The 57,671-nt window shown below is 67.0% G+C and carries 38 protein-coding genes and 4 pseudogenes (1 of these 42 running past the window's edge); 25 read left to right on the plus strand and 17 right to left on the minus strand.

The annotated features are described in order from the left end of the window. Positions 1 to 622 precede the first annotated feature (622 nt). Together RM779_RS33685 and RM779_RS12675 are read right to left on the minus strand one after the other, a co-directional pair. Positions 623 to 862 carry an MmyB family transcriptional regulator gene (locus RM779_RS33685; protein WP_394813293.1) on the minus strand — a complete coding sequence of 80 codons (240 nt, stop codon included), beginning with the start codon at positions 860 to 862 and terminating at the stop codon, positions 623 to 625. Between the two features lie 92 nt (positions 863 to 954). Continuing rightward, positions 955 to 1,737 carry an MBL fold metallo-hydrolase gene (locus RM779_RS12675; protein ID WP_311617790.1) on the minus strand — a complete coding sequence of 261 codons (783 nt, stop codon included), beginning with the start codon at positions 1,735 to 1,737 and terminating at the stop codon, positions 955 to 957. Between the two features lie 91 nt (positions 1,738 to 1,828). Between RM779_RS12675 and RM779_RS12680 the strand changes: the two genes are divergently transcribed. After that, a complete protein-coding gene (locus RM779_RS12680) occupies positions 1,829 to 2,431 on the plus strand; it encodes a TetR/AcrR family transcriptional regulator (RefSeq protein ID WP_311617792.1) in 603 nt (200 codons plus the stop codon). A 427-nt stretch (positions 2,432 to 2,858) separates the two neighbouring features. Continuing rightward, on the plus strand, positions 2,859 to 3,524 hold the full coding sequence (locus tag RM779_RS12685; RefSeq protein ID WP_311617793.1) for a recombinase family protein: 666 nt from the start codon (positions 2,859 to 2,861) through the stop codon (positions 3,522 to 3,524). Between the two features lie 70 nt (positions 3,525 to 3,594). On the opposite strand, the gene RM779_RS12690 is transcribed toward RM779_RS12685, so the two are convergent. Next, positions 3,595 to 3,984 (minus strand): ArsR/SmtB family transcription factor, encoded by a 390-nt coding sequence (locus RM779_RS12690; RefSeq protein WP_311617794.1) that lies wholly within the window; start codon positions 3,982 to 3,984, stop codon positions 3,595 to 3,597. A 96-nt stretch (positions 3,985 to 4,080) separates the two neighbouring features. On the opposite strand from RM779_RS12690, the gene RM779_RS12695 reads away from it, so the two are divergent. Next, positions 4,081 to 6,087, plus strand: coding sequence for a heavy metal translocating P-type ATPase (locus RM779_RS12695; RefSeq protein WP_311617795.1), 2,007 nt, complete (start codon positions 4,081 to 4,083; stop codon positions 6,085 to 6,087). A 272-nt stretch (positions 6,088 to 6,359) separates the two neighbouring features. On the opposite strand, the pseudogene RM779_RS12700 reads toward RM779_RS12695, so the two are convergent. Further along, a pseudogene (locus RM779_RS12700) lies at positions 6,360 to 6,542 on the minus strand (transposase); the annotation flags it as partial. A 57-nt stretch (positions 6,543 to 6,599) separates the two neighbouring features. After that, positions 6,600 to 7,013: a hypothetical protein gene (locus RM779_RS12705; protein ID WP_311617796.1), complete on the minus strand. Its 414-nt coding sequence runs from the start codon at positions 7,011 to 7,013 to the stop codon at positions 6,600 to 6,602. 118 nt (positions 7,014 to 7,131) lie between these two features. Between RM779_RS12705 and RM779_RS12710 the strand changes: the two are divergent. Beyond that, positions 7,132 to 7,635: pseudogene (locus RM779_RS12710) on the plus strand (transposase family protein); the annotation flags it as partial. Between the two features lies 1 nt (position 7,636). On the opposite strand, the gene RM779_RS12715 reads toward RM779_RS12710, so the two are convergent. Next, the gene (locus tag RM779_RS12715; protein ID WP_311617797.1) at positions 7,637 to 8,158 is read right to left on the minus strand and encodes a transposase family protein; all 522 of its coding nucleotides are present in this window, start codon (positions 8,156 to 8,158) and stop codon (positions 7,637 to 7,639) included. A 158-nt stretch (positions 8,159 to 8,316) separates the two neighbouring features. Between RM779_RS12715 and RM779_RS12720 the strand changes: the two are divergent. Further along, a pseudogene (locus RM779_RS12720) lies at positions 8,317 to 8,463 on the plus strand (IS5/IS1182 family transposase); the annotation flags it as partial. Positions 8,464 to 8,561: 98 nt separating this feature from the next. Here the strand turns inward: RM779_RS12720 and RM779_RS12725 are convergent. Next, positions 8,562 to 8,924: a MerR family transcriptional regulator gene (locus RM779_RS12725; RefSeq protein ID WP_311617798.1), complete on the minus strand. Its 363-nt coding sequence runs from the start codon at positions 8,922 to 8,924 to the stop codon at positions 8,562 to 8,564. A 210-nt stretch (positions 8,925 to 9,134) separates the two neighbouring features. On the opposite strand from RM779_RS12725, the gene RM779_RS12730 reads away from it, so the two are divergent. The 7 genes and pseudogenes from RM779_RS12730 (at position 9,135) to RM779_RS12760 (ending at position 15,797) form a co-directional block, all read left to right on the plus strand. Beyond that, the gene (locus RM779_RS12730) at positions 9,135 to 10,058 is read left to right on the plus strand and encodes an NmrA/HSCARG family protein (protein ID WP_311617799.1); all 924 of its coding nucleotides are present in this window, start codon (positions 9,135 to 9,137) and stop codon (positions 10,056 to 10,058) included. Between the two features lie 130 nt (positions 10,059 to 10,188). Beyond that, positions 10,189 to 10,378 (plus strand): annotated as a pseudogene (locus tag RM779_RS12735) (IS5/IS1182 family transposase); the annotation flags it as partial. 67 nt (positions 10,379 to 10,445) lie between these two features. Further along, entirely contained in the window at positions 10,446 to 10,745 is a 300-nt protein-coding gene (locus RM779_RS12740) for a transposase (RefSeq protein ID WP_311617800.1), read from the plus strand. After that, positions 10,742 to 11,635 carry an IS3 family transposase gene (locus RM779_RS12745; RefSeq protein ID WP_311617801.1) on the plus strand — a complete coding sequence of 298 codons (894 nt, stop codon included), beginning with the start codon at positions 10,742 to 10,744 and terminating at the stop codon, positions 11,633 to 11,635. Before RM779_RS12740 ends, RM779_RS12745 begins: the two co-directional genes overlap by 4 nt. A 944-nt stretch (positions 11,636 to 12,579) precedes the next feature. After that, the gene (locus RM779_RS12750; protein WP_311617802.1) at positions 12,580 to 13,650 is read left to right on the plus strand and encodes a thiamine pyrophosphate-dependent dehydrogenase E1 component subunit alpha; all 1,071 of its coding nucleotides are present in this window, start codon (positions 12,580 to 12,582) and stop codon (positions 13,648 to 13,650) included. Between the two features lie 32 nt (positions 13,651 to 13,682). After that, positions 13,683 to 14,717: an alpha-ketoacid dehydrogenase subunit beta gene (locus RM779_RS12755; RefSeq protein WP_311617803.1), complete on the plus strand. Its 1,035-nt coding sequence runs from the start codon at positions 13,683 to 13,685 to the stop codon at positions 14,715 to 14,717. A 75-nt stretch (positions 14,718 to 14,792) separates the two neighbouring features. Next, positions 14,793 to 15,797 (plus strand): aldo/keto reductase, encoded by a 1,005-nt coding sequence (locus RM779_RS12760; RefSeq protein WP_311617804.1) that lies wholly within the window; start codon positions 14,793 to 14,795, stop codon positions 15,795 to 15,797. Positions 15,798 to 16,006: 209 nt separating this feature from the next. On the opposite strand, the gene dnaE is transcribed toward RM779_RS12760, so the two are convergent. Continuing rightward, positions 16,007 to 19,546 carry a DNA polymerase III subunit alpha gene (gene dnaE / locus RM779_RS12765; RefSeq protein ID WP_311617805.1) on the minus strand — a complete coding sequence of 1,180 codons (3,540 nt, stop codon included), beginning with the start codon at positions 19,544 to 19,546 and terminating at the stop codon, positions 16,007 to 16,009. 757 nt (positions 19,547 to 20,303) lie between these two features. Between dnaE and RM779_RS12770 the strand changes: the two genes are divergently transcribed. From RM779_RS12770 to RM779_RS12820, 11 genes are all read left to right on the plus strand, one after another. Further along, entirely contained in the window at positions 20,304 to 21,341 is a 1,038-nt protein-coding gene (locus RM779_RS12770) for an aldo/keto reductase (protein WP_311617806.1), read from the plus strand. A 437-nt stretch (positions 21,342 to 21,778) separates the two neighbouring features. Then, positions 21,779 to 22,288: a flavin reductase family protein gene (locus RM779_RS12775; RefSeq protein ID WP_311617807.1), complete on the plus strand. Its 510-nt coding sequence runs from the start codon at positions 21,779 to 21,781 to the stop codon at positions 22,286 to 22,288. A 552-nt stretch (positions 22,289 to 22,840) separates the two neighbouring features. Then, a complete protein-coding gene (locus RM779_RS12780; protein ID WP_311617808.1) occupies positions 22,841 to 23,044 on the plus strand; it encodes an MbtH family protein in 204 nt (67 codons plus the stop codon). A gap of 295 nt (positions 23,045 to 23,339) precedes the next feature. After that, positions 23,340 to 26,924: an amino acid adenylation domain-containing protein gene (locus RM779_RS12785; protein WP_311617809.1), complete on the plus strand. Its 3,585-nt coding sequence runs from the start codon at positions 23,340 to 23,342 to the stop codon at positions 26,922 to 26,924. Further along, positions 26,911 to 36,234 carry a non-ribosomal peptide synthetase gene (locus tag RM779_RS12790; RefSeq protein WP_311617810.1) on the plus strand — a complete coding sequence of 3,108 codons (9,324 nt, stop codon included), beginning with the start codon at positions 26,911 to 26,913 and terminating at the stop codon, positions 36,232 to 36,234. The genes RM779_RS12785 and RM779_RS12790 overlap by 14 nt, the downstream gene beginning before the upstream one ends. 8 nt (positions 36,235 to 36,242) lie before the next feature. Next, a complete protein-coding gene (locus tag RM779_RS12795; RefSeq protein ID WP_311617811.1) occupies positions 36,243 to 37,532 on the plus strand; it encodes a preATP grasp domain-containing protein in 1,290 nt (429 codons plus the stop codon). A gap of 59 nt (positions 37,533 to 37,591) precedes the next feature. Beyond that, positions 37,592 to 38,416, plus strand: coding sequence for a carboxymuconolactone decarboxylase family protein (locus tag RM779_RS12800; RefSeq protein ID WP_311617812.1), 825 nt, complete (start codon positions 37,592 to 37,594; stop codon positions 38,414 to 38,416). A 79-nt stretch (positions 38,417 to 38,495) separates the two neighbouring features. Further along, positions 38,496 to 39,170, plus strand: coding sequence for an isochorismatase family protein (locus RM779_RS12805; protein ID WP_311617813.1), 675 nt, complete (start codon positions 38,496 to 38,498; stop codon positions 39,168 to 39,170). Beyond that, positions 39,167 to 41,047 (plus strand): anthranilate synthase family protein, encoded by a 1,881-nt coding sequence (locus RM779_RS12810; protein ID WP_311617814.1) that lies wholly within the window; start codon positions 39,167 to 39,169, stop codon positions 41,045 to 41,047. Before RM779_RS12805 ends, RM779_RS12810 begins: the two co-directional genes overlap by 4 nt. Then, entirely contained in the window at positions 41,026 to 41,868 is an 843-nt protein-coding gene (locus tag RM779_RS12815; protein ID WP_311617815.1) for a PhzF family phenazine biosynthesis protein, read from the plus strand. Before RM779_RS12810 ends, RM779_RS12815 begins: the two co-directional genes overlap by 22 nt. A 1,121-nt stretch (positions 41,869 to 42,989) precedes the next feature. Further along, positions 42,990 to 44,228: an MFS transporter gene (locus RM779_RS12820; protein WP_311617816.1), complete on the plus strand. Its 1,239-nt coding sequence runs from the start codon at positions 42,990 to 42,992 to the stop codon at positions 44,226 to 44,228. 262 nt (positions 44,229 to 44,490) lie between these two features. Here the strand turns inward: RM779_RS12820 and RM779_RS12825 are convergent, their stop codons facing one another. Further along, the gene (locus tag RM779_RS12825) at positions 44,491 to 45,783 is read right to left on the minus strand and encodes an LLM class flavin-dependent oxidoreductase (RefSeq protein WP_311617817.1); all 1,293 of its coding nucleotides are present in this window, start codon (positions 45,781 to 45,783) and stop codon (positions 44,491 to 44,493) included. A 10-nt stretch (positions 45,784 to 45,793) separates the two neighbouring features. Further along, positions 45,794 to 46,735 (minus strand): LLM class flavin-dependent oxidoreductase, encoded by a 942-nt coding sequence (locus RM779_RS12830; RefSeq protein WP_311617818.1) that lies wholly within the window; start codon positions 46,733 to 46,735, stop codon positions 45,794 to 45,796. 406 nt (positions 46,736 to 47,141) lie between these two features. On the opposite strand from RM779_RS12830, the gene RM779_RS12835 reads away from it, so the two are divergent. Next, complete coding sequence (locus RM779_RS12835) at positions 47,142 to 47,339, plus strand: hypothetical protein (protein WP_311617819.1); 198 nt, start codon at positions 47,142 to 47,144, stop codon at positions 47,337 to 47,339. Positions 47,340 to 47,363: 24 nt separating this feature from the next. Here RM779_RS12835 and RM779_RS12840 read toward each other — a convergent pair whose 3' ends face one another. The 6 genes from RM779_RS12840 to RM779_RS12865 all read right to left on the minus strand — a co-directional run bounded on the left by RM779_RS12840 (position 47,364) and on the right by RM779_RS12865 (position 56,059). Then, on the minus strand, positions 47,364 to 48,272 hold the full coding sequence (locus tag RM779_RS12840) for a TIGR03619 family F420-dependent LLM class oxidoreductase (RefSeq protein WP_311617820.1): 909 nt from the start codon (positions 48,270 to 48,272) through the stop codon (positions 47,364 to 47,366). 804 nt (positions 48,273 to 49,076) lie between these two features. Then, a complete protein-coding gene (locus tag RM779_RS12845; protein WP_311618010.1) occupies positions 49,077 to 50,009 on the minus strand; it encodes an NADP-dependent oxidoreductase in 933 nt (310 codons plus the stop codon). Positions 50,010 to 50,147: 138 nt separating this feature from the next. Continuing rightward, positions 50,148 to 50,738, minus strand: coding sequence for an antibiotic biosynthesis monooxygenase (locus tag RM779_RS12850; protein WP_311617821.1), 591 nt, complete (start codon positions 50,736 to 50,738; stop codon positions 50,148 to 50,150). A gap of 24 nt (positions 50,739 to 50,762) precedes the next feature. Beyond that, a complete protein-coding gene (locus RM779_RS12855) occupies positions 50,763 to 52,205 on the minus strand; it encodes an aldehyde dehydrogenase family protein (RefSeq protein ID WP_311617822.1) in 1,443 nt (480 codons plus the stop codon). 138 nt (positions 52,206 to 52,343) lie between these two features. Then, complete coding sequence (locus RM779_RS12860) at positions 52,344 to 55,097, minus strand: AAA family ATPase (protein WP_311617823.1); 2,754 nt, start codon at positions 55,095 to 55,097, stop codon at positions 52,344 to 52,346. A gap of 59 nt (positions 55,098 to 55,156) precedes the next feature. Next, on the minus strand, positions 55,157 to 56,059 hold the full coding sequence (locus RM779_RS12865) for an LLM class flavin-dependent oxidoreductase (protein WP_311617824.1): 903 nt from the start codon (positions 56,057 to 56,059) through the stop codon (positions 55,157 to 55,159). Between the two features lie 272 nt (positions 56,060 to 56,331). Between RM779_RS12865 and RM779_RS12870 the strand changes: the two genes are divergently transcribed. Further along, complete coding sequence (locus tag RM779_RS12870; RefSeq protein WP_311617825.1) at positions 56,332 to 56,715, plus strand: winged helix-turn-helix transcriptional regulator; 384 nt, start codon at positions 56,332 to 56,334, stop codon at positions 56,713 to 56,715. A 182-nt stretch (positions 56,716 to 56,897) separates the two neighbouring features. Here RM779_RS12870 and RM779_RS12875 read toward each other — a convergent pair whose 3' ends face one another. Further along, positions 56,898 to 57,671: the 3' portion of an MBL fold metallo-hydrolase gene (locus tag RM779_RS12875; protein WP_311617826.1), read on the minus strand. It continues 309 nt past the right edge of the window; 774 of the gene's 1,083 nt are visible here — the last part of the coding sequence; the start codon falls outside the window, past its right edge; it ends in the stop codon at positions 56,898 to 56,900.

Genomic DNA, 57,671 nt, shown 5'->3' on the forward strand with positions numbered 1-57,671 from the left:
ATGGTGGCCCGGATGACGCCGGAGCAATCGCACAGCCCGTCGCCGTTGAGTCGGCGGACCGCCGAGGCTCAGGCCGGGCGGCGGATTTCTACCGTTCGGAAGCGGGGGGTGATGTAGGCGCCGTCCACCAGGGCCGCGTTGGCCGCCGGGTTGCCGCCCGAGCCGTGGAAGTCGGAGAAGGCACCCGTACCTTCATGCCCGGCACATGGACTACCAATCAACCGGTGCATCGAGGCCAAGTCCGTGTCCCAGGTGGTGAGTCGGCCGTTGTCGGGGCACGGGGAGTAGTCGGTGGGGTTGGGTCATTCCGGACGGTCTGTGGGAGATCGCACGGGACGTGCTGCCGCCGTCGCCGGTGCGTCCGAGGGCGGCGGGACGCAGAACGGGACGTTCGACGAGGTGACCATTCCCACCTGCCCTTCGCGCTGTCGCCGAGGGCGCGTTCGGGTTCCGCATGCCGCGCCGACGCACCTCACCGGGTCGGGGCGGCAGCGGATCGTGCAGCCCTCTTTCGGATGGCCGCGGTGGAACGCGTGTGTCGGGAGTCGGCGTGGGCTCGACGCGAGCGCGCGCTCATGCGCGCCGCCCCGACCGGAGCGCCGGTAGGGGCACAGCGGTCTCATCAACCTGTGCCGGGCGACGACAGAGCCGCGGCCAGGGGGGATTCGGGGTCGACGGTGTAGACGATGAGGAGTTGGTCCGGCTCTTCCGGGAGGCGCAGCGACCGGTAGAGAAGGGTGAACGAGCCGAGGCGGGGGTGGGCGAGCCGGTAGGAGCCGTGGGTCTTGTTGATGATGTGCTGTTCGGCCCGGACCCGGCGGAACTCTGCGCTGGCGGAGGACAGTTCTTCGACAAGGTCGATGAGTTCCTTGTCGTGGGGGCAGCGGCCGCAGCCGGGCGGTGACGTGCCGTGCCTTCACCTCCCGAACCCGTTTGGCACGGCGGAGTTCTCGGTCATGTGGTCAGGTCCAGCCATTCCCCGACGGCCAGGACGTGGGCGCGTCGTCCGGCGTGCGTGCGCAATTCATTCTCCGGGTCGGAGACCTCGACGTAGCCCGCGATCTTGTCCGGCTGCTGCGGCTCATAGTGGATCGGCACCGCGTACCGGGCGTCGAGGATCTCCGCGGCCGCGGCGGCTTGCCTCGGGTCCAGCGCGGCGGGCAACGGGCTCGGCGGCTGCAGGTGCGGCGCGTCGACCACGGCCCCGTTAGCGGGCAGGAACACCGCGTCGAACGGGCTGAACCGGCGCGCGATGAGCCACCAGTAGCCGTGGAACATCGTGTCGCCGCCGTGGAAGACCCGCTGCCCGTCGGCCTCCACCACCCAGTTCAGCTGCGGGTCGCCCAGCCCGTCGACGGCCGGGACCGCGGTGACGCGGAACGGCCCGACGTCGCGGGTGGACCAGGCATCCACGACCTCGGCAGCCAGCCGGTGCCGGGCCAGCTCGCTCTCGGCCAGCAGTGTCGTCATGTTGTCCACGTCGTCGCCGTGGCCGGGCGCCGGCCGGAGCACCGGCGCCCCCGGCGTCAGCACGTCCGCGAGCGCGGGCGCGTCGGTGTGGTCCCGGTGCAGGTGGGTGACCAGCGCGGTGGCGACCTTCCCGCTCGGCGCTGCTAGCCACTCGCCGGGCTTCCACCCCGTGAACAGCGGTGAGAGGTCCTGCACGTAGTCGATGACCAGTCGCTTGCCGCCCGCCTCGATCTCCAGTCCGGCCCAGCCCAGTCGTCGCACCCGCATCTCGCACTCCTTCGTCTCGGTGGCGGCAACGAATTTAGCGTACGAACGTTCTCTAAGTAAATAGCGGACGCTCGTACGCTATGGTCGTCGCATGTCGCCCCGACGCTCAGCAGCCGAAGCGCAGGCCACCAGGGGCCGGATCCTCGGCCGTGCCGCCGAGATCGCCTCCGAGGAAGGGCTGGACGGCATCACCATCGGCCGGCTCGCCGAGGAGCTGGAGATGAGCAAGTCCGGGGTGCACAAGCACTTCGGCACCAAGGAGACGCTGCAGATCTCCACGCTGGACAAGGCGTTCGTGGACTTCTGGCACCGGGTTGTCGAGCCCGCACTGGCCGAGCCTCCAGGCCTGCGGCGGCTGCGCGCGGTGTGCGCCAACTCGGTGGGCTATCTGGAAGCGCCGCTGCTGCCCGGCGGGTGCCTTATGACCGCGGCGCTCACCGAGTACGACGGCCGCCCCGGCCGGGTCCGCGACGCGGTGGCCGAGGTGTGGTCGCGCTGGCGGGAACAGCTGCGGGCGGACCTGACGGCGGCGGTGGAGAAGGCCGAACTGCCCGCCGGGTTCGACATCGACCAGGCGCTGTTCGAGATCATCGCCGCCGGGCTGGCACTGAACGCGGCCATGCAGCTCCAGCACGACCGGTCGGCCGCGGGCCGGGCCCGCCGCGCGATCGAACGGGCCCTGGACCAGTCCTGACCGCATACGCCAGACCGGGCACTGGCCGAGCACGCCAAGCGAGAGGCGATCGAGCAGGCCCCACCGCCTTCGCCGCCCCTCACGCGACCGCCTAACCGCGTTCTTACTGGTCAGCCCTTTTTCGTCCAACATTTTCCCGAGTGCGACAGGGACCCCCATTGTCCGGCCTGCACCGGTCGGCGGGCGTCGTCGAGTACGACGACCGTCCCCTGCCCGGGTGCCGGGCGGTCAGCAGTCCCTCCGCCGTGCCGACCACCGCCTCCCCTCCTGTCGTCGAACAACCTTTGACGACAGGGCGGCGGAGCGTCCGATGAACCCGCGTGATCCAGGGGGTCGCGGCGGCGCGAATCCAATCAGATCCGATGGGGATTGATGACAGGGGTTGGCGACAGCCAGTGTCCATTCCTCCGTACGGAAGGGGCCCTTGGTGGCGAACCTGGTCTGCAAGCGGGTCTCGACCGACCAGCAGTCGACCCAGCGGCAGAACCTCGTCCTGGCCGAGGCCGGGATCGAGGACCCGGTCGTCTGTGAGGAGGACAGCGGCACCTCCAGTCGTCTCCACCCACTTGAGCGCCCGAAGATCGGCGAGCTGATCACCTACGCGCGGCCGGGCGACACCGTGCCCATCTCCGAGATGTTCCGCCTCGTGCGCGGCACCGGGCACATCCTCGACGTGCTCGACGTCCTCCACCGCGACCGGGTGGCGCTGCGCATCCACGACGGCGCGTTCTCCGCCATGGCCCTTACCGCCCGCCACCCGCGCACCGGCGCACTGCTGCCCACCGTGAAGTTCACGGTGCAGACCCTCGCCGCCGGCGGCGAACTCCAGCGCGACCTCCAGCGCGAGCTGACCTACGACGGGCTGCGCGCCGCCGAGGCCAAGGGCAGCAAGGGCGGACGCCGCCCCGCCATCCCGCCCGAGAAGACCGACGCGGTGCGCACCGCGTACCTGGAAGGCCGCTCCATCGCCGTCCTTGCCCGCGAGCACGGCGTCAGCCGCGGCGCCATCCGTATGGCCGTCGCCGACCTCATGCCCGACCACACCGACACCGAACGCGAGGACACCCCGGCCCCGGAACTGCCGGACCCCTGACCAGCCGCAGAACCGGCCCCCACCCGCCTGAACCATCCCGGAGGAAGGGCGGGTGCCGCAACGTGACGGCCTACCGCCGGGCCGCGGCAGGCGCTGCTTCGATCGCGGGGACGTCGCGCAGGCCGAGACGCAGGTGCTCGACGTGGAAGAGGGCCTGCTCCAAAAGCTCGGCGACGTGGTTGTCGTAGAGGGCGTAGACGATGGAACGGCCCCGACGTTCTCCGGTGACGAGCCCCAGATTGCGCAGCAGGCGGAGCTGGTGGGAGCAGGCTGAGGCTTCCATGCCCACGGCTTCGGCGAGGTCGCCGACCGCGCAGGGGCTTTCCTGAAGGCGGGCAAGGATGTAAAGGCGCGAGGGGGTTGCCAGGGCCTGCAGGGTGGCGGCGACATCGGTGGCTCCCGCCGCGTCCAGGCGTTCGCGGGGGGTGGCATGGTGCTTGTCGTCGGCTCCGTGACCCATGGTGTCCATCCTACCGGTTACATATGAAGACCTGTTCATGCATTCATGTATGGTGGACGTGTCGCCTCGCTCCCGCCCTGAAGGGGTTACTTTGTCATGCCCTCTGACCTGCTTCAGTGGCCTGGACGTGCAGATCTGGCCTCTTCGCGTACGGCGCCGAGGCGCCGTACGCGGGTGTTCGCCCTGGCTGAGGCTCGCTGGGCCGCCGCGGCGCTGGTGCTGTTCCTGATCGCGCTGCCGCTCCAGCTGACCGGCGCACCTGCCTGGGCGTGGGGCCCGCTTTATGCCGCCGCCTACGTCACCGGCGGGTGGGAGCCGGGCTGGGCGGGGCTGATGGCGCTGCGGGCGAAGACCCTGGATGTGGACCTGCTGATGATCGTGGCCGCGATCGGCGCCGCCTCGATCGGGCAGGTGATGGACGGTGCGCTGCTGGTCGTTATCTTCGCCACTTCCGGCGCGCTGGAGGCCCTGGCCACCGCCCGTACTCAGGACGCGGTGCGCGGTCTGCTCGACCTCGCGCCGACCGTTGCTACCCGCCTGGCCGACGACGGGAGCGAGGCGACGGTCCCGACCGAGGACCTGGTGGTCGGGGACGCCATCCTGGTCCGCCCCGGTGAGCGGGTCGGCGCGGACGGCCGCGTCGTTGCCGGGGCCAGCGAGGTGGACCAGGCCACCATCACCGGCGAGCCGCTGCCGGTCCCCAAGGAGGCCGGGGACGAGGTCTTCGCCGGCACCCTCAACGGGACCGGCGCGTTGCAGGTGAAGGTCGAGCGGGACGCCTCGGACTCGGTGATCGCCCGGATCGTGGCCATGGTGGAGGAGGCTTCCGAGACCAAGGCGCCCACCCAGCTGTTCATCGAGAAGGTCGAGCAGCGCTACAGCTTGGGCATGGTCTTCGCGACCCTGGCGGTCTTCCTCATCCCCCTTGCGTTCGGCGGCGACCTGACCGGCTCGCTGCTGAGGGCGATGACCTTCATGATCGTGGCCTCGCCGTGCGCTGTGGTTCTGGCTACGATGCCGCCGCTGCTGTCGGCGATCGCCAACGCCGGACGTCACGGCGTCCTGGTGAAGTCCGCCGTGGTGATGGAGCGTCTCGGGCAGGTCGACGCGGTCGCCCTCGACAAAACCGGCACCCTGACCGAGGGCACCCCCCGCGTCACCGACATTCATCCCCTGAAGGGCTCCGGGCTGACCGAGGATGCCCTGCTGGCGTTGGCTGCTGCCGCCGAGTACCCCAGCGAACACCCCCTGGCCCGCGCTGTCGTCCACGCCGCCCGCACCCGCGGCCTGGCCATCGCTGGCGTGCGGGACTTCACTTCCACTCCCGGCGTCGGGGTCACCGCCGCCGTCGACGGTCATATGGTCGCGGTCGGTGCTTCCGCCCGTCTCCTCGGCGGCAACGGCGGCAACGGCGGCAACGACGACAGCGGGGCCCGTGCCGCCGAGGTCGCGGCCGACTTGGAGGACGGCGGCCGCACGGCCGTCTTGGTCCTGCGCGACGGCGGCCCGGTCGGGGTGCTGGGCATCGCCGACCGGTTGCGTCCCGATGCCGCCGTGACCGTCGCCGCCTTGGCCACGCTGACCGGTAGCCCCCCGATGCTGGTGACGGGCGACAACCCGCGCGCCGCCGAGCGCCTGGCCGCCGAGGTTGGCATCAGCGGCGACGGGGTTCGTGCCGGCCTCCTGCCCGAGGACAAGGTCGAAGCCGTACGGCGTCTGGAGGCGCGGGGGCGCAAGGTGCTGGTCCTCGGCGACGGCGTCAACGACGCCCCCGCCCTGGCCGCCGCCCACACCGGCATCGCCATGGGCCGCGTCGGCTCCGACCTCGCTCTGGAGACCGCCGACGCCGTCATCGTCCGCGACGAACTCGCCACTGCCCCCATCGTGATCGCCCTGTCGCGGGCGGCCCGGCGTCTGGTGGTGCAGAACCTGGTGATCGCCGGAGTGTTCATCTCCGGCCTGGTCATCTGGGACCTGGTGGGCCACCTGCCGCTGCCGCTCGGTGTTCTCGGCCACGAGGGCTCGACCGTCATCGTCGGCCTCAACGGGTTGCGTCTGCTGCGCGACGCGGCCTGGAACCGCGCCGCGAAGGACATGCGGTGAATCGCCGTACCAGGAAGGCCGCCTGCCGAACGGGGCAGCCCGGCCCGCAGTCCCCCGTCTGCCGCGGCTGCTGCTGCGCAGGCCGGTGCGGACCGTGCGACCAGGCGAACGTTTCCATGACCGAGTAACCGGGCCTTGGTCGCCAGCGCGCCAGCCGCTTCTGCCGCTCGTTCAGATGCGGGAGCGGAGCCTCGAACCGTCGTGCCATCTGGCCGCGGACCTCGTCGGATATGCGCATGCATCCTCAACGAGGCCGCCGCTGGGAAGCAACATCTTGCTTCTTGACGGCTTCGGTGGACCATGCAGGTCTGCACGATGGTGGCCGGCCAGACCGTGCCGACCGCGTCAGGAAGGCCCTTGAGCCCGTCACCCACCAGCATCAGCACGTCCTGGACGCCGCGGTTCCTGATCCCGGTGAGGATCTGCAGCCGGTGCTCGGCGCCGTCCCCGCCGTCTACTGGACACTCCCGATTCCTGCTGGCCATCACCGACGGCTGAGCGCCTGGCACTTATCAGATCTGCGATGCCCCGGCGACTGCAGCAAGAAAGGCGAACTGTCGCTCTCGGGCATCATGGGGAGCGCACGCGCCGGTCTGCACGCCGAACGTCGCGTTGCGGGCGTCAGTCGCGAGTTGGAGGATGCGTTCGTTCTGCGTGGCCAAGCGCAGCCGGTTGATCGCGTAGTTCACTCGCGACCGGGCTGCCCAGCTCTCGCGCAGGGCTTCTTCTTTCTGCTCGGCCACCGCCTCGGACTGAGCGGCCAGACGAGTTTCCCAATACAGCTGCCCTCGGTAGTCTGTCAACGCATCTGCCAGGCTCGACGCAGCTTCTTGAAGCCGCTGCGTCCGGACCACTCGTTCGGCACGAGAAGACATCCAGCGCTGCAACAGCCTTGTGGTGAGCGCCCCAAGCAGCGTCCCGATCACCGCAACGAGGCTCGTCCACACAGCACTCAAGCTCTGACCCGCTCCAGGGGCTGTCAAACGAGCGGCCCTGTCTCACTCTCGGTGGTGACGGAGGGTCGTGAAGGTCGTTGGCATTCGCGTGAACGATGTCAACGAGCTTGTGCAGACGGTCTTTTCGGGTCTATCCCCGCTGGTCATCGAGGACGAGGCCGCCGCGGGTGAGCGGATCGTGGTGCGGGCACGGACTCAGCGGGACGCTGCGGTTTGCCCGGGGTGCGGGGCTTCGTCGGAGCGTGTGCACGGCTATCACTGGCGGACCCTCGCGGACGTGCCGATCGATGAACGACGGGTGGTGGTCCGTGTCCGGGTGCGGCGTTTAGTGTGTCCCACGCGCGGCTGCCGCCGCACCTTCCGCGAACAGGTGCCCGGCGTCCTGGACCGGTACCAGCGGCGTACTGCTCGCCTGACCAGACAAGTCAAGGCCGTGGTCAAGGAGTTAGCGGGCCGCGCCGGAGCACGTCTGCTGGCGATACTCGCGATGGGCGTCTCACGTCACACGGCCCTGCGCACCCTCCTGCGGATCCCGCCTCCCACCGGGCGGGTACCCCGTGTGATCGGTGTCGACGACTTCGCACTGCGCCGGCTTATCTTGAGTTGATCGTTTGTGTGGGGCTGTGGCCTGCGTCGTCTCGTCGAGGACGGTGTCGTCGACGAGACGACGGGCCGCGTGTGGGGGTGGTCAGCAGGGTTCGATCGTTACCGAAGAGCGTCGTGGGACTGCGGGCTCCTCGGTGGCGAGGCCGGCGGCTCGGAGTCCAGGGCGTCACCGTCGACGGCCTCAGCACACGGCCGATCGTGGTCCGCGAGGGAGCACGACGCCACCGCAGCGGATGCCGTCGGACTCCGACGGCCGTCAGGACGGTGTCCGAGGCCCGCGCTGCCCACTCGGCGATCTCGTCCACGCTCCTCGCTCCCGACACGGCCGCGCACGCACAGACGAGGAGGATCGCGGTCAGCGAGTACCAGCGGCCCCGCCTCGCACGCGGGTCGGGCACCAGGTTCAGGAACGTCTGCAGGTCAGCGACTTCGCCGATGTCCAGCGGCCCCAGCTTCACCAACACCGACGGGATGGGAGAAGATGCAGCGGCAGGCACGGGCCACCTCATGATCCTTGAGCTTCGACACCCCAATGATCACGAAGCCCGTGCCTGTTCTGCTACCCACCCCAACCGATCACGGCCCGACCAACCACTCAACCCCGGAACTCGCCCAAGCCCTGGTCTCGTTCCGGGGCAAGAATCCGTGCGACGGGCGCCGACGTCACAACCGTGATCACGCCAAGATCCGCAGCCTCGGCGAACGCGCCATGGCCACCCTCAAGTCCTGGCGGCTCCTGCGGAAGCTCCGCTGCAGCACCACCCGGATCACCGCCGTCGTCCGTGCCGTCGGTGCCCTCGAACTCGCCACCTGACCAAAGAGGGAAAACCTCAGTTCGGGAAGTGGTCGCTTCCCGGGCAGGCTCCTGGTGCCGCCGACGTATCAGCTGCACGCTCGGGCCGCCGCCCTGCTTCAGGATGGACTTCCTGTTCCGTCATGATTGCGCGCCTCGGTGATGCAGTGGTGCAACCGGTTCCGCACGTCCCGCAGGTCCGTCATCTGCCGGTCGAGGCGGTCGAGTTCGGCCGCGAGCAGCTCCAGCAGCTCCTGTGACGCCTCACCGGAGTCGGCCAAGGGCAGCACCTCGCGGATGGTTCTGCTCGGCAAGCCCACGGAGTAGAGCTGCTGGATCAGCACGACCCGTTCGACGGCACCGGCCGGATACTGGCGCTGGCCACCCGGATTCCGGGTGGAGTACAGCAAGTCCTGCTGCTCGTAGTAGCGCAGCGCCCTGACGCTGACGCCCGCCTTCGCGGCTACCTCTCCGATCCGCATCCCGACCTCCTGACGTGACTCCGCGTCTCGCTTGCACCTGACGTTGGCGTCAGGTTTTAGCGTAGTGGACACGGCGCGAACCATCCCGCGCGAACCCTGGAGCAGGCCTGTGACCAGCCTATCTCCCACTCATTTTTCAGTAACCCAGGAGAAATCAGCAATGTCCAGCAGGAGCACGTCCGTGATCGCCGAAAACGCAGAGTGGTCGGCATGACCAACATCAACAAAACCGTCGTCGTCCTGGGCGCCACGGGGCAGCAGGGAGGCTCGGTCGCCGCTGCGCTGCGGGCCGACGGCTGGGGGGTGCGCGCGGTCGTGCGCGATCCGTCCGGTCACCGGGCCCGTTCCCTCTCCGCCTCCGGCGTCGAAACTGTCCGCGGTGACCTCGGGGATCCTGAGTCGCTCCGGGCGGCCTTCTCCGGCGCCCACGGTGTCTTCAGTGTCCAACCGAATTCCGGCCAGGTCGGCGCCGACGTGACCAATGAGGACGAGGTCCACTTCGGCACAGCGGTAGCGGACATCGCCGAGCGCTGCGGCGTCGCCCACCTCGTCTACAGTTCGGCGGTCACCGCGGGCTCGACAACGGGCGTCGACCATCTCGACACCAAGAACCGTATCGAGGCCCATCTTCGGAATCTGGACATCGCCGACACCATCATTCGACCCGCCACGTTCATGGAACTCCTGGTGACCCCCGAAATGGGTCTCGACCGGGGTGGACACCTGTCATTCCTGATGCACCCCGACCAGGCCATGCAGTTCATCGCGGTACGCGACATCGGCCGCATCGTCGCCACGGTCTTCGGCTCACCCGATCGCTACGTCGGCCGCGTTATGGAGATTGCCGGTGACACTCTCACCGGCAAGGCCCTGGCCGAGCATCTGACCCGGGCCGCCGGCCGGTCGATCAGCTACAGCCGCCTGCCGACGACCCTGTCGGCACAGGGCGAGGTCCTCAGCAAGTTGGAAGCACTCGTCGACGACGGCAGGCTGGCGGGAAACGCGAACCTTGACGCGTTGCGCACGGAATTCCCCTTCCTGCTGCGCTTCGACCGCTGGCTGGCCGGCCCTGGTGCGGGCCTCCTCGATGAGGCGCTCTGTTCCACGGGCAACACGGACATCGCTCCGCGCTGAACGAGGCCCTGAGCGTTTTCCGACCTGGCCGGGCAGGCGGTGGTTGGGTGGAAGGCGGTGTCCGGACGTGCAGAAGCTCCTGGTGGACGGGTTCACGACCAAGATCGCCTGTCCCACCGGGAGCTTCCGCCTGCTTGTCCACCCGTCCGGCATCGATGTGTCCACTCCGACTGCGCTACCTACCGGCCCCTCTGCGGGCGCGCCGCCAGGAACGCGGAACACGGTGGCGTCGTCTGAGCGTGGGCCGCCAGGCCCTGGTCGCTCCCGCCCACCTGCGGTGCCGCCCTGCCCACGCCCAGCTCGCTGCCGTTTTCGGGGTGTGAACCTTCCCCTTGATCGTGGACACCTGGAGACTGGGACATGTGAGCCCGGAGGAAGTAGTGCCGGGTGGGAAGTAAGTACGCGAAGCGGTACTCGGAGGAGTTCAAGCGGGACGCGGTCGCGCTGGTTCGCTCCTCCGGGCGGACGGTGTCCGAGGTCGCCCGGGAGCTGGGGGTCAGCGGCGAGAGCCTGCGGGCATGGGCGAAACAGGACCGGATCGATCGGGGCCAGGGAGCTTCGGGCGAACTGACGACTGCGGAGCGGGAGGAGCTTCGCAGGCTGCGGCGACAGAACGCCGAGCAGGCCAGGACGATCGAGGTGCTGCGAAAAGCGGCGGTCTTCTTCGCGCAGGAGAGCGATCGATGAGCGAGGTGTACGCGTTCATCGAGGCGGAGAAGACCACCTTCGGCGTTGCTCTCCTGTGCCGACTGCTGAAGGTGGGCCGCTCCTCGTTCTACGCCTGGCGTTCCGGTGAGCAGGCCCGTACCGCCCGCCAAGCCGCCGACCACGCCCTGGCTCACGGAATCACCGTGCTGCACCTGGCTTCCAAGGGTGCCTGCGGGGTGCCGCGCATCCACGCCGAGCTGCGCCGGCACGGTCACCGGGTCAACCGCAAGCGCGTCGAGCGCGTCATGCGCGAACGCGGCATCGCCGGGGTCACCCGGCGCAAGCGCCGCGGCCTGACCCGTCCGTCGAAGAAGGCGGCACCCGCCCCCGACCTGCTGGGCCGCGACTTCACCGCACTCGCGCCGGGGATGAAGCTGGTGGGCGACATCACCGCCGTCGCCACCGGGGAGGGCTGGTTGTATCCGGCGACCCGGATGGACCTGGCGACCCGTGAGATCGTCGGCTACTCCATGGCCGACCACCATCGCGCCAGCATGGTCGTCGACGCACTCCGCATGGCCGCGGGCCGAGGAGGACTCCAGCCCGACTGCATCGCGCACTCGGACCGCGGCAGTGAGTACACGTCCGGTGAACTCCGCCGTGACATACGTGCCTTGGGGCTACGGCAGAGCATGGGCCGCACCGGCTCCTGCTACGACAACACCGCCGCCGAGTCGTTCTTCGCGGTGTTGAAAGAGGAGATCGGCACCCGCATATGGCCCGACCGCGCCACCGCCCGGGCGGAGATCTTCGTCTTCATCGAGACCTTCTACAACCGCAGGCGCCTGCACCGGCACCCAGTATGGGGCTACGTCACCCCGCTGGAGACCCGGCAGCGCCACGAGCAAGGACACACCCTCACAGCGTAAGCATCGAGTGTCCAACATCACGGGGAAACTTCAAATTGAGTACCAGGCTGTGATCCCTCTCGTGCAGGCAAGGGGTGAAGGCTTCGTCACTTCATAGTCGGTGTCCGGTTCGTCGTTCCCGCGTCGGCGGTGTACGCCAGACCCAATACGCCGGGGTGGCACAACATGGCTGGTCCTGATCAACGACTGACCGACGGGGCTGAGCGGGAAACTGGTGGCCAGCATCCTGCGCAACTCTATGCGATGCTGGACTATTTCCCCTTCAGCAGACCGAGGCATGTGGTGGGAAGCTCGTACAACTCCCCGGAACCACACGCTCCAACCGTTCCATCGCGCCAGTAAACCCACCTTTCAAGCCAATTGAACCAATGTGGTGATCACGCACCCCCTTGTGTGGGCAGCTTTGCAGCGCGGATCATGCGATTCAACGCCTCCGTGCAGTTCGGCACACTCCTGTCCAAGTTTTCCGCGCAGTTGCGCACAACAGCTCGAGCGGGTCGCCGGTATCGAAGGAAAGGGCAAGGCATCGACGATGCTCTCCCACGCTTCCCTGGGCCTGCTGGAGTGGGACTCCTAGTGGGCGTCTGCGTGCGAGGACACGGCACACGCTGCCATCGCCGTCGACAAGACGTTGCTGCGGCAGCCGCCGGACCGGCCGGCACGTCGGATCGCCGGATAGGTTACGGACCTACCGGAACCGGAACGCTCGTCCTGGCTGACGGAAATGTCGTCGTGGCCCTCCGCGACCTGGCGGCGGGAGCCGGGCACACGGGCTTCGACATCACCGCCCCGCGTGAGCGAGCCGTTCTGCCGCTCCCTGCGTTGGCGGAAGCTCTCACAGCCCGGCTCGCCCATGAGGTCAACATATCCGCCTTGCGTAGGTTGGCCGGGACGCACCGGCGAGATCGTCCGCGGTGCACACGCCACCGACCGTCTCCGCCACGGTGCTGCTGGCGACGACCCCGCCTGTGCACCGCGACAGCCGCACCAGCACCCAGCCCGAGAGCGAGGAACACCACGTGGAAGACCGGCAGTTGCTGCGGAACATGGTCCGCATCCGGTGCATCGAAGAAGTGATCGCCGACGTCTACTCCGATGAAATACGGTTGCGTTGCCTGCAGATGCGCACCGCCGTTCACTTCGCCATTGGCCAGGAGGCCACGGCCGTCGGCGTGTGCGCAGCACTGCGCACCGAGGACGTCGTCTACAGCAGCCACCGCAGCCACGCCCACTACCTCGCCAAAGGAGGCGAACTTGGCGCCATGGTGGCGGAGCTGTACGGCAGAGAGACCGGCTGTGCCGGCGGCCGAGGCGGCTCCGTCCACCTCATCGACGAGGCCGCAGGATTCGGCGCCTCCGCCGCCATCCTCGGCGAGATGATCTCCGTGGCCACCGGAGCGGCTTGGGCCTTCGCCCGCGAGCACGCCCCCAGGGTTGCGGTCACCTTCTTCGGTGACGGCGCCTCTGAAGAGGGCGTCTTCCATGAATCGCTGAACTTCGCCGCACTGCACCGGCTTCCGGTGGTATACGTATGCGAGAATAACCAGTACTCGCTCTCCTCGCCCCTTACAGCGCGCCAGCCCAGCGGCACGAGCATCAGCGGGCGGGCCCGCGGCTACGGAATTCCGGCCGCCTGCATTGACGGCAACGACGTCACCTCGGTGCACGCCGCCGCCACGATGGCGGTTGAGCACTGCCGCGCGGGCAACGGCCCCTACCTTCTGGAACTGGACACCTACCGTTGGCGCGAGCACGTCGGCCCCTACTGGGACTCTGAACCCGGCGGCCGCTCCGAGGCCGAGGTGCGGTCCTGGGTGGAGCGCTGTCCCATTCGCCGCGTCGCCGACGTCTTGCGCGGCACCGACCCTACAGTAGACGAGCAAATCGCCGTCTGGAAAAAGGAGTTCCAAGCAGAAGCGCACGCCGCGATGGCAGCTGCCAGGGCCGCCCCCTACCCCCGCATTGAGGACCTGCTCGTCGGCACCTACGGCGACCACGGCACATACGCCGGCTAACGGGCAACGTTCCCAAGGGAGGTAGTGCAGCAATGAGGACACTCACTTACGCGCAGGCCATCAGCGAAGCCACGGTCCAGTGCATGGAGGCCGACCCGGCCATCATCGTGGCCGGCCAGAGCGTCGACGAGCACGCAGGCGTCTGGGGCACGACCAACGAAGCCTACAAGCGCTTCGGCAAAGCCAGGGTGATCGACATACCCAACAGTGAGAACGCCTTCGCCGGCATCGCGGTTGGCGCGGCCACCATGGGCCTGCGCCCGATGGTCGTCCACACCCGCGCTGACTTCATGTTCCTGGCCATGGACGCCATCATCAACCTGTCCGCCAAGTGGCGCTATATGTATGGCAACAAGCGCGGCGCGCCCGTTGTTCACCGTGGCATCGTCGGCCGTGGCAGGGGAGAGGGCGCCACCCACTCCCAAAGCCTGCACGCTCTTTTCGGGCACTTCCCCGGCCTGTACGTCGCTACCCCGGCCAGTCCTGCGGACGCCAAGGGCCTGCTGGTAACAGCCCTTCAGGGCGACACCCCAGTCGTCCTACTGGAAAACCGCGGACTGTACGACCTTCAAGGCGAGGTGCCACAGGAGCCGGTGGCCGTGCCGTTTGGCAGGGGCAGAATCGTCCGCGCAGGCAACGACGTAACGATCGTAGCCGCCTCCCACATGGTGTACGAAGCCGATCGCGCCGCTGACGCCCTTGCGCCCCAGGGCGTCAGCGCCGAGGTCGTGGACGTCCGCAGCATCCGGCCGTTCGACGACGCCGTGATCTGCGAGTCCGTCGCGAAGACCGGGCGCCTCGTCGTGGCGGACACCAGCTGGGCACGCTACGGCTTCACCTCCGAAGTTGCCGCAGTCGTGGCGGAGAACGTGCCTGGCGCCCTGAAGGTGCCGGTGCGCAGGGTGACGCCGCCGGACTGCCCTTCCCCCGTGTCCGCACCTCTTGAGAACGCGTTCAACCCCGATGCTGAGACCGTCACCCGGGCCTGCCTGGAGGTCCTGGGACTGGCCGACGGCGTCGTACCGAAGATGCGGGACGTCATGGCTACGTTCAACGGCCCGTACTGACCCCGGGCCGTACCGAAGACGCCCCCAGCGGCACCACCAGCGACGCGAAGAACAACAGAAGGGCATCACGACAGCATGGAGTACACCGCACATCCCGACCGCTACACGGACATGCCCTACCGACGCAGTGGCCGCAGTGGCCTGAAACTCCCCGCGATCTCGCTCGGTCTGTGGCACAACTTCGGCCCCGACCGACCGGTCGAGACCCAGCGCGCCATCCTGCGGCGCGCCTTCGACCTAGGCGTCACCCACTTCGACGTGGCCAACAACTACGGCCAGCGCCGTACGCCCGGCGCCGCCGAATCAGCACTCGGCGCCGCGCTCAAGGCGGACTTCGCGCCGTATCGCGACGAACTGGTGATCTCCACCAAGGCCGGCTACCCGATGTGGCCCGGCCCGTACGGCGACGGGGGCTCGCGCAAGTACCTACTGTCGTCCTTGGACCAGAGCCTCGTTCGCATGGGCTTGGACTACGTCGACATCTACTACTCGCACCGCCCCGACCCAGACACCCCCTTGGAGGAGACGGTGGGCGCCCTGCACACCGCCGTCCAGCAGGGCAAGGCGCTCTACGTCGGCATCTCCGCCTACTCGCCCGAGCAGACCCGGGAAGCCGCCCGCATCCTTGGCGAGCTCGGTACACCACTGCTGACCCACCAGACCAACTACTCCATGCTCTATCGCCACCCTGAGGACGGCCTCCTCGACACCCTCGACGAACTTCGCATCGGGCCGATCGCCTACTGGACGCTGAAGCAGGGCCTGCTGAGCGGCCGCTACCTCGACGGCATCCCGGAGGACTCACGCGCCGCGAGTGACAGTCCCTCCCTAAGCCCTGACTGGGTGACCGAGGACCTTGTGCGGCAGCTGCGCGCCCTTGACGACATCGCCAAGTCCCGCGGCCAGTCCCTCGCCCAGCTAGCCCTCGCCTGGGTTCTGCGTGGCGGCCGCATCACCTCGGCTCTGATCGGTGCGAGCAGCCCTCAGCAGGTGGAGGACTGTGTGGCGGCCACCCACAACCTGGACTTCGACGCTGAAGAACTGGCCCGGATCGACGAGATCATACGGGCGGCTGGTTAAGGTCCAGGCGGCGAGCGGTGACTGCTTCCTGCCTTCAGATGGCCCCGAACAGGAAGCCCGCTGCCGCTGCACGCCGCATGCTGGGGCCCTGGCCAGCGATTCAGCGTCGGCCGGGCAGACCAGAGGCTTGTCGTGACCACGAGGCAGCAGCAGCCCGCCCAGTCCGCAGATCCTGGACCGTCTTCAAGATCAAGACAGTCCTGACGGAATCATCCTGTCAGACAAGAGGGTCCGAGCAACGCCTTGAGGTCGCCGAAGAGGGCCGGGCTCGGTGTCACCCGGTGTCGGTCGAGCCGCAGGACCGTGGTCTTGGTCGGTCCCTGGAGCTTGATGCGGACCTCGCTGTCGCCCTTGTGGTGGGTGAGGATCTCGCCGAGGCGGCCGACCATCGGAGGGGTTACCTTCACCTCGAGGATGCTGAGGATCACGGGTGCGTTGGTGCCCGCGTTCGACAGGTCGGGGACCTGGAGCTCCATCGCGACCAGCCGCGGCACGTCCTCGCGCTTGTCGAGGCGTCCCTTGACGAACACGACGACGTCCTCCACGAGTTGGGTCGAGACCAGCTGGTACGTCGCCGGGAAGAACATGCACTCGATGGAACCGGCGAGGTCCTCGACGGTGGCGATCGCCCAGGCGTTGCCCTGCTTGGTCATCTTGCGCTGGAGGCCCGAGATGATGCCGCCGATGGTCACCACGGCCCCGTCGGCGTGCTCGCCGCCCGTCAGCTGGGCGATGCCCGCGTCAGCCTTGTCGGACAGCACGTGCTCCAGGCCGAAGAGGGGGTGGTCGGAGACGTACAGACCGAGCATCTCCCGCTCCTGGGCGAGCAGGTAGGCCTTGTCCCACTCCTCGTCGGTGAAGGTGACGTCGAGTCCGAAGCCGGGCTCGTTGCTCTCTTCCTCGCCCATGCCGCCGAAGAGGTCGAACTGGCCCTCGGCCTCCTTGCGCTTGACCGCGACCACATTGTCGATCATCGGCTCGAAGTGTGCGGTGAGGCTCTTGCGGGCGTGCCCCAGCGCGTCGAAGGCGCCCGCCTTGATCAGCGACTCCGTGGTGCGCTTGTTGCAGGCGACGGCCTCGACCTTGTCGAGGTAGTCGGGAAAGGAGACGTACTTCCCCTTGGCCTTACGGCTCTTGATGATCGACTCGACCACGTTCGTGCCGACGTTGCGCACGGCTTCGAGGCCGAAGAGGATCACGTCGTCGCCCCGGGCGGCGAAGTTGTGCACCGACTCGTTGACGTTCGGCGGGAGCACCTTGATGCCCATGCGGCGGCACTCGTTGAGGTAGATCGCCGACTTGTCCTTGTCGTCCTTGACGGACGTCAGCAGCGCGGCCATGTACTCGGCGGGGTGGTTCGCCTTGAGGTAGGCGGTCCAGTACGAGACCAGGCCGTACGCGGCCGAGTGCGCCTTGTTGAACGCGTAGCCGGCGAAGGGAACCAGCACGTCCCACAGGGCCTGGATGGCGTCGTCGCTGTAGCCGTTCTTGCGGGCGCCGGCCTGGAAGATGACGAAGTTTTTCGCCAGCTCCTCGGGCTTCTTCTTGCCCATCACCCGGCGGAGGATGTCGGCCTCGCCGAGCGAGTAGCCGGCGATGATCTGGGCGGCCTTCTGCACCTGCTCCTGGTAGACAATCAGGCCGTAGGTGACGTCCAGGACGTCCTTGAGGGGCTCTTCGAGCTCCTTGTGGATCGGCGTGATCTCCTGGCGGCCGTTCTTGCGCTCCGCGTAGTTGATGTGCGAGTTCATGCCCATCGGGCCCGGCCGATAGAGGGCTGAGACGGCGGAGATGTCCTCGAAGTTGTCGGGCTGCATCTGGCGCAGCAGCGAGCGCATGGGGCCGCCGTCGAACTGGAAGACACCGAGGGTGTCACCGCGGCAGAGCAGCTCGAAGGTCGTGGGGTCGTCCAGCGGGAGCGCGAGCATCTCCAGGTCGATGCCCTTGTTGGATTTCACCATCTTGACGGCGTCATCCATGATCGTCAGATTGCGCAGGCCAAGGAAATCCATCTTCAGCAGGCCGAGTGACTCGCACTGGGGATAGTCCCACTGCGTGATCGTCACACCGTCCGTGTGCCGCACCCAGACGGGGGCGTGGTCGACGATGGGCTCGCTGGACATGATCACGCCGGCCGCGTGCACGCCCATCTGCCGCACCAGCCCCTCGACGCCCTTGGCCATGTCGATGACCTTCTTCACGTCCGGCTCGTTCTCGTACATCGCCCGGACCTCGCCCGCCTCGTTGTAGCGGGAGTGCGAGGGGTTGGTGATGCCGTCCAGGTCGATGCCCTTGCCGAGGACGTCGGCGGGCATGGCCTTGGTGATGCGGTCGCCCATCGCGTACGGGTAGCCCAGTACGCGCGCGGAGTCCTTGATCGCGTTCTTGGCCTTGATCTTGCCGTACGTGCCGATCATGGCGACTTTGTCGGCGCCGTACTTCTCCGTCACGTACCTGATCACCTCGACACGTCGGCGCTCGTCGAAGTCGATGTCGACATCCGGCATGGAGACACGCTCGGGGTTCAGGAACCGCTCGAAGATCAGTCCGTGCGGGATCGGGTCGAGGTCGGTGATGCCCATGGCGTAGGCGACGATCGAACCGGCCGCGGAACCACGGCCGGGGCCGACCGCGATGCCTTGGCTCTTGGCCCACATGATGAAGTCGGCGACCACGAGGAAGTACCCCGGGAACCCCATCTGGATGATGACATCCATCTCATATTCGACCTGCTTCTGGCGATCCTCGGGGACGCCGCCGGGGAAGCGGCGCACCATGCCTTGGCGCACCTCCTCCTTGAACCAAGTGACCTCGGTGTAGCCCTTGGGGATGTCGAACTTTGGCATCAGGTTCTTCGTCTCGAACATGCCAGTGGTGTCCACCATCTCGGCGATCAGCCGGGTGTTTTCGCAGCCTTGACGCCAAGTGTCCGAGGTGTCCAGGGCGTACATCTCGTCCGTGGACTTCAGGTAGTAACCGCCCCCGTCCAGCTTGAAGCGGTTCGGGTCGGAGAGGTTCTTGCCGGTCTGGATGCACAGCAGGGCGTCGTGGGGCTCTGCCTCGTGCGCGTACGTGTAGTGCGAGTCGTTGGTGACCAGCGGTGGAATGCCGAGCTTCTTGCCGATCTCCAGTAGACCGTCACGGACCCGGCGCTCGATCTCAAGACCGTGTTCCATCAACTCCAGGAAGAAGCGGTCCTTGCCGAAGATGTCCTGGTACTCGGCCGCCGCCTTCAGAGCCTCGTCGAACTGGCCGAGGCGCAGCCTGGTCTGCACCTCGCCCGAGGGACAGCCAGTGGACGCGACGATGCCCTCGGACCACTGCGCGATGGTCTCCTTGTCCATCCGAGGCCACTTCGTCAGCCAGCCCTCGGCATAAGAGTCCGAGGAGAGACGGAAGAGATTGTGCAGGCCCGTCTTGTTCACTGACCACATCGTCGTGTGGGTGTACGCACCGCTCGCGGAGACGTCGTCCCGCTTCTGGTGCGGCTGCCCCCAAAGAACCTTGCGCTTGTTGCGCCGCGACTCGGGAGCCACGTACGCCTCGATCCCGATGATCGGGGTGATCCCGGCCTTCTTCGCGGAGTGAAAGAAGTCGTATGCCCCGTGGAGGTTGCCGTGGTCGGACATGGCGATGTGCGTCATGCCCATCTCGTTGCACGCGTTGAACATGTCCTTCAGCCGCGCGGCGCCGTCCAGCAGCGAGTACTGGGTGTGGACGTGCAGGTGCGTGAACGGCGGCTTTGACACGGCTTCGGCCTCCAAGGGGAGAGAACTGGTAGTCGGAGAAGCAAGGGGAAAGGGTATCCGCAAGTGCGATGCAGCAGGTGGTGGTTGGCGTGGAGATCAGCCGTGTCCTGACTGTGGGGAACGCTCGTGCGGGCGGACTGCCATGGGCCCGTCTTCCCGCACCCAGTGAGCGGGACCAGGGCGGACGTCACGGTGGCCGGGTTTCAGGTGCCACGCGACTGGTGCTGAGCGAGCCGATGCCGGAGTACCGCGTCTGTGACCAAGTGCGTGGCTCGGCGTCGTCGGACGCCAGGATGTCGCACAGTGTGATGCCGACCGCTTCGTGGCGTGCTGGTAACTCGCCATCTCGTTGACGGTGCCGGCGGGCGAGGGCCGCGCGCCAGATGGTTCATGTTCGAGCGAGTCGTCACGCGATGAGGTCGGCAGGGGTGCCTCGGCCCTTGGCTCAGATGTCGTGGCGAGGAACAGTCCACACAGAGGCGCCGTTGTCTCAGGCATCGGCGAGGGGCACCATGTGGTCAATCTCCGTGCTGTGGGGAGGTACGAGCGGATACTCAACGACGAATGGCGAGCCCTCAATCAGCCCCGGTGCAACCATCGACTGCTACTCCAGTGCGGTGCCCTCTCGGCCCGCCTGCCTCTGCCTCCGGCGACTACCGCCCCGCCAGCACCGGTCATGCCACGAAGAATTGTGGCTTCAGCACCGGGACGGTGATCGGAACCCCACGTATCAACTTCATGATCTTTGGAGCCCGATGTGGAATACCGCAGGTTAGGCGCGAGCGGCTGCGCCGTTTCCGCGTTCGCGCTCGGCACGATGACTTTCGGCGCCGCCACCGACAAGGAAGAGTCGTTCGCCCAACTCGATACCTTCGTCGAGGCTGGCGGAAGCCTGATCGACACTGCGGATGTCTACGTCGGCGGCACTTCGGAGGAGATCATCGGACAGTGGTTCGCCGACCGCCCGGCCGAGATCACCAACCGGGTCGTACTCGCGACCAAGGGCCGGTTCGCCACCGACAGAAACGACCCCAACGGGGTCGGCGCGTCTCGGCGCCACCTCGATCGCGCCCTGACGGCGTCGCTGCGCAGGCTGGGCCTGGAGACCATCGACCTGTACCAGGTGCACGCGTGGGACCCGTTGACCCCGCTTGAGGAGACCCTGTCTTTCCTGGACGACGTGATCCGGGCGGGCAAGATCCGCTACTACGGGCTTTCCAATTTCACTGGTTGGCAGGTACAGAAGGCTGTCGACCTCGCCGGTTCGCTCGGACTGGCCAAGCCGGTCACCTTGCAGCCGCAGTACAACCTGCTCTCCCGCGAGATCGAGTGGGAGATCGTGCCGGCCTGCCGACACAACGGGCTTGGCCTTCTGCCCTGGTCTCCGCTGGCCAGTGGGATCCTCACCGGCAAGTACCAACGCGACACCGAACCGGCCGCCGACCAGCGACTGTCCCACGCTGAGACGGCGCGCCTTTTCGGGGGCCGCAGAGGTGAGCAGCGTACCTGGGACGTGATCGACGTGCTGAAGGCTGTCGCAGAGCGGCGCGGTGCCACCGTCTCACAGGTGGCGCTGGCGTGGGTCGCCGCCCAGCCGGCGGTCACCGCGGTGATCCTCGGAGCTCGCACGATCGAGCAGCTAAAGGACAATCTCGGGGCGTCAGGACTGGTGCTCAGCGGAGAGGAAGCCGAGCAGTTGGGTACCGCGAGTCAGCCATCAGTCGACTACCCCTACGGCGGCATGGCCTTGCGGCAGCGTCGCCGCAAGATCGAAGGCGGCTGGCACCACGATTAGGCGGGCGCGTTCGCGAACGGACTCACCATCGCCTGAACGGTCCTCTCTGGCTGAGGCATCACCGCGTATGCGAGTTGCCGCTGGCCGGCCGTGCCAGCCCTTGCTCGGCCATGGCATCGTGGCGGTGATCTGCGGGGAGCGTTCGCTCTCGACGACGGCCGAACCGCGGTTCCAGATCTCCACGCCACTCGCCCGCCGACGGACGAGTGGCAAGCGCGCCTTTAACTGCTGTCGCCGGAAGCCGAGTTGCTGTGTAGAGGCGCACTTGACTGCGCGTGCCGTCCATCTTCAGCTTGATGGTGCCCCTATAGATTCCACTCTCTTCGCGCGCGGCTACGCAGCAAATCGGCGCTCCCTGCTCGCAGTGCCGCGGGTGCGCATTGTCCAGGCAGTTGAGCACCTCACCCCATCACCGCTCTCCTCAGAAGGACACCTTTATGACTGCTACGCCCGATCTCGGCACCCCCCGGCTGGCCTCTCCCGACCTCTTGCGGTCCGCCTTCCGGCGGCATGCGGCAGGAGTCGCCGTGATCACCGCCAACAGCGGCGCGGGACCGGTTGGCTTCACAGCCACCTCCCTCACCTCCGCCTCCGCCGAGCCCCCGCTCGTTTCCTTCGGTATCGACACCGCCAGCTCCAGCTGGCCCGCGGTTTCCGAAGCCGGCCATGTCGGCGTCCACATACTCGGCGAGCACCAGCAGGAACTGGCCGCGACCTTCGCCCGCAGCGGCGCAGACCGCTTCGCTGCGCCCACTGTCTGGCGGGAGGGCCCGAACGGGGTTCCCGTTCTCGACGACGTCCTCGCGTGGCTCGTGTGCCAGGTCGTGGCGCGCGTACCGGCCGGGAAGCACCGCATGGTTCTGGCCGAAGTTGTCCTCGGCGACTCCGCGGGCCCCGGCCGCCCACTGCTGTACCACCAGGGCCAGTTCAACCAGCTCCGCGACTGACCGATCGACCTCAGCGCCTGCACGATCACCGAGGACGCCTTTGAAGCCGTCCGAGCTGTCCAGTGTGGCTAGGGACGGCCACCGGCCCTTCCCTTCATGCAGATCAGTCCGGTGACAGACCGGCATCTGAGGCAGGCGCAGGCCCGGGTGTCGCTCGGAACAGCCCAAACGCTGTGAGCGCCGGAGTGCGAGCGGTGTTTGGACAAGCGAAAACCCGCGTTCAGAATCTTCGCCATGGCGGATTCGCAATCCCCGTGCTGCCGTCGTGCCCCGCCCAGCAGACGGTACGGATCAGCCAAGACGAATCACGGGAACGACTTATGCAACCCGTCCTGAACCATGCGCCCCACCGGTTTCATCACGCCAGGCAGCCTAACTTTCAAGCCAACTGAGCGTATCGGATGACCACGTGCCCCCTTGTGTGGGCAGCTTTGCAGTGCGGACTATGTGATTCATCGCTGCCGCGCAGTTAGACACATCATGTCCAACGCTTTTGCGCAGTTGCGCACAACCGCTCAAGCGGGTCGCCGGTATCGGAGGAAAGGGCAAGGCATGGACAACCCCTTCGACAATGCGGAGGGAACCTTCTCCGTGCTCCGCAACGGAGAGCGGCAGTACTCCCTGTGGCCAGAGTTCGCGTCCGTGCCCGCAGGGTGGGAGGTCGTGCACGGGCCGGGGCCGCGACCGGACATGATCACTTTCATCGAGAAGAACTGGGACGACATGCGGCCGGCCAGCCTGCAGGGCGATCACTAGGTCCTGTCCTGTCGATCTTGTCGGATCAGCCCGCGGCTCCCCCAGACTCCTCCCCCAGACTTCGTCTGGGAGGTGCCCCCAGGGAGGTGCCCCCAGATGCGGTGCATCGCAAGGCGCCGGATCGTAGCTCATACCTGTCCGTATTCGCGCGATTCGGTAACGCAGCGAGGTGTCGCAGCTGGCGTCGCGGGCCCGGCAAGATCGGCAGGACAGAGCCTAGCAGTCCCAGTAGCACCAGAATCGCTCCATCGCGTGCAGGACGCAGTTGCAAGACACGGGAGTCCACTTGTTGTTGGTGCACGAGTTGTTCGAGGAGCAGGCGGTCCGTACGCCGCAATCGGTGGCCGCGATCAGCCGGGACGAATCTGTCACCTACGCCGAGCTGAACGAGCGCGCGAACCGACTCGCCCGTCATATTCGGGGCCGCGGGATCGGGCCGGAGGACCGGGTGGTCGTACTGCTGCCCCGGTCGGTCGACCTGATGGTGGCTCTCCTCGCGGTACTCAAGACCGGCGCGGCGTACGTTCCGATAGATCCGGACTATCCGGCCGAGCGCATCGCCTTCATGACGCAGAACGCCGGCCCGGCGATGATCCTCGACCGGCTGCCGGAAACCGATGGCCGCTCCGCGGCCAACCTCACCGACGCCGACCGGACCGCCTCGCTGCGCCCGGGACATGCCTGCTATGTGGTCTACACCTCCGGTTCCACAGGGCGGCCAAAAGGTGTCGTGATCGAGCACCGGTCGTTTACGGCGCATGTGCGCCGTTCCGCCGCGGAGTACCCCGGCATCCCAGGAACCAGCCTGGTCCATACCTCAGTTGGCTTCGACCTGACGGTCACCGCGCTCTACCCACAGTTGATCACCGGCGGCAGCGTCTGGCTGGGCGAACTGACAGCCAAAGGCGTTCGGAGCGCACCGCGTCCGACGTTCCTCAAGGCCACTCCCAGTCATCTCGGCCTGTTGCTCGACACCCTGCCCGACAGCGTCTCGCCCAGTATGTGTCTGATGCTCGGAGGCGAGGCGCTTGACGGTGTATCCGTCGCGGCATGGCGGGCACAGCACCCCAATGCTGCCGTCTACAACTCCTACGGTCCGGCGGAAGTGACCGTCAACTGCTGCGACTACGCGCTCGAGCCGGAAGACCCGACACCGCTCAGCAGTGTGCCCATTGGGCAGCCATTTCCGGGCGTGACGGCATACCTGCTCGACGAGCGGCTGCGGCCGGTGGCGCCAGGCGAGACGGGCGAGCTCTATGTCTCCGGATGGGGACTCGCGCGGGGTTATCTCGACCAACCAGGACTGACAGCGACCCGTTTCGTCGCCGACCCGTTCGGCGAGCCCGGTGCCCGGATGTACCGCACTGGCGACCTCGCCCGCCGAACAGATCAAGGCGTGCTGGAGTTCGCCGGCCGGGCGGACGAACAGCTCAGCGTCCGCGGCTACCGGATCGAGCCGGGAGAGATCGAGTCCGTACTCAAAGAGCGGCCAGATGTCCGGCACGCCGCCGTCACGCTGCACCAAACCGGACCGGACGACAAGCGAATCGTCTGCTACGTCGTCCCAGAGAACGGAGCTCACCTCGAACCGCAGACATTGCGCCGCGAAGTCGGGCTGATGCTACCGGAGTACATGGTTCCATCGGCGTTTGTCGTACTCGACCAGATGCCTTTGAGCGCCAATGGAAAGCTCGACCGCACGGCGCTTCCAGCGCTCGCACCCACCGGCACCGGTCGGGGTGGTACCCCGCAGAGCATGGGCGAGCAGGTGTTGTGCGACGCGTTCGCCGAAGTCCTCGGAGCGTCCCACGTCGGGCCCGACGACTCGTTCGTCGAACTCGGCGGCCACTCCCTGCTGGCAATCAGGATCATCAACCGGGTGAGTTCGGAGCTGGGCACCCGGCTCGACATCCGCGACCTGTTCGATCATCAAACCCCGGCAGCACTGGCCGGCAGATTGCACCAGACGAGTGAAGCAGCGCGACCGCCACTGCGGCCGATGCCACGCCCCGAACTGATCCCCCTGTCGTTTGCACAGGAGCGGCTGTGGTTCCTACACCGTTTGGAGGGGCCGAGCCCGACCTACAACATTCCCTATGTTCAGCGCCTGACCGGCCCTCTCGATGTGCAAGCACTTGACGCCGCCCTGACCGACGTGATCACCCGGCACGAGATTCTGCGCACCAGCTATCCCGAGGTCGACGGTCAGGCGACGCAGTTCGTGCATCCGCCGGACGCGGCTACACCTGTTCTGAAAGTCGAGGACGTCGACGAAACCGCACTGCCGGATCGCGTCCGCGAGATCACCCTACGCCCCTTCAACCTGCGCAGCGAGATTCCGTTGCAGGCGACGCTCCTCCGAATCACCCCCACCGACCACGTCCTGGCGCTGGTCATCCACCACATCTCCTGCGACGGCTGGCCGTTGGGGCCGATCGCCAGCGACCTCGACCAGGCCTATCAAGCCCGTGCGCAACGCACCTCACCCGACTGGGCCCCCCTGCCCGTCCAGTACATCGACTACACCCTCTGGCAGCGCCATCACGAAGTCCGTGACCACCACTTGGACCACTGGGTCACCACTCTTGCCGGGCTCCCGGATGAACTGCCCCTGCCGTGCGACCGACCCCGCTCACCCACGTCTACCAATCGGGCCCAGCGGATTCCCCTTCATATCCCTGCCCACACCCACAACCAACTCACTCAAGTAGCACGTGCCACCAGCGCGACTACCTTTGTTTTCTGCCACGCGGCAGTCACCGCTCTTATCAGCAAACTCACCGGCCACACTGACATCCCTATCGGTACGCCTGTCACTGGACGTACCGACCAGGTCCTCGATGACCTCATCGGCTTCTTCGTCAACACTCTCGTTCTGCGCACGAAAATCACCGGGAACCCGTCTTTCCGCGAGCTGCTCACGCAAATCCGCGACGTTGATCTGACCGCCTTCGCCCACAAAACCACTCCCTTCGAGCACATCGTCGAACGCCTCAACCCCCACCGAACCCCCAACCGTACGCCCCTCTTCCAGATTATCCTGACCGCGCAGCCCATGGATACGCCGCTGAATCTGACGGGACTCATCTCGTACAGCTATCCGCAGGTGCCCCGCGTTTCGAAGTTCGACCTGAACATCAACTTCGATGAGCAGTTCGCGGATGACGGTCAACCCGCCGGGATCACGGGTTACCTCGAATTCGATCCTGACCTGTTCGACCTGGCAACAGCGGAGAGCATGAGCCGCTGGCTGACGGCTGTGTTGGTCGCTGCGGCAGAGGACCCAGACCTGCGGCTCAGTGAGTTCGATGTGCTGACGTCGGAGGAGCGCGCGCAGATCCTCACCGAATGGAACGACACCGCGCGCGATAATTTACCGTCTACACTGCCCGCGCTGTTCGAGGCTCAGGTGGCACGCGCTCCGGATGCCGCTGCGGTACAGGCCGGTGACGTTACGCTGAGTTACGCAGAGCTGAATGCGCGGGCGAATCAGCTCGCCCGCTATCTGGTGTTCCATGGTGCCGGCCCCGAGTCGATAGTTGCTCTGCATCTGCGGCGTTCGATCGACTGGGTGGTGGCGGTCTGGGGGACACTCAAGGCCGGCGCGGCCTATATGCCGATCGACCCTGAGTATCCGGAGCAGCGGATCGCCTTCATACTCGCGGATGCGGAACCAGATTTTGTTCTGACTGAGATTCCAGACGTCGAGCAGCTGTCCGTGGACAACCTGACCGACGCAGAGCGCCGTGCCCCGCTACGGCCTGAGCATCCCTGCTTGGTCGTCTACACCTCTGGGTCGACCGGGCGTCCCAAGGGAATCACGCTGCACGGCTCGGGAATGTCGAACCTGGTGAACTGGTGGACACATGACAAACTCTGAGGATCAGGCAGGGCGGGCCGCTCAGTTCGCGTCCCTCAGTTTCGACGTCGCGGCGTTGGAAACTCTGGCAACGACGGTCGGCGGCGGCTGCCTCATTGTTCCGGACGAAGAGACACGCAAGGATGGCGACCGATTCGTCGACTGGTTACTCAAGCATGAGGTCGACGACCTGATGGCCTTGCCTAACCTCATGTTCTCGGAGGTCTGTGAAGCCGCGAACAGGCGCGGCATCACGATTCCCGGACTGCGTCGCATGGGGCAAGCCGGCGAGGCCCTTATCCTTTCGGAGCAGGTGCGGGATTTCGTCCGTAACAATCCAGGGATGCGCCTGGATAATGCCTACGGGCCGGCAGAATCGCATGTCCTAGCCACGCGATATACGTTTCCCGCTGAGGTCGATGACTGGCCGCGGGACGCACCGATCGGCCGGCCGGTGCCCAATACTCAGGTATACGTGCTGGATCGCTGGCTGCAGCCCGTTCCTGTGGGTGTGGCGGGCGAACTCTACCTGGCTGGCGCGCAGCTGGCCCGCGGATACCTGAACCGGCCAGGCCTGACGGCATCACGATTCGTCGCCAACCCGTTCGGTGTTCCAGGCAGCCGGATGTACCGCACCGGCGATCTGGTGCGCTGGCGGGCCGATGGCGAACTGCTCTTCATGGGGCGAGTCGACCACCAGGTAAAGGTGCGGGGCTTCCGGATCGAACCCGGGGAGGTCGAAGACGCGCTGCGCCGGTGCCCCGGCGTTGCACAGGCCTCGGTGGTCCCGGTGGAGGACCGGCCGGGCAACCGCAGGCTTGTCGCCTATGTCGTTCCGGACGGAGACACACCACCGACGGCAGCGTCACTGCGGCGGCAGCTCAGCCGCGAACTGCCGGAATACATGATTCCGTCCGCATTCGTCATGCTCGACCGGATGCCGTTGAACCCCAACGGAAAGCTCGACCGGAACGCTCTGCCCATACCCGCCGCGGAACCGACGGGACGGCTGCCCGTTACGGCAGTGGAAAAGGCACTCTGTGAGATTTTCTCCGACGTCTTGCACTGGCCCGAAGTCCGTGTCGACGACGACTTCTTTGCCCTGGGCGGCCACTCGCTGAGCGCTACGAGGGTTGTGAGTCAGATCCGCGCCCGCCTCAAGGTCGATCTGCCGCTCCGCGAGTTGTTCGAGCGGCGCACCCCGGCCAGTCTCGCGGAAGCAGTCAAGACGGCCATACGATCCAGTGTTCCTCTACAGGCGCAGCCGCGTCCTGCCGAGGTCCCGCTGTCTTTCGCGCAGCAACGGTTGTGGTTCCTGCACAAGCTGGAGGGGCCGTCGGCGACCTACAACATCGCGCTCGCCCTGCGGCTCACCGGTGAGATGGACCGCGTGGCACTGGAGGCAGCGCTGAGCGACGTCGTCGCACGGCACGAGTCCCTGCGGACCGTGTTCCCCGAGACCGACGGTCATCCGCGCCAGCTCGTTACCGACGACCGCCCACCCCTGCACCTCCGCCAAGCGTCCGAAGGCGAGCTCGAAGACGCGCTGAGCGCCGCGGCGCGCCATATGTTCGATCTGGCGGGGGAGATCCCTGTTCGCACGACGTTGTTCGAAGTCGATGAGTCGACGTCGGTGTTGCTGGTGCTGGTGCACCACATCGCGGGTGACGGCTGGTCGATGAGGCCACTTGCGCGCGACCTCGTCACGGCCTACTCGGCCCGCCGCGAAGGTGTCGTGCCCTCGTGGACGCCGCTGCCCGTGCAGTACACCGATTACACCCTCTGGCAGCGGACGCTCCTGGGCGAGGAGGACGATGAGGAAAGCCTGTTCAACCAGCAGGTCGCCTATTGGACCGACCGGCTTGCCGGACTGCCCGACGAATCCACCGTGCCACTCGACCGGCCGCGCCCCGCTGTCGCCTCCTACGAGGGCGATTCTGTGGAGTTCGAGATTGGCGCGGAGTTGCGCGGCGCCCTGGAGGGGGCGGCCCGGTCCGCGGGTGGGTCATTGTTCATGGTGTTGCAGGCCGGGCTGGCGGCGCTGGTGTCGCGGCTGGGGGGCGGGGATGACGTTGCCGTGGGTTCGCCGATCGCAGGGCGGACCGACAGCGGGCTGGATGACCTGGTCGGCTTCTTCGTGAACACATGGGTCCTGCGCACTGATGTGTCGGGGGACCCATCTTTCGAAGAGTTGGTGGGGCGGGTCCGCGAAGCGAGTCTGGGTGCGTACGAGCACCAAGATGTGCCGTTCGAGGTGCTCGTCGAGCGGCTGAATCCCCGTCGTTCGTCAGCGCACCACCCGTTGTTCCAGATCGCTCTGACCCTCCAGAACTATGAAGAAGCCCGCTTCGACTTCCCGGGCCTCCAAGCACAGCTGGAACCCGCGCCCACCTACACATCCCGGTTCGACCTCTTCTTCAACCTCGCCGAGACGTTCGACGCCTCCGGTGCCCAGGCAGGCATCACAGCGAGGGTCGAATACGCGACGGAACTGTTCGACCGGGAGACTGTGGAGGAGCTGTCCCATCGCTTCGTCGGCCTCTTGCGGTCCCTCGTCGCACATCCTGAGAAACCGATCAGCGAAGCCGACATCCTGTTCCCGGCCGAACGGACCAAGCTGCTGCCGCCCGCCCCCGAACCCGTCGGCACGGCCCTGCCGGAGCTGTTCCGGGCGCAGGTCGTCCGGAACCCAGACGCAGTCGCGATGGTGGCAGGGCAAACGGAACTCTCCTATCGAGACTTGGACATGCGGGCGAACCGGCTGGCGAACTGGCTTGTCGAGCAGGGAGTCGAACCAGAACGCCGGGTCGCGCTGCTACTGGATCGGTCGGCCGATCTGGTCGTCGCGATCCTCGCGGTGATAAAGGCTGGCGGCGCGTATGTGCCGCTGGACCCGTTGTATCCGGCGGAACGGATTGCCGCGCTGCTCGACCAGACAGACCCAGTGCTGGTGCTACGAGAGTTGCCCGACGTGACCGGACAGCCCTCGGCGGACCCGGAAATCGCCGTCGGTCCGCGGAACCTGGCGTACGTCATGTTCACGTCGGGTTCCACCGGGGTACCGAAGGGCGTCGCGGTGACGCAGGCGGACGTCGTCGGCTTGGCGTCGGACAGCATATGGGGCGATGCGCACCGCCGGGTTCTCGTGCATTCACCACACGCCTTCGATGCCTCGACGTACGAGCTGTGGGTCCCGCTGATTCACGGAGGAACGCTGGTCTTGGCGCCCTCGGGTGAATTCGACGCCGCGGTGCTGGCGAGGACCATCACTGACGGTTGTGTCACCGGCTTGTGGCTCACTGCTGGGTTGTTCAGTTTGATGGTGGAACAGCATCTGGCCTGTTTCACCGGAGTGGAGGAGGTGTGGACAGGGGGTGACGTGGTGTCCCCCGAGGCAGTCCGCGAACTGCTCGATGCCCACCCCGGGCTCACGGTCGTCGACGGCTACGGCCCGACGGAGACGACGACGTTCGCGACCCGGCACGTGATGACGCGGGATGACGCTCCACAAGGGGCGGTCCCGATCGGCGTCCCGATGGAAGCCATGCGGGTCCGTGTGCTAGACGACAGCCTGCGCCTCGTGCCCCCCGGTGTCGTTGGTGAGCTGTACGTGGCCGGCGACGGGGTGGCCCGCGGCTACCTCGGTCGTCCCGACCTGACTGCCGCGCGTTTCCTGCCCGATCCGTTCGGCGTGCCCGGAACCCGGATGTACCGCACCGGCGACTTCGTACGGTGGAATCGCTGCGGCGAGCTGGAGTTCGTCGGCCGGGCCGACGACCAGGCCAAGGTCCGGGGCTTCCGCGTGGAGCCTGGCGAGGTCGAGGCCGCGCTGCTCGAGCAGCCCGAGGTCGCCCGAGCCGTCGTCCTCGCCACGGCCGACCGCCTGCTCGCCTATGTGGTCCCGGCGGCCGGTACCGGCACGGACACGGGAGACGCCCAGGTCGACGAGTGGCGCGATCTCTACGACACGATGTACGGGGCCGACGAGGTCGTGGCACTGGGGTCGGACTTCACCGGCTGGAACAGTTCGTACAGCGGGGAGCCGATTCCGCTGGCGGAGATGGCGTCCTGGCGGGCGGCGACGGTCGAACGAATCAGCGAGTCCGCGCCGCGCCGGGTCCTGGAGATCGGCGTCGGGTCCGGCCTGTTGCTCGGGCCGCTGCTGCAGCAGGTCGACGAGTACTGGGCAACGGACTTCTCCGCTCCAGTGATCGAACGCCTTCGAGGTCAGGTCGGCGCGAAGCACGTGAAACTGCTCTGCCAGCCAGCGGACGACGCTTCCGGGTTGCCGACAGAGTATTTCGACGTCGTGGTGTTGAACTCGATCGTCCAGTACTTCCCGGACCGGGCCTACCTGGAGCGTGTCCTCGACGGGGCACTGCGGCTGCTGGCTCCGGGCGGCCGGATCTTCATCGGCGACGTCCGGCATCAGCGCACAGTCCGAGCCTTGCACACGGCGGTGCAGGCCGGGCGAGCGGAGTCGGTCGAACGACTGCGGGCCTCTGTCGAACAGGACGTCCTGCTGGAGAAGGAACTGGTCCTCGATCCGGGGTTCTTCTCGTTGTGGGCCAAGGAGAATTCCGTCGGCATCGACATCCGATTGAAGCGGGGCGAGCCGCACAACGAGCTGACCCGGCACCGGTACGAGGTCGTCATCCACCGCGATTCCGCACAGGCGACATCGGTTGCGGACCTGCCGGAGGCACCGTTCAGCAGCCTCGGCGACCTGGACGGCGTCGACGCCCCCGTGCGGCTCACCGGTATCCCCAACCCCCGACTGACCGGGGAACTGGCGGCGGCCAGGGCGCTGGCCCGGCACGAGTCTCTTGAGGAGGTCCGCAGACAGCTCACGGGCGGCCAGGGGGTCGACTCGGAGGAACTGCACGCCTGGGGCGAGCGGTCGGGCCACCGGGTGGTGACGACTTGGTCACCCGACGACCCCGCCACGTACGAGGCGATCGTCCTCCTAACCGATCAGGTCGGCTCGCTGACCGATGTCTACCGCGCGCCGTCCGGACGCCCGCTGTCCGCGTTGGCCAGCAACCCGGGCGGGTCGCGTTTCACGGGCAGGCTGCTGACCATCCTGCGCGACCGGCTCGCCGAACGGCTGCCCGCCTACCTGGTGCCGTCGGCGCTCCTGGCCATCGACGAAATCCCGTTGACCGCCAACGGAAAGGTGGACCGGAACGCCCTGCCGGCCCAGCTACCGGCGACCACCGACCGCGCAGCGGGGACCCCCGTCGAGGAGGTTCTGTGCGGGCTGTTCGCCGAGATACTCGGCCGGGCCGCGGTCGGCGTCGACGACAGTTTCTTCGACCTGGGCGGGCATTCTCTGCTCGCGACCCGGTTGGTCAGCCGGATCAAGGCGGTGCTCGGGGTCGACCTGCCGGTCCGCGCGTTGTTCGAGCGGCGCACCCCTGCCGACCTCGCGGAAGCCGTCGGGACGGCAACACGATCGAGTACTCCTTTGCGGGCTCGTCCGCGCCCGCCCGAGATACCGCTGTCGTTCGCGCAGGAGCGCCTGTGGTTCCTGCACCGCCTCGAAGGACCGAGCTCTACCTACAACATCCCCCTGGTCCAGCGCATGACCGGCCCTCTCGATGCCGAAGCGCTCGTCGCGGCACTGACCGACGTCGTACACCGCCACGAAAGCCTGCGCACCATCTACCCCGAGCTGGACGGAAAACCAGTCCAGCAGGTGAACCCGGCCGACTCTGCCAATCCGACGATCATCACCGAAAGCGTTGGTACCAGTGGGCTGCCGGATCGGCTGAACCAAGCGATTAACTACGCTTTCGACTTGGGCAGCGAGATTCCGTTCCAGGCAACTCTTTTCCGAATCACCCCAACCGAGCACGTGCTGGCGCTGGTAGTCCACCACATCGCCTGCGACGGCTGGTCGCTCGGTCCGTTGGCAGAAGACCTCGCCAAGGCTTACACAGCGCGGTGTGGTGGTGATGCGCCGACTTGGTCGCCGTTGCCCGTGCAGTACGTGGATTACACGTTGTGGCAACGGGAACTGCTGGGCGAGGTCGGTGATCAGGACAGCGCCGGTTCCGGTCAGATGCGGTTCTGGGCCGAGGCCCTGGCGGGGTTGCCGGAGGAGATCGGGCTGCCGTTCGACCGTCCGCGTCCCGCGGTGGCGTCCTACCAGGGCGACGCCGTCGACTTCGCGGTGAACGCCGATGTGCATGCAGGGCTTGCGGACTTGGCGCGTCGGACCGGTACTACCCCGTTCATGGTGTTCCACGCGGCGCTGTCGTTGCTGCTGGCAAAGGTGACCGGGGGTAGTGACATCCCAATCGGAGTCACCGTTGCGGGCCGCGGGGACGAGGCAGTCGACGGGCTGATCGGGTTCTTCGTGAACACTCTTGTCCTGCGGGCCGACGTCTCGGGCGATCCGGTCTTCACGGAGCTGCTGGCCCGGGTCCGTGAGACGGACCTGGCCGCCTTCGCCCACCAGGACGTCCCGTTCGAGCAGCTCGTCCGTGAGCTCAACCCGTCCCGGTCCGCTAACCGGCACCCGTTGTTCCAGGTGCTGATGGCGTTCAACAGCAACCTCGCCAGCACCACACTCGACCTGCCCGGTCTGACCGTGCAGCCCGAGCCGCATCCGCAGAAGCAAGCCAAGTTCGACCTGTCGTTCGTACTGCGCGAACGATTCGGCCCCGACGGCGAACCTCTCGGCGTCCAAGGCACCATCACGTTCGCCACCGACCTCTTGGACCACGACACCGTTGTAACACTGGCCGGACGGCTGCATCGCATTCTCGAAGCCATCGTGGACGATGCCAGCCTGCCGGTGTCGACGGTTGACGTGCTGGCAGTCGAGGAACGTCACAACCTGTTGGTGGACTGGAACGGCGAGTCGGTCGCCCCCGCGACGACGCTCGCCCACGAGCTTGTCGAGCGGCAGGCGGCCCGCACACCCGAAGCAGCTGCTGTCGTATGCGGAGACTGCGCCGTCGACTACCGGACGCTGAACGCGAAGGCCAACCAGCTCGCCCGATACCTGATCGCCCACGGGGTCGGCCCCGAGGACAGGGTGGCAATCGTCCTCCCCCGCTCGGTGGACCTAGTCGTCGCCCTGTTCGCGGTGCTCAAGTCCGGCGGCACCTACGTGCCGATCGAGCCCGACTACCCGGCCGAACGAAAGTCGTACATGGTGAAGGACGCCGAGTGCCGACTTGTCCTGACCGGTCCGGTCGACGCCAGCGAGTATTCGACCGCGGACGTCACCGACGAGGAACGGCTGCGGCCACTGGACTCCACCAACACGGCGTACATGATCTACACGTCCGGATCCACCGGCCGACCGAAGGGCGTGCTCGTAGAGCACCGCAACCTGGCGACCTATCTGCGGTATCTGGGCTCGGCATACCGCGGAGTGCCGGGCTCGAGCCTGGTGCACACCTCAGCGTCTTTCGACCTGACGATCACGCCCCTGTACGGACAGCTCATCACCGGCGGCTGCGTGCGTCTCGACGACCTCGACGGGAACGGCCCACGACCGACATTCCTCGATTGCACGCCGAGTCACCTGGAGCTGATGCTGTCGTTGGACGACAGGGCGTTCCCGAGCGAATGCCTCGTCGTCGGCGGGGAAGCGCTGACCGGACAGGTACTGGCGGCGTGGCGAGAGAGGCACCCGGACGTCTGTGTCGTCAACGCTTACGGGCCAACCGAATCCACTGTGAGTTGTGCGGACTTCTATCTGATGCCAGGCGAGCCGACCCCGACGGGTTCGGTGCCGATCGGTCGGCCTCATCCCGGCCTTCGCCTCTACGTGCTGGACCGCTGGATGCAACCCGCACCCGTCGGTGTGGCCGGCCATCTCTACATCGCCGGTACGCAACTCGCCCGCGGGTATTTCAATCGAGCTGCCCTGACCGCGGAACGGTTCGTTGCCGATCCTTACGGCAAGCCCGGTACCCGGATGTACCGGACCGGCGACCTTGCACGCTGGCTGCCCAGTGGTGTGCTGGAGTTCGTCGGTCGCGCCGACGACCAGGTAAAGGTACGAGGCCACCGCATCGAACTGGGTGAGATCGAGGTTGTTATGCGCGAGCAGGCCGATGTGGCGCAGGCGGTTGCCGCCGTGCAGGAGCTTGCAGCGGGCGATCAGCGTCTGGTCGGATACGTGGTACCGGAGCCGAGCAGGACCGTGGACCCCATTTCGGTGCGGCACCGGCTGACTCGGATCTTGCCCGGCTACATGGTTCCCGCTGCCGTGCTCGTGCTCGATGCCCTTCCGCTGACCCCCAACGGGAAACTGAACCGTGCCGCACTGCCTGTGCCGGAGTTCACCCGAACCGACAGAATCCGTGTCCCCCGAACCTCGCGCGAGCAGCTTCTGTGCGACCTGTTCGCCGAAGTGCTGGGTATCACGCAGGTTGGCGTCGACGACGACTTTTTCGGCTTGGGCGGCCATTCACTACTGGTGATCAAGCTGGTGCGCCGGATCGAGACGGCTCTCGGCGCCAAGGTCAATATCCGCGACCTGTTCGACACACCGACACCAGCCAATCTCGCTGGCAAACTCGGCAGAGCTGGAACGGCCGACCCGCTCGCACCGATGCTGCCGCTGAGGGCCGGTGACGGCAACCCGCTGTTCTGCATCCATCCCGCGGCGGGCGTCGGCTGGGTCTACTCGGGTCTGCTGTCCTACCTGGATGGTGACCGACCCCTGTACGCCCTTCAGGCGGCCGGGCTCAGCACCGCCGATTTCACGTCAGGCTCGGTAGACGAGTTGGTCAGCGATTACGCACGGCGCATCCGGGCGCAGCAGCCCAACGGCCCCTATGCGCTGCTCGGCTGGTCCGTCGGCGGACTGATCGCACACATGGTCGCGGTCCGGCTTCAGGACGAAGGTGAGGAAGTTGATCTCCTCACGCTGCTGGACAGCTACCCAGAGGTTCACGAAGTTCAGTCCCGGACGACGGCTACCAGTGACAACGATGCTCTACGGGCGCTCGCGGAATCCCTTGGGGAAGAGGTCTCGCCTGACGGAGGACTCCACGGACTGGCCGACCTGGAGATTCCACTCCTGGTGGATGTCTTCAACGAGATGCGCACCCTGTTCGCGGATGCCTCCCTGGGTGTGTTCCGGGGCGACGTGCTGCTGTTCACCGCAACGGCCGGCAAGCCGGAAGACTCGCCCTATCTCCCGCACGCCTGGCGTGAGCACGTCGACGGGGATATCGAGGTCGTCCCGGTGGACTGCGGCCATGGCGAACTGACCCGGCCTGGGGCGTTGTCCGTGATCGGCCCAATCATTGCCAACCGGCTGCCCGGGCCAGCCCGCGCCACGGCCGAGCAAGCGACAGCATAGGGGGACGAGTGGCAAAGATTCTGATCCTGAACATAGACAACGCATCGGCGTGGGGGGTCTCCCGCCAGTTGTGGACCCTGGACGAGGGCGACATCGTCATCAGCCCGATGCCGATCGATGCCAGACATCTCGAATACATCGGCCAAACGCTCGGGTTCGATGCGAGCACAGTGTCGGTATTGCCCGGAAATCAGCGGCTGACCGACGAACACGATGAATACCTTTCCCCCGGGTTCGCCGCTCTTGCCGGTGAGCTGGAGAAACTGCTGGACCGGTCGCCGTCCTGGGACATCGTGCCGTGCCAGTACACCGTGGGCGTTGCCGAACTGGCCGTGCAACTGGGATTTCCGCTCGATGGCGCGTTGCGGTTCGCCGCGCAGCGCGGGCCGGAGCTGCTGAATCGAAAGTCGCACTTCCGTCAACTCGCGGTAGGAGCAGGCGTGCCCATCGCGGAGGGCTCGGTCGTGGTGAGTGCAGCTGCACTGGCCAAGGCGCTGGAGCGGCATATGCCCAAGACCGGCACCGTGATCGTCAAACGGGACAACAGCATGGCTGGCCGCGGCAACATCACAGTCACCAGAGCGTCCGCGACCCCCATGCCGGGATCACGAGAGACCTGGCAGACTAACGGCGATTTTCAGGCCACGGCTGCCGCCCTGTGGGACGGGCTGACCGACGATCGGAGCCGTACCCTCGTAGTGGAGGCCTATCACGAAGCGACTCACTGCCTCTGGTTCGAGTTCTTGATCGATGAGTGGGGCAGACCGGCCCTGCGCCACAGCGGCACCTTCCGCCGCCGGCAGGACACCGATCCGACCAAGCCCGCGCTGGTTTGGGTCGGGCTGGACCTCCCTGCCGAGCTACCGGCCCTGTCCGCAGCGAACGCCATGTTATTGACGACCCAGCTCGTGAACCTCTGCGCACAGGTGGGCTATCGGGGCTATGTCAATGTCGACGCCATCCTCACCCCGGACGAGGGAATCCTCATCAACGAGATCAACGCGCGGTGGGGCGGCGGCCTGGTCGTGGACGTCGTCGGACGGCGCCTGATCGGCAAATACTATGCAGACGAACACGTCGTATCGAGTTCCAGCGACATCCCGCCCATCTCGCTGACCGGTGCCCTGAAGATTCTCCACACACGCGAACTTCACTACTCGCCGGAATCTCAGGAGGGCGTCGTCGTCATCAGCAGTGACACAAAAGTCATGGAATGCGCTGTGATAGCCGAGAACCGGCGCAGATCACGCGAGATCGAAGCCGAGTTCCGGAAAGCCGTCACGGAGGCGCTCCAGTGACTTCCCTTCAGGATGAAACCCGCATGGTCGGCAGCGGCCGTCCGAGAGCAGGTGACGGTATGAGCGCGGAACCCCCTTCAGTACAGAAACCTTCGCCGGCGCGGGAGTCGCCCTCCCCACAGGAACTCAGGCGCGCCGTCATCGAGATGCACGGTGCGTGGGACGAACAGTGGGAAGCGGTACTTGAATTCGCCCCGCACCTTCTGGCGGCCTACGTGCGCCTCGCGGGCGTGCCCCATCGCAAGGGGCACCTCGACGGCAAGACACGCGAGCTGGTCTACCTAGCCGTCGACGCGGCGGTCACACACCTGCACGCCCCCGGAGTACGCCAGCACATCCGCCGGGCCCTCGACCTGGGCGCCACCCCCGGCGAGATCACCGAGGTCATCGAACTCACGACGCCCGTCGGTATCCACGCGATGAACATCGGCGTGCCGCTGCTCGCCGAAGTCCTGGAAGAGCGCGGTCTGCGCGACGGTCCCGGTGAACCCGACCCGCACCAGCAAGAGCTGAAGGAGCGGTTCACCGCAAGCCGCGGCTACTGGAACCCGTTCTGGGACGAGATCCTCGAGCTCGATCCCGAGATGTTCGAGGCCTACACCGACTTCTCGTCGGTGTCCTGGCAGCACGGCAGTCTGGAACCAAAGGTCAAAGAATTCATCTACACGGCGTTCGACTGTGCCGCCACGCATCTGTACGCCAAAGGCATCAAGGTGCACCTGCAGAACGCGCTCTGTTATGGGGCGACCGCTGGCGAGCTGCTGGAAGTCATGGAGATCGCCGCCACGATGGGGATACAGAGCGCACTTCAGGCATTTCCCGTCCTGCGTCAGGAACTACTCACGCGGCCGACTGCGGTGGCGGCGGCTCAGGAGGACGCGTGAACAAGCCGTCTCATGCGCACGTGGTGATGCCCGCATGGCGAGGCGGGCTGTATCCCAACCGACCATTGGGGAAGAAGTAATGGCTGGAATTCCGCCTATCCAGTCCTACCCGCTGCCCGGTACAGCCGACCTGCCGGTCAACACCGCGACGTGGCAGGTTGACCACCGCCGCGCGGTACTGCTCGTGCACGACATGCAGCACTACTTCCTCGCGCCGTTCCCGGAAGATCAGGCACCCATGCTTCAGCTGGTCCCCAACATTCAGCAGATGATCAGCACCGGGCGGAACCTGAACACGCCCATCGCCTACACGGCCCAGCCAGGCAGTATGACCGACGATGAGCGCGGACTGCTCAAGGATTTCTGGGGTCCGGGCATGCGCGCCGAAGCCGGGGACCGAGCCATCATCGCGCCCCTGTCGCCGACGCCAGACGACTGGGTCTTCATGAAATGGCGCTACAGCGCCTTCTTCAGATCGGACCTGCTGACGCTGATGCGCGAACGTGGCCGTGACCAGTTGGTCCTGTGCGGGATCTACGCGCACGTCGGCATACTTGCGACAGCGGTTGAGGCGTTCAGCAACGATATCCAGACCTTCATAGTCGCCGATGCCGTGGCCGACTTCTCCCCCCGCCACCATCAGCTCACCATCGAGTACGCGGCACGGTGCTGTGCGGTCGCGCTCACAACCAGCCAGGTCCTCACGCAGTTGGCCTCCTCATCAAGCTCCACGGGGCGGGGCGTGACCGCGTGACCGGAGACCTGCTCGACCGCATCCTCGAGCCCCGGCCGCCCGCGTTCGCGCTGCTGTATCGGCCTGAAAGCAGAGATCGGGGGAGCCTTGACGTCCTTGTCGGCACGACGTCGATCCAGTCCAGGCTCGCGGAGCTGCCCCTCCCACCCGCGACGGCACCACCTACCGGTTCGCCCGCCCACGACCTGGTGGCGGTCGTGCCGTACCGCCAACTCGCCGAGCGCGGCTTCGAAAGCCATGACGACGGCGCGCCGCTGGCCGCGATCACCGTCACCGATCAGGCCGTGCTTCCCGTAACGGAGGCACTGGCCCGCATTCCCGACATTCCGATCCGCTTGGCCGGCGGCCGTTTCGACATCGATGACGAAAGCTACGCCAAGATCGTGCGGAGGATCATCGACAACGAAATCGGCACCGGCGAAGGAGCGAACTTTGTCATCAAGCGCTCGTTCGTCGGCACGATCGAGCACTACCGCGTCAACCACGCGCTGGCGTTCTTTCGCCGGCTCATGCTCCGCGAATCAGGGACGTACTGGACCTTCCTCGTACACACCGGCCAGCGCACATTCGTCGGCGCGTCCCCCGAGCGGCACATCAGCGTGGGTGGGGACGTCGCAGTGATGAACCCGATCAGCGGCACGTACCGATACCCGCCTGCCGGGCCTGACCTGCAGTCATTGCTGGCCTTCCTCGCTGACACCAAGGAGTCCGACGAGCTTTACATGGTGCTCGACGAGGAACTGAAGATGATGGCGAGGGTATGCGAGGGCGGCGGCCGTGTAGTCGGGCCGTACCTGAAGGAAATGGCCAGGCTCGCGCACACCGAGTACCTCATCGAAGGACGCAGCACCAGCGATCCGCGCACCGTGCTGCGGGAGACGATGTTCGCACCGACAGTGACAGGCAGTCCGCTGGCGAGCGCGTGCCGGGTCATCAACAGGTACGAGACCAAAGGCCGCGGCTACTACAGCGGCGTTGTGGCCCTGATCGGCCGTGACGTGACGGGACGACGTGAACTCGACTCATCGATCCTCATCCGCACAGCCGACATCAGCGGCAACGGCCGGCTAGAGCTGGGGGTCGGCGCAACCCTGGTACGCCACTCCGATCCGAGAACCGAGGTGGCCGAGACCAAGACCAAGACCGCCGGATTGCTGGCCGTCCTGGACGGCGGCCCCGAGAGATTCGCGGAGCACCCCGAGGTGCGCGCAGCGCTGTGCGAGCGTAACGCGGGCCTCGCCGACTTCTGGCTGGCTGATGATCGGGACCGCATCGATCCGGCGCTCACGGGCCTGCGAGCACTGGTCGTGGATGCGGAGGACACCTTCACCGCGATGCTGCATCACCAACTGCAGTCGCTGGGGCTGGAAGTCACGGTACGCCGGTTCGATCAGCCACATCCATTCGACGGCTTCGACCTGGTGGTGATGGGCCCGGGCCCAGGCGATCCGCGCGTGGCCGACGATTCGAAGATCGCGCAACTGCGCACCGACATCGATGCGTTGCTACTGTCGCGCACGCCGTTGCTGGCCGTTTGCCTGAGCCACCAGGTGCTCAGCCAACGGCTCGGGCTTCCGCTGACGCGCAGAAGCGTGCCGAACCAAGGCGTGCGATGCAAGATCAACCTTTTCGGTCAGGCCGAGCAGGTCGGCTTTTACAACACGTTCGCCGCGTACTGCGGCGCCGACGAGTTCGACCTCACTGGTATCGGCTGTGTTCAGGTCTGCCGCGATACCGAGAGCGGCGAAGTACACGCGCTGCGGGGCCCCTACTTCTCCTCGCTGCAATTTCATGCGGAGTCCGTGCTCACCACCGGCGGCCCTCGCATTCTGGCCGAGCGAATGAAGGAGGCATTATGGGGCCGTACGAGTATGTAGTCGCAGATGTGTTCACTGAGACGCGCTTCGAAGGTAATCCGGTCGCGGTCTTCCTTGATGCACGGGATTTGTCGACAGGTCAAATGCAGTGCATTGCCAGAGAAATGAATCTGTCGGAGACCACGTTTGTCCTGCCCGCCAAGTTCGATGGCGACGTGAGAGTGCGTATCTTCACTCGAGTGAACGAACTGCCGTTCGCGGGGCATCCGGCACTGGGGACCGCTGTTGTACTCGCTGGGAGGCACTCGGGCGACCTGTTGCGCATGGAGACCGGGATGGGTGTAATCCCATTCGAGCTCGACCGGTCCGGCAGTCATGCGGTCTCTGCGCGGATGAAGCAACCTGTGCCGGTATGGGCCCCATATGAACATGCTCGCGACTTGCTTACTGGACTGGGTCTCGCTTCATCGACCTTACCCGTGGAGGAGTACCGCAACGGTCCCCGCCATGTCTACATCGGACTCCCAGACATCGACGCTCTGTCTGCGGTGGAGCCAGACCTGCGGACACTGGCGCGGCTACCGGACATGGCTGCCAATTGTTTCGCCGGCAAGGGTGACCATTGGCGAATGCGTATGTTCTCTCCTGCTTACGGGGTGGCCGAGGACGCCGCAACGGGTTCCGCGGCCGGCCCACTCGCTGTTCATCTAGTCAGACACGGACTGATTTCTTGCAGTCAGCAAATTAGAATCCTGCAGGGCGTTGAGATGGGGCGGCCATCTACGATGATCGCGACCGTATTCGGATCTCCTGACCAGGTCGATTCGGTTGAAGTCGCGGGCTCGGTGGTGATCGTGGCACAAGGAACCCTGCAGATCTGACACCTGTGCGTCCTCTGAAGAATGTAAAAAGCGACCCTTTCCAGCTCCCGCCTGCCGACGGTGCAGGGCTTCGGTGTAGTCACGTGACGCCATGGTGTCCCAGCCTTCCCGGCCGTTCGACGACCGCCGGGAAGCGCTCGGCGGAGCTGGGGACGGCCCGCGAACGCAGCCGAGCAGACATCCCACTACGGAATCTTCTCCATCCTCCGTTGAAGCGCGGGGGAGGGGCAGGCCGGACTGGGGTGATCGCGGCGATGCGGTTGGTGCTGTAGCCCGGTTTCCCAGCAGGACCCACCCCTTCACAGCGGCCATGGCCTATTCGCCCACGCAACGGATCTTCGCCTGCGTGCGCTGCCACCACCGCCGGATCGGCTTGCAAGGTGGGCGTGGGCGTCACCACGGCGAAAGTGGGGCAGGACGATCGGGCGGGTGCCCTCTGGCAGCGCCGCCATCGGCAAACGATTTCGTCGGTGTGACAGGAACCGGCTGCCCCGAGGAGACGGCGCTGGCCTGCCACCAGCCCCCTGGGCTTTGCGGCTGCGGTTGACCTGCTGCACCAGGGCGGTGAGCTGCGCGGTGCCCGGCTCTCCAGATTGCGTGATGTGCAGTCCCAGGCCCTCCTTGACGCCGCTGTCGCTTGAGTTGCTTGACGGTCCCGGGACATCCGTGACGATCTTGTCGTTGGTAGGGGCATGGGTGAGACGCAGGAGCCCGACGGGATAGCGGATGACGACTGGATGATGGAGCCGACGGCACCTTCGTCGTCGCCCGGCAGAAACTCCGGCCCGGCGTCCCGCACGCCGGCAAGACCGTCACCGTGGTCATCGAGGAGACCTGCTTCCGTGTCCTCGATGGCGAGGTCGAGATCTCCAGCCATCCTCGCAAGGGCGGCCCCATCACCCGATACATCGCCGAGTCCCGCTGACCGTCAACCATCACCTGAAACTGTCAGGCATCATGCGAGACATCGCCAAGAAAGCCCCATGACCGATGTCGAGCATCGGCCCGGACCTCACATACGGGGAGAAGGAACTGGCCGTTGACAATTGCTCAGGCACGCCCCGCGTCCGGGCCTGACTCAAAACATTACTGTGCCTGGTGGGTCCTGCGAGACTCCTACGATGCGCAGCTACCGAGACCTGTTCCGCACCCCGGAGTTCACCCCGTTTTTCCTTGCCTACGCCACCAACACCGCGGCCCTGACAATGAGCGGCCTGGCTCTGGCGACACTGGTCTACCGGGACACCGGCTCGCCGCTGCTGTCGGCGCTGAGTATGTTCGGTCCGCAGCTGGCGCAGGTACTCGGGGCCACGTTCCTGCTATCAGGCGCCGACCGGTTGCCTCCGAGATCGACGCTTGCCGGGGTTGATTTCGCCTTCGCGGTCGGCACGGCCGCGCTGGCACTGCCCGGTCTCCCGCTCGGGGCCGTCTTCGCAGTTGTATTCCTGCAGGGGTTGATCGCCTCGTTGGTCGGTGGAGTTCGTGGAGGCCTGCTGAATGAGATCCTGACCAAGGACGGCTATGTCCTGGGGCGTTCGGTGTTCAATATGAGCTCCTCGCTCATGCAGGCCATCGCCTTCGCGACTGGCGGTGCCCTGCTGACGGTCCTGTCCCCGCGCGCCTGTCTGCTCCTGTCGGCGGCGCTGTACGCCGGGTCGGCTCTGGGTATCCGCCTGGGCCTGGCCGCCCGCCCACCGCGCTTCACGGGCCGCCCGTCCATCAGGGCGACTTGGCGCACGAACAGGCTGCTGTGGTCCTCGCGCCCCCGCCGCCTCACCTATCTGGGCTTGTGGGTCCCCAACGGCCTCATCATCGGCTGCGAATCCCTTTACGTCTCCTATGCTCCCCATGCCGCCGGCACGCTGTTCGCCTGCGCGGCGCTGGGGATGCTCGCTGGCAACCTGGTCGTCGGCCGCCTCGTACCGCCCGCGCTGCGCCCTGGGCTGGCCGTCCCGCTGCTTCTGTTGCTGGCCATGCCTTACCTGATCTTCGCACTGCGGCCTGATGTGTTTTGGGCCGCCCTGGTCGTGTGTGTCGCCTCCGGCGGCTTCGGCGCGAGCCTGGTGCAGGTGGAGCGCCTCATGTCCCTCACTCCCGACGAACTGACGGGTCATACCCTCGGGTTGCACGGTGCCGGAGCGCTCACCATGCAGGGCGTGAGCGCGGTCCTCGCTGGCACGGTGGCACAACTGGCCTCACCGGCTACGGCGATGGCGGTGATGGCCGCGACATCGGTTTCGGTGACTCTGGCCCTCGCGGCGGCGGGCAGGCGCCGGAAACGATGTCCAGGTGTTGCGGGTGACGGCGAGCCGGCGGCCGCAAGCATGCCTGGAGACGCGGAGGCGGGTGGTGACAAGTAGGGGCCATGGGGGCGGAATGTGCCGATATGAGCAACTGGAGGCGCACCACGCACCAAAGCGAAAACGCGTCCGCAGTGATTCTGGCTGACCCTGCTGGGCTGCCCTGCTGTGCCGACGCATACGCGCTGCGTCATCGATGCCGGTCTGTGAGCCGAGTGGCGCTCGGCTGAGAGATCGGCTCGCGGCGCCGTCCGGTCCGGCTGGGCCCGCGGCATTGCCGAGTAGCGGCTGCGGGCATGTCTGCTGACCATTGAGGCAGGGGTCAGTTGCTCCCGGGGCGAACTGGTTGTAGGCCGAGGTGTTCGCGCAGCGTGGTTCCGGTGTATTCGTCCCGGAACACACCTTGCTCAACGAGTAGCGGCACCACTTTGTCGACGAATTCGTCCAGTCCGTCTGGGACCACTGGAGGCCACAGGATGAACCCGTCACACGCGTCGGACTGCACAAACCGGTTAATCTCGGAGGCGATCGTCTGTGGACTGCCGACAAATGCTGCCGGCAAGGTCACCTCCATGATCATCTCTCGCAATGAAAGGTTTTTCTCCTTGGCCACTTCCCGCCACTTTCGTACGGTTTTGGTCGGGTCCGGCCCGGCAATCATGGCCCGTGGTCGGGTAGTCCCGTTGTCGCCGAGTTCCGGCTCGATGTCGGGAAGGGGGCCGTCGGGGTCGTACCCGGACAGGTCCCGGCCCCACGCCGTCTCGGCCATCGTTATCGCGTACTGCGGGCTCACCCGCTGGCGCCGCACCAGGTTATTCAGTTCCTTCGCCTCCTCGTCGGTGTCACCGAGCACGAAGGAGGACGCCCCCATGATCTTGAGCTGGTCCTTGTTGCGGCTGTACTTGGCCATTCGTTGCTTGATGTCGGCGTAGAACTCCTGCCCTGCCTCGAAGGTGCCGCCCCGCCAGAAGATCGCGTCGGCGGTTGCCGCGGCGAAATCGCGGCCCTTGTCGGAGTTGCCAGCCTCCATAATAACCGGTCGGCCCTGCGGCGGGGTCGGCACCGAGAACGTGCCCTCGATGTCGAAGTATTTGCCGTGGTGGGTGAAGTCGGCGGCGCCTCCGTCCCACATCTGACACATGGCGCGTAGGAATTCTTTGCCGCGCTCGTAGTGCTGCCCATCCTGTTCCGAGATGAAGTTGCCCCGACGGAAGTTCTCGCCATGAATTCTCGCGGTGGTGACGAGGTTCCCTGCGGCTCGGCCGGCGGACAGGTGGTCGAGGGTGGCCAACTGGCGAGCCAACTCGAAGGGCTCGCTAAAGGTCGTGTTGTAGGTGCCAACGAGCCCCAATAACTTGGTCACCGACGACAACGCCGAGAACAGAGCAAGCGAATCCGGTCGGCCGGCCACGTCCAGCTCGAAAATCTGGCCATCTACCTGGCGCAGCCGAAGATGCTCAGCGAGGAATAAGAAGTCGAACTTGCCCCGCTCAGCGGTGCGGGCGAGGCGCGCGAACGATTCGAATTCGATGTAGCTGCCCGCACTCGGGTCGCTCCACACCGTGTGATTGTTGCTGCCGGGGTAGTGCGCGGCCAAGTGGATCTGCTTGGGCATCTGGCGCTCCTCAGGCGGCGTAGCGGCTGGTTGGCCGGTCAAGACGGAGTAAGCCGCGCAGGGTGTCGGCTTCGTACTGCTCGCGGAAGACGCCTCGGTCACGCAGGATCGGCACCAGTGCCCGGGTGATGGCGGTGAGGTCGGTGTCGAGGTCGCCGGGGCGCAGGCGGAACCCGGTGAGCCCCGCCTCGGCCCAAGCCAGCAATTGGTTGGCCAATCGCTGCGGCGTACCGGCGAACACGTGTGCGTCGGCGTCGCGGGCCCGTAGATTGGCGTCGTCGCCCAGATAGACGACCAGGTCACCGAACACATGCTTACCGTCGGTGGGCACTGGCTCTGCGGGGTCGACCAGCACCAGGTCGGCCCAGGGCGCCGGGGTGCCGATAACAGGCAACTGCCCTTGGGGTGGCCGAGGCGTGATCAGGGGCCCCTTGACACTGAAGAACTGGCCCTCGAAGTCGATGTAATGCAGTTTGTCGCGATCGACGAACCGTGTGGTCGCCGCGTCGCGGATCACGGCGTCGTCCTCCCAGCTGTCCCACAGCCTACGTACGACCTCGACGTAGTCCGCTGCCTCCGCGATCAGGTCCGGGGTCAGCCCGGTAATCACTCGGCGCCCGAAGTGGGCAGCCTCGGCCGGGTCGCTGGAGATCACCGGCAACCACCCGGCCCGTCCGCGGCTCGCATAGTCCAGGGTGGCCAGGGCCTTGGCGAAATGAAACGGCTCGGTGTGGGTGACAACGGAGGTCGGCACCAGACCAATATGCCGGGTCATCGGTCCGAGCGCGGCTGCGACCACTAGGGCGTCCAGCCGCGGCGTCGCGCCGAGCGAATCGTCGAAGGTCACGAAGTCCAGCTGGCCACGCTCTGCCTCCGTGACTAGTTCTGCCAGGTCGCGGAGAGTGAATAACCTGGCGCCGTCGAGGGCGACCGCGAGGTGGAGTGCTGTCATGAGCATCGCGATACCCACCTGTCTGGGGGCTTACTCCAGCGTCGGGTGATGGCCGACAGGTACTGGCCAACAGACTTGCGCGCCGCAGTAGGGCCAGTTCCTTCTCCAGCCGTTCCACCTGGCGGCGCAGCTTCTCCAGCGCCCCGGCATCCCGCGCGGTCTGCCATTCCTTGACGTGCGAGTGATACCGGCGCTCGCGGCGCAGGACCGCGCCCTTTTCGTTCTTGGGCGCGGCGTCGTACTCGGCCAGATCCGCAGCTTGTACTCAGGGCTGAAGGAACGACGCTTCGGCCGGGGAGGGGGTGATTCGCCTGTCGTGCCCTCTCAGGTTGACCCGACGAAGCGGGATGTCTCACCCAAGGCTGACAGAGAGGGGCACGGCACAGAAACCTACTGTGGCCTGGCCATGGCCCACCTCATCGCCGCCGATCGCTACCACCACCTCGACACGGAGATCCGCCCCGCCTTCCGACGCGGCGAGATCGTCGTCAGCGACCGCTGCCTCGCCTCTTCCCTCGTGCCTCAGGTCATGGACGGATCGACCAGCAGGAGGTGCGGCAGCTCAACCAACACGCTGACCTTCCCGACCTCGCCGTGCTGCTGACGGGCCTTCGCCGTGCCGCGGCTTTCAGCGCGTCAGGTCCAGTGTTTGCCGGAGCATCTCCAGGGCTTGGTCCACGCCCTCGTCGGCCAGGTAGACGAAGTCCACGAAGACGTGGTCGACGTCGGTCTCGTCTCCCGTACGGAGGATGATGTCCGCGATCTCCGGCACGGTCGACTCGGAGGTGGGGTTGATCCTCAGGATGGCGTCGATGCCGGCCGGGTCGCGCTCTTCGGCCTCGGCCATGCGGCGAACCTGCTGCAGCGGCCGGTTGACCACTGCGGCAGGGTCGAACGCGGAACCCTGAACGGGCACCGCCACGGGAAGTATGCCGTCCGCGCGACGGGCCGCCCGGCGTTGGGAGGCCGGGGCGAAGCCGGACAGGTAGACCGGAGGTCGAGGGCGCTGGACCGGCTTGGGCCCGATGTGCGCGGCGGGGAACGCGTAGTGCCTGCCGTCGTGTTGTGCGACGGGCTCGGTGGTCCACACCGCCTCCAGCACATCCAGACACTCGTCCAGCCTCGTGCCCCGCTCCTCCCAAGGAACGCCCACGCCCTGGTACTCCTCGGGTGACCAGCCGGTGCCGAGACCGGGTATGAGACGCCCCCCGCTCACCACATCGACGCCGGTCAGCGACCGGGCGAGTAGCAGCGGGGGATACCAGGGTGCGATGAGTGCGGAGGTGCCCAGCAGCGCCCGTTCGGTGACGCTCGCGGCAACACCCAACGCCACGAACGGGTCAAGCATGGTGTGCAGCTGCCACGGAATCGTGTCCATGCCGCCGTAGCCCACGCTCGGATGCACCGCGGCCAGCACGCGGTCACCCACCCATAGGCTGTCGGCTCCGAGTTCCTCGGCCTGTCGGGCGAAGTCGGCGAGCTTACTGAGCTCTTGAGCCATCGCGCCGTACTGAGGAAGCGAGAATCCGATATGCATGCGAAACTCCTGGAGAGACAACGACAAATTGACCGATTTGCCTGATGAAGCATCAACTCGGCATTGAGTCCTCCCAGTGACTGGGGGACGCCACCGCTCGATCACCAACGCGCGCCATGGCCTGGCTCGCCGGGTGCCCACCTCCACCGCCGCAGCGCACCCTCATCTGCTGCCGCGGACTCACCACATGAGATGGCTCCTCATGGGGTGCGCGCACCAGGCATCTTCAGCCTGGCACGAACCTACGTCGGCCGCTCGGGCTCGCGAATCGGTCGCCGTATCGGTCGCGGCACGCACTGCGCCGCCGCGTGGTCGAGGTCGATGGGGTGTTTCTGGCCGCCGGTGCGGTGCAGGAGCCGCAGGCCTTCGGTGGCGCAGATGCCGGTCGCGACCACGCGGGCAGGGCGGCTCACGAGCCGAGGACAGTGGTACCGGCCGTGCAGGCGGACCATGGGCAGCTCCTGGGTTCCATGACCGGAGCGACGCCCGAACGGCCGACGGGGCGGCAGCGGCGGAATCACCCGTGGCCTCGGAACGGTCGCACCACCGCGGCCGCGCGGCGCTGCTCGACGGTCGTCCGCAGGGCGCACCGAGTCACCTGATGCCGCTCACGCCACCTGTGCGCTGTTCGTCACCATGCGCCGTCGAGTCGGCTGTGCGGTTGGGGAACGCCGACATCGTCGAACCCCAGAGTGCGCGGCGCACGGGTGCGACGTGGCCCCGTACCATCGGCCATCATCTCCGTGCCCTTGTGCTTGCTTGGCGGCCTGGCGGCAGGGGGCGATCAGGTGTGGACAGGGCGGGTTACGGGACCAGGACGATCTTTCCCGTGGTGTGGCCGGCCATGATCTTGCGGTGGGCAACGGCGGCCTCACGCAGCGGGTAGCCATCCGCGATCACGACGCGCAGTCGGCCGGCCGCCGCCGCTTCCGTGAGCTTCAGGCGGGCGGCTTCCCGGATCTCGGTGCCGGGGTCGCCACCGGGCGCGCCGCCCAGGAGTTTGATTCCAGCGCGAATCCCGCGCTCGTAGCCCGCGATGGTGGCGATGCGGACGCGGTCCGGCACGAGCTCCACGGAGACGTCCACCGCCTCGTCGGTGCCCACGAGGTCGGCGGCCGCGTGCACGCCCTCCGGCGCCATCGTGCGTACCCGGTCCGCCAGTCCCGGCCCGTATACGACCGGCATCGCTCCCAGCTCCTGGAGCAGGTCGTGCTTGGCCTGGCTTGCCGTGGCCACAACGGTGGCGCCGCGTGCCACCGCAAGCTGCACGGCCATGAGGCCGACGCCTCCCGCGGCACCGTGAATGAGCACCGTCTCGCCCTTGCTCAGGCCGATCGCTTCGAGAACGTGTACGGCGGTGACGCCGGCGGCCAACAGCCCGCCGGCCTGCTCCCAGGACAGGGCGGCAGGCTTCGGCACCACGGAAGAAGCCGGTACGACGAGTTCAGCGGCATAGGCGCCCGGCGCGTGATAGGCGATCACTTCGTCACCGACCGAAATCGGACCCGCGGGGCCGACCGCGCCGGCGCCGACCGCGGTCACCACGCCGGCCGCTTCGACACCGAGCCGCAGCGGCAGTCGCTCCGGATCGGCACCCAGGGCACCGCTGTACAGCTTGTAGTCGAAGGGATTGATACCGGCCGCGCGGACCGTGACGCGCACCTGATGCGACTCCGGCTTTGGAACTGCGGTGTCGATTACGGACAAAACCTCGGGGCCTCCATAAGCGCCCGCCACTACTGCTTCGCTCATATCAGAAGACAACAATTGCACGAGTCACTCCATTTTTCGTGCGTACCGGTCCGGCGGGAGTGCCGTCCCGGGAACGGCTCATCGAATGAGTCAAGTCGGCTCGGGTCGTCCCCAGGGGCCCCGTTATCGCGTTGGTCCCTCGCGCGCGGTCGAGGTCGGGGAATAGAGCCAACGGCGAAGAACGAGGGTCACGGTCGGCATCATCAGGTACGTCATCAACGTACTGAACAGCAGCGCGAGAATCAGCACCCGCGCCAGCAGCGGTAGAGCACTGAGCGCCGGGCCCAGAAGGCCATTGCCGATCAGCGATATCGGGAGTATGGCCGCGAAGGCGGCGAGTGCCATCTTCCACCTGGCCGGTGCGACGGTGATCGTGTCCTGTGGACTGGTGAACCAGGTTTCCATTCCGGAGAGTTCGCGACGGGCCACTTCGGTCTGATGGTGGCCGTCACAGTTGTCGAACAGTGCTGCCCGCTCAGGTGACGTCGTCCAGCCCCGGGCGGACTCGTGATCTCGGAACCGGTGGATGAGGACCCACGGCCCGGCGGTCGTGGGAGGTCGGAACAAACCATCCCCCAGGTGGCCGGGAAAAGCGGAGGCGACGTTGGTCACCCGCCCGAACCACTCCCGGAAGTCCTGCTCGTAGCCGGGCTCCACGGTGCGCGCGGTGAGCAGGGTGACGTCGGTCGGGCCGATGTCGTCTGTCTCGGTCATTGTTTATCGTCCTGCCGTCGTGAGCTATCGGAGCCGTGGCGCCACGTGAACGAGGTGCTTGGTCTCCTGAAACTCCTCGATTCCGCGAATGCCGTTCAGGCGGCCCACTCCTGACTGTTTGAAGCCGCCCTCCTCGAACTGGTCGTGGATCACGGCCCAGGTGTTGGTCCAGACGGTTCCAGCCCGCAGCTCACGACCGACGCGCAGGGGGCGGTCGACATCACGGGTCCACATGCTCGCGGCGAGGCCGAACTCGGTGGCGTTGGCGCGTGCGATGGCGTCGGCCTCGGAGTCGAAGGGTTCGAAGGTGGCGACCGGTCCGAACACCTCGCGTTGCACGATCGGTGCGGATATATCAGCGACCTCGATCAGGGACGGGCCGAGAAGTGCCCGATCCCGCTTGCCCCGCACGAGCACGGTGGCGTAATCGGCCGCGGCGGCCACGATCTGTTCGACCCGTTGGGCGTTGCTTTCGTCGATCATGGCGCCCATTTCGCTGGCGGGGTCGTCGCCAGGCCCGACCCGGACCGTTTCGAGGGACGCGACGAGCCGTCGGCGGAGTTCGTCGGCGACGCCGCGCTGGACGAGTATCCGACTACCCGTCATACAGAACTGCCCCGCGAAAGTGGTGATCGCCTTGGTGAGCACGGGCACGGCCGCGTCCAGGTCGGCGTCGTCGAACACGAGCATCGGAGTCTTTCCGCCCAGCTCCATGGACAACGCTTTCAGCGTCGGAGCGGCCTGTTCCATGATCACGCGGCCGACGGCGGTGGAGCCGGTGTAGCTGACGACGTCGACATCGGAGGAGGAGACGAGCTCCGGAGCCCCGGCGTTTCCGCTTTCGGTGAAGACGTTGAACACGCCCGGGTCCAGGCTCGGAGTGTCGGCGATGATCTCGCTCAGCAGTCCGTTGACCAGGCCGGTCTGTGCCGGCATCTTCATGGCCACAGTGCAACCGGCGGCCAGGGCGGGTGCGAAGGATCGCGCCGAGAGGATGACCGGTGAGTTCCACGGCACGATCACACCGGCGACGCCCGCGGCCTCGCGCAGGGTCATCGAGTAGAAGCCGGGCCGCACTTCCGCGGCGCGGCCGTGGTCGGTGACGGCGAGCGCCGCGTAGTAGCGGAGCTTGGGGATGGTGCCCTCGACCTCGAGAGCCGCCTCGGAGAGCACTTTTCCGTTCTCTCGCGCCAGGAGGGTGATCAGTTCTTCCCCGCGGTTCTCGAGCCGGTCGGCCAGCTCGTGCAGCGCTGCCGCACGTCGGTGGCGATCGCGGGACCACTCCGTGGAGTCGAAGGCGCGTCGGGCCGCGGCCACGGCGGACCTCGCTTCCTCCGCGCCGCCGTCGGCGAACGTGCCGAGCAGGTCGTTCGTCGCGGGGCCGCGCGACTCGCCGCGGGAGCCGGAATCGTGCCAGCGCCCGTCGATGTAGTGGCGCGCATGGGGCAGGGGTCGGGATGTGGGCATGAGGCGGCCTCTCGTCGTGTGTCGATCGACGTTTCGCGGCGGTCCGTGGGGCAACGACAGCGACGTTACAAATCAGCGGCAGGTATGCGTATCGGGCGGGTAATCGGTCGTTGGCGGAGGCATCGCGGCCTGGCCATCTCAGCGTCTTTCCGCCGCCCGCGGCTCGGAACCGGCACGGTGGTAGCTCAGTTCCGTCCGCGTGTTGATGCCGAGCTTGGCGAACACGTTCCCAAGGTGGTGGCCCACGGTGCGATGGCTGATCCGCAGCTGTACGGCGATCTCGCGGTTCGTGAGCTGCTCGGCGGCCAACTCGGCTACCCGCTGTTCCTGGACGGTGAGTCGGCTCACCTCTCCGATGTCCGGGCTCCCTCGACGTCCCGGCGGTCCGGTGAGGTCCTGCTCGCGCTGCGCCCGTCTGTGCAGCGGCTCGGCGCCGAGCCGGTCGAACACCTCGATGGCGCCCCCGATCTGGGCGCGGGCATCGATCCGTCGGCGGCGCCGCCGCAACCATTCGCCATAGAACAGCTGAGCGCGTGCGTGGAGCAGAGGGTGCGATCGGGCACCTGGCACGTCGAGGGCGGCGCGGAAGGCGTTCTCGACACGCGGGCCTCCGAGGAGCGCGCGCGTGACGTGCGCGGCGGAGCGAGCCCACGATGCTCCGGTGCGCCGCACCCAGGCTTCGAGCGCCCGTGCCCGTTCCTCCGCGAGGTCGTGTCTTCCGACGTGCACGGCCGCCTCGGCGGTGTCGAGAGCGGCCAGCAGCGCGAAGGTCGGGTGCTCCGCGCCGTGGCCCGGCTCGGCCAGGCGTACCAAGGTGTCCAGCGCTTCGTCGGGACGCTCGTGGAACAGCGACGCCATGCCGCGGGTCCAGTACGCCGCCGCGCTCAGCGCGCGGACCCCCCGCGGGAGTGACGTCTCCAGGGTGCGGGCGGTGGCCTCCGCGACCGTGCGCTCGTCACCGCGTGCGGCGGCGAGCCAACCCAGGCTGGTACGGCAGTGGGAGGCGATGTGGTCGGCGCCCATGGCCTCGGCCAGCCGCAGTCCCTCCACGGCCGAGGACTCCGCTTCCGCCCAGCGGCCGGCGACGTTGTCGAGCATCGCGGTCTGGGCCAGGGCGACAGCGAGTCGAGCGCGTTCGCGACGCCGCCGCAGGTGCGGCATTCGACGGCGCAGCGTGTCCCCCATCGGCTTGTCGATTCCCCAGGCCAGCCCGAGGGGCGTGGGCGGAAGCAACGGCGGCATGGTCGTCCGGGCCCGCGCCTCGGCGTCGTTGCCTTCGGACGCGTCGACCGGCGCCGTGTCGGCGGATGCGTCGTCGCTCCACCAGGCCGGCGGACCGGGTAATCCGGCCCGGCCCTCGATGTCGAGTTCGAGCAGCAGCTCAAGTGCTCCGGCTCGCAGGTCGCCACGTCCGATGGACCAGGCGGCGCGCATGGCCGTCGTGCCCAACTCCAGTGCTGTGCCCGGGTCCTGGACCCGGCGCAGGTCGGTGATCAGGTGGTGGTAGGCCAGTTCAGGCATGCCTCGGGCGAACTCGATGATCCCCCGGAGACCTTGGCTGCGCCGGGCGATGTGAGCGCCTGGGGCCAGCCGTTCCGCGTCATCGAGCAGGCGCTCCGCGGTGGCCGCGCACCCGGTGTCCCACGAGGCTCTGGCCGCCTCGGCAAGTCGTTGTGACACGTCGATCGGCGTGGCCGAGAGTTCGGCGGCCCGCCGCAACGCCCGGGCCGCCGTCACCGTGTCCCCGCGGCGCCGGGAGCGGGCCGCGGTCTGTTCGAGCAGCGTCGCGACGTTCTCGTCCCGGTCATGGGCCACGGCGGCGAGGTGCCACACCCGCTCCTCCGTCTCGTCCGGCAGCGTGGCGGCCAAGGCACGGTGCGCCCGCCGCCTCGCCGTGGCGCCGCAGCCCTCGTAGACGGCTCTGCTCACGATGGGGTGCCGGAACTCGACTCGGTTGCCCACCACGTGGACCAGGCCCGCGCTGGTCGCTTCCTCCCAGGCGTCGTCGTCGGCCCCCGACGCGCAACCGGCGCGCTGCACCGTGAGCCGGTCGCCGTTTCCCTCGGCCGCCGCGAGCACGGTCAGCAGCTGCGCCGGGGGGCTCAGGGCCTCGATCCCGGCACGGAAGGCCCGCCGCAGGCGCGGCCCGACGGGTGGTCGTTCTGCCCCCTGGTGATGCTCGGCGTCGTCGAGGTCGCCTTCCAGTGAGGCCAACGTGGCCAACGTGGCCAGCGTGGCCAACTCGTGCAGCGCCAGGGGGTTTCCCCCCGCCTCGGCCACGATATTCCGCGCTGTCGGCTCGTCGGCGAGTGGGGCCACGGTGGTCACAAGCCGCCGCGCACTCTCGTCGGTGAGGCTTTCGACTCGCATGTCGGCCAGACCGTCCCACAGCCGGACGGCCGGCCGGCTGTGGTCGGCGAGCACGACCACCACGGGATGCGCCCTCAGGCGTCGGGCGACGATTCCGAGGCACAGTGCGGTGGCCGCGTCGAGCCACTGCCCGTCGTCCACCACGACGAGCACGGGCTGCCGTTCGGCGAGTCCGCAGAGCAGGGACAGCACAGCCGCCCCGACCAGCAGCCGGTTCGTCGGCTCACCGCTCATCCCGAGGGCGGCACGCAACGCGGTGGCCTGGGCCGTCGCCAGCGACTCGACGCGATCGGTCACCGGTCGCAGCAGCCCGTGCAGCCCCGCGAAGGCCAGGTCCGACTCGGGCCGGGTGGCGGAGTAGCTCAGCCGGATGAATTCCCCGGCCTGGTCGTGTACGTAGCGAAGCAGAGCTGACTTGCCGATGCCCGGCTCGCCCCACAACACGAGGGCGCCACCGGTCCCGTCGCGGGCTTGTGAGAGAAGCTCGTCGAGAACCGCGGTCTCCTCGCGGCGTCCGAACAACTCCGCCGACGTCGCGACTGGCTGGGCTCCGGCACCGTGGGGGCCAGGGGCGAGCCGCGTCATGCCGTGCGTTCGGTCTGGACGAGTGCGCGGGCGCGCGGCGCGACCTCCTGACCGAACAGGTGCAGGTCGGCAGGGTCGTCCGAGGCGAGGATGAACCCGGAAATGCCGTATTGCAGGGCGAGGTCGGCGAGCTGTTCAGCCCAGTCGCCGGGAGTTCCCGCCAGCAGCCCGCCGCCGGCGCCGGTCGTGAACCGGCCGCTCAGGTTGAGCAAGCGGCTGACCGCCGCGGGCTCGCGACCGGCGGCGGATGCGGCCTCGTCGATCCGCTCGTTCATCGCACCGAGCGACGCGGGGCCGTCGGGCAGGTATCCCAGGGAGGGCAGCCAACCGTCGGCGATCCGGCCGGTCAGCCGGAGCATGCGTGGCTTGTAGGCACCGATGTGGATCGGGATGCGATGGGCGGGCGCGGGCCCTCGCTTCGCGCTGGTCACGGTGTAGAACTCCCCCTCGATCCGGAGGGGGCCGGGCTCGTCGGTGGCCCACAGCCCCCGGATCACGCTCACGGCCTCCTCCAGCGCCCGCACGGCCTGGGCCGGTTCGAGCCGGCGGCCTCCCATCGCGCCGATGCCGTCCCAGAACGCGCCCGCGCCGATGCCCAGTTCGACCCGACCGTCGCTGAGCCGGTCCAGGCTCGCGGCGGCACGGGCCAGCACGGCCGGGGGGCGCAACGGAAGACTCAGTACGTTGCCGCTGATCCGTATCCGCTCGGTGCGTGCCGCGACGTACGACATCAGGGTCCAGGTGTCCTGGAACGCCGCCTGGTACGGGTGGTCCTGGAAGCTGACGAGGTCGAGTCCGGCCCGCTCGGACGTCAGGGCCAGCTCGACCGGTGCCTGAGGTGGGTGGGCGGTGGGGGTGACGAAGCTGCCGAACCACAGGTCGTGGCCGTAGTCGGTCATAGGTCGCTTCCTCCGGGGTGGTTCGTGGAGGGAGTGGGGACGATGGGGACGAAGTCGTCGCCGAACACACCCTGCGGGTCAGAAACGGTCAGGCAGCGGCGTGACGCCCGGGCCGGAGACCGCACTCGAAGCTGGTGGGGAGGCCGTGGAGGAAGGGGCGCGGCTGGGGCGGTGCGTGCGTTCATGGCACAAGGCTGCTCGACGACGACCATGGGCAACAAGCGAGACATGACCTGATCATCAAAAACAACGTGCTCTGCTAAGCTGACCAGATGGCCAGTTCTCAACCGCCCGGCGAGTCCTCCGCCGCTCCGGGCCAGAGCCGCACGGATGTCGACTATGAGCACATAGACGACGCCGTGTGCCGCAGCTTCCAGCGCTCGGTCGAGATCGTGGGCAGGAAATGGACCGCCTCGGTGCTTCTGGCGGCGATGCGGGGTGCCCGCCGATTCGTCGACTACCGGACGCGGGTCACCGGAATCTCGAACCAACTGCTGTCCCAGCGCCTGCGCGAGCTGGAGAGCCATCAACTGATCGAGCGGGTCGTGGTGCCGACGACACCGGTCCAGATCACGTACCGGCCCACCGAGCGAGGCGCCAGCCTGATGCGTGTTCTGCACCCTCTCGTCGAGTGGAGCGCCGAGAACGGGGAATAGGTGGTGACTTCCGCGTCTCGGACAGCTGCGGCATCCGGCGCCGCGACTCCGGACAGACGGCAGCAGGAATCACCGTCCTTCGCGGCGGCGGCATCACAGCCGCACCGGCACGGCGATGAGCGGCGCGAAGGACCGGGACAGTCCGTCGCACCGCTCACCGGGGCGCACCGTTCAGGGCGGCGTCAGGTCAGGAAGACCGGGGGGTTCTCGCCCCGCACGCGGTAGTCCGGGCGAGGCCGTTCCAGCCGGATCGACTCCAGCACGGTGTACGCGTGGTACTTGGTCTGGGTGGTGGCACCTGCCAGCCGCTCCCACCACAGCTGGCCGTTGCTGGTCGTCTTCTCCAGAACGTGCCGAGTGGTGTAGTTCGCCATGGAGTTGATCCAGTTCTCGGTGCCGACGAACATCCTGTTCCAGCCGGTGCCGGACACGATGTCGACGAGCGCATCCGAGCGACTCCACCGCTCGACCGCCGTGGTCGCCCCTTCGAGCACGTCGGCGAAATACTCCACGCAGAGTTTCACCTGCTCGTAGGTGCCGTAGTGCATGTGATGCCCGCCGACGAAGAAGTCGAAGTCATATTCGAGGATTTGCGCTTGCGCCTCGTACCAGCCGGAGATGTTCTGCGAGGCGTCGCAGTGCATGAACGTCACGCTTCCCGGACTGACGATGTCCACGGCAGTGAGCACCTTCTGCTGAGGCGCGTAGACGAAGATGTTGCCGGGGCAGTGGTTTTCGCCCTTGTAGGAGAGCTGCAGGCTCACCCCGCCTACGTCGAGGACGAGTTCATCGTCGAATATCGTGGTCGGCAGAGGACGCTTGGGATCGGGAAAGCGCTCCAGGAGCTCCTTGGTGATGCGGTGGGCGACGATCTCGACGTCGGGACCGAACACGGAAGCCGCGCCGATGTGATCGGCGTGCCAGTGACTGTAGATCACGTGCGTCACCGGTTGGTC

The sequence above is a fragment of the Streptomyces johnsoniae genome (genome assembly GCF_031845565.1).
GTDB classification, from domain to species: domain Bacteria; phylum Actinomycetota; class Actinomycetes; order Streptomycetales; family Streptomycetaceae; genus Streptomyces; species Streptomyces johnsoniae.

Bases quoted from the DNA above. Each gene is read 5' to 3' on its own strand.
- RM779_RS12675 (WP_311617790.1), bottom strand. From the start codon at position 1,737: ATGCGGGTGCGACGACTGGGCTGGGCCGGACTGGAGATCGAGGCGGGC.
- RM779_RS12680 (WP_311617792.1), top strand. From the start codon at position 1,829: ATGTCGCCCCGACGCTCAGCAGCCGAAGCGCAGGCCACCAGGGGCCGG.
- RM779_RS12690 (WP_311617794.1), bottom strand. From the start codon at position 3,984: ATGGGTCACGGAGCCGACGACAAGCACCATGCCACCCCCCGCGAACGC.
- RM779_RS12695 (WP_311617795.1), top strand. From the start codon at position 4,081: ATGCCCTCTGACCTGCTTCAGTGGCCTGGACGTGCAGATCTGGCCTCT.
- RM779_RS12715 (WP_311617797.1), bottom strand. From the start codon at position 8,158: ATGAGGTGGCCCGTGCCTGCCGCTGCATCTTCTCCCATCCCGTCGGTG.
- RM779_RS12725 (WP_311617798.1), bottom strand. From the start codon at position 8,924: ATGCGGATCGGAGAGGTAGCCGCGAAGGCGGGCGTCAGCGTCAGGGCG.
- RM779_RS12730 (WP_311617799.1), top strand. From the start codon at position 9,135: ATGACCAACATCAACAAAACCGTCGTCGTCCTGGGCGCCACGGGGCAG.
- RM779_RS12745 (WP_311617801.1), top strand. From the start codon at position 10,742: ATGAGCGAGGTGTACGCGTTCATCGAGGCGGAGAAGACCACCTTCGGC.
- RM779_RS12755 (WP_311617803.1), top strand. From the start codon at position 13,683: ATGAGGACACTCACTTACGCGCAGGCCATCAGCGAAGCCACGGTCCAG.
- RM779_RS12760 (WP_311617804.1), top strand. From the start codon at position 14,793: ATGGAGTACACCGCACATCCCGACCGCTACACGGACATGCCCTACCGA.
- RM779_RS12775 (WP_311617807.1), top strand. From the start codon at position 21,779: ATGACTGCTACGCCCGATCTCGGCACCCCCCGGCTGGCCTCTCCCGAC.
- RM779_RS12780 (WP_311617808.1), top strand. From the start codon at position 22,841: ATGGACAACCCCTTCGACAATGCGGAGGGAACCTTCTCCGTGCTCCGC.
- RM779_RS12790 (WP_311617810.1), top strand. From the start codon at position 26,911: ATGACAAACTCTGAGGATCAGGCAGGGCGGGCCGCTCAGTTCGCGTCC.
- RM779_RS12800 (WP_311617812.1), top strand. From the start codon at position 37,592: ATGAGCGCGGAACCCCCTTCAGTACAGAAACCTTCGCCGGCGCGGGAG.
- RM779_RS12805 (WP_311617813.1), top strand. From the start codon at position 38,496: ATGGCTGGAATTCCGCCTATCCAGTCCTACCCGCTGCCCGGTACAGCC.
- RM779_RS12815 (WP_311617815.1), top strand. From the start codon at position 41,026: ATGGGGCCGTACGAGTATGTAGTCGCAGATGTGTTCACTGAGACGCGC.
- RM779_RS12820 (WP_311617816.1), top strand. From the start codon at position 42,990: ATGCGCAGCTACCGAGACCTGTTCCGCACCCCGGAGTTCACCCCGTTT.
- RM779_RS12825 (WP_311617817.1), bottom strand. From the start codon at position 45,783: ATGCCCAAGCAGATCCACTTGGCCGCGCACTACCCCGGCAGCAACAAT.
- RM779_RS12830 (WP_311617818.1), bottom strand. From the start codon at position 46,735: ATGACAGCACTCCACCTCGCGGTCGCCCTCGACGGCGCCAGGTTATTC.
- RM779_RS12835 (WP_311617819.1), top strand. From the start codon at position 47,142: ATGGCCCACCTCATCGCCGCCGATCGCTACCACCACCTCGACACGGAG.
- RM779_RS12840 (WP_311617820.1), bottom strand. From the start codon at position 48,272: ATGCATATCGGATTCTCGCTTCCTCAGTACGGCGCGATGGCTCAAGAG.
- RM779_RS12850 (WP_311617821.1), bottom strand. From the start codon at position 50,738: ATGACCGAGACAGACGACATCGGCCCGACCGACGTCACCCTGCTCACC.
- RM779_RS12855 (WP_311617822.1), bottom strand. From the start codon at position 52,205: ATGCCCACATCCCGACCCCTGCCCCATGCGCGCCACTACATCGACGGG.
- RM779_RS12865 (WP_311617824.1), bottom strand. From the start codon at position 56,059: ATGACCGACTACGGCCACGACCTGTGGTTCGGCAGCTTCGTCACCCCC.
- RM779_RS12870 (WP_311617825.1), top strand. From the start codon at position 56,332: ATGGCCAGTTCTCAACCGCCCGGCGAGTCCTCCGCCGCTCCGGGCCAG.